Source organism: Brevibacillus sp. HD3.3A (assembly GCF_013284375.2).
Taxonomy (GTDB): Bacteria; Bacillota; Bacilli; order Brevibacillales; family Brevibacillaceae; genus Brevibacillus; species Brevibacillus parabrevis.
Genome location: NZ_CP085874.1, coordinates 2195001 through 2252407, shown reverse-complemented (window position 1 = coordinate 2252407; position 57407 = coordinate 2195001). Strand labels below are relative to the sequence as shown.

The following is a 57407-nucleotide window of genomic DNA, read 5'->3' as shown; positions in this document are numbered from 1 at the left end:
CGTCCTCATCCCGGACAACAGGAATCGGCCAGACGACTGCTCGCACACTTGTCCGGCAGCCAGCGCACCTCGCAGCAGGGCGAGCTGCGCGTCCAGGACCCTTACAGCCTGCGCTGCCTCCCGCAAGTTCACGGCGCGACACGCGACACGCTGGAGTACGTCTGGACGACGGTGAGCCGGGAGTGCAACAGCGTGACCGACAACCCGATTCTTTTTACCGAGACAGGCGATGTCATCTCTGGCGGGAACTTCCATGGTCAGCCGATGGCATTCGCTGCCGATTTTCTCGCCATCGCCATGGCAGAGCTGGCGAACATTTCCGAGCGTCGGACAGAGCGGCTTGTGAACCCGCAGCTTAGCGGTTTGCCCGGGTTTTTGACTGAAAACGGCGGACTCCATTCCGGCTTTATGATCACCCAATATGTAGCCGCTTCCATCGTGTCCGAAAACAAGGTGCTGTGCCACCCTGCGTCTGTCGATTCGATTCCATCCTCGGCCAACCAGGAAGATCACGTCAGCATGGGCACTACCGCTGCCCGCAAGCTGCGCACCGTGATCTCCAACGTAACAAAGGTGCTTGCCATCGAATACTTGGCCGCAGCGCAAGCGATCGACTTCGGAACAGGCGATCTGGGAGCAGGCACAAGCAAGGCATACGCGGAACTGCGCCGCGTCATCCCTCGTCTCCACGAAGACCGCGAGATGCACCCGGACTTGGTCAAGGCCGAAGAATTGATCAAAAAAGGGACACTCGTGATCGTGTAAACAAAAGGGGGCACGACTGTTGAGCGTTGACTGTTGTACCCGCTTCGGGAGACAGGAGCTTTTACCACAAGCGGGTCAGATCCACGCTCCTAAAAAACATCATGCCACTGGGAATGCCCTCCGTTCTTTGCTATCCTAAGAGAGAAGAGTGATTTCCAACTCACTCGCCTTTGAAGCATGGAGGGCTGGCTGATGAAACCGATATCCACGCCGTTGCAACACCCTGACAATCTGCTGTTTTTTGACGGCGAATGCCATATGTGCAACAGCGCCGTACAATTTGTTTTGAAACGCGACTCGTCCGGCGCGATTCACTTCGCTTCCTTGCAGTCAGAGACGGCGAAACAGATTTTGTCGTCGCATCAGTACGATGCCACGCAGCTTTCATCTGTCGTCTTTTTGGCCAACGGTCGCTTGTATACCAAATCGGACGCGGTTTCGCAGGTCGCGCGCAAACTGTCTGGAGCGTGGCCGCTGTGCTTTTACCTCGGCCGCTTCCTCCCCCGTCCTGCCCGCGATTTCATTTACGACTGGGTCGCCCGGAATCGTTACCGCTGGTTTGGCAAGCAAGAGCAGTGCATGCTGCCGACCCGCGAAATCAAGGCGCGTTTTCTCGATTGACCGCCCATAAAAAAAGAGGAGCCGGCACTTGGCGTCGGCTCCTCTTTTTGCTGTTATTTTTGCGCTTGCGGATGGTCGTCCGCGGCGTATGCTGCCGCTTTCGCATTCGCTTCCACTTGCGCCGGACTTTTGCTGCCCGGAATTACCGCCGTGACGGCGGGATGCTTCAGGCACCAGGCAAGCGCCCACTGCGCCATGTCCATTCCTTCCGGCACTTCGGTTTCCTTGATGTTGGCTACTTCTGCAAGCAACTCCGCCACTTGCTGCGGGTCGCGGCGATGCCGCACATCGTTTCCGGCAAAAACGACACCGGGCTTGTACTTGCCGCTCAAAAATCCGCTTGCCAAAGGCACCCGCGCAAGTACGCCCAAGTCTTGTTCGGTACACGAAGCAAAAACCGCTTCCTCCGGCTTCCGGTCCAGTCGGTTGTACACGACCTGAATCGTCTTCGCCTGCACGGAGCTTGCATTCGCAACTTGATGCATGTTGTCATTTTTCGCAATCGACAAACCGAGGTGGCGAATCGTTCCTGCCTGTACTTGCTTGTCCAAATACGTCCATAACTCGTCGTTGTCGAACGCTGCGTCCGGCCCGGAATGGAACTGGTACAAATCGATGTAGTCCGTCTGCAAAGCTCGCAACGAGTTCTCTAGCTGCACTTGTACTTGCGCTGCCCCATACTCGTCCGTGCGGGAAAACTTGTCGTGAAAATGATGCCCGAACTTCGTTGCGATAATCCAGTCTGCGCGACCGCCCTTTTTCAAATAGCCCCCGATCAGTTGCTCCGAGAGATGATCTCCGTAGCATTCCGCCGTGTCAATCAAGTTGATTCCAAGTTCTTTGGCCGTGTCCAAAATCGCGTCGACCTCAGGCTGAGTGAAGTCTTGCCCCCACTCTCCGCCGAACTGCCACGTTCCCACGCCGATGACCGAAACATTCAGTTCCGTCTTGCCTAGTCTGCGGTACTTCATCGCCGATTCCTCCTCGTGCCACTATGTAGAAAAGCCCCTGAGCGAACTGTCGCTCAGGGAGAAAGCATGCGAAAATCAAATCGTTTTTTCCACGTTCAACTGGCTGACAAAAGCTTGCAGGCTTCCTTTTCGCTCCTTGCGCATTTTTTTGCGCTCTTCTGCGGAGGCCATCAGTTTTTGCTCTTCCTCGGTTTGCGGGACAATGCCAGGAACCTCGGTCGGATTTCCAGCTTCATCCAGGGCGACAAAAGTCAAAAACGAAGTAGCTGTCAGCACGCGTTGCCCTGTTTGCAAGTTTTCCGAAACGATTTTGACAAACACTTCCATCGAAGTGCGCCCTGTCGAAGAAACAAAAGCTTCCAGGCAAATCGAGTGCCCCATTTTCACCGGAGCGAGAAAATCGATGGAGTCTATGGAAGCAGTCACGACGGGCCTGCGGGAATGTCTCATCGCAGCAATTGCCGCAACCTCATCTATATAAGCCATCATCGTGCCGCCAAAAATCGTGCCGTGGTAATTGGTATCGGACGGTTGAACCAGGGATGCCTGAATCGTGCGGGATTCTTGAGTAGTCTTGACGTTCATCACTGTTGCTCCTTTGTCAATCATGTTCATGCCTTCCCCATCATATCACAAGGCATCCACTGTTCCAATTACATCCTGACAGTTCCCAGTTGGTTGTGTGCTTGCAAGTGTTCAAGCACCCCGTGCGCTTCCTCCTGCAAAAAATAGCGCAGCATCGGCAAGTTCCACTCATACGCCGGACGGTACCCGGCGAGTGCGAACACATTTTCATCCAGATGCGTTGCCAGTTTCCTGCGCTGTGGGCTGGCACAGTAAAATTGCTCCAAATAGTCTGTTCCCCAGCGCGAAAAGGACGACGTCTCCTCCGTCACCGCCGTCAGCAAAATCGCCTCGCCCGTATCGATCAGATCAAGCGGATACAACTGGCAACTGAACGGCTTTAGCGGCTCCACCACATGTCCTGCCTCTTCGGCGTACGCATGGATCGCACAGCCGAGGCGGCCGTTGTTTTCCTGATAAAACAGGCAGTTGCCGTGGCGCATGCGGATCGTGCCTGGCAGCTGCCCCCGGTCCCAGACGCCGTGCCGCTCCCAATTTTCCCGTTCGCTTGCTGACTGCAAGCGGGCTGTGATTTCCGGCAGTTCTTTTTCCATGATCGGAATTTGCCACGGCTCCACCGCGTAAGGTTGTCCACCCTCGCAACAAGTCTCGCGATGAACCGCACGGCAGTTCCAACAGTCAAGATGAAACAGGGCGAGCAAGGCCGGGACGTCGACTATATACTGACCTGCCCTGATCATCGCCGCTCTGTGCTTTTTTATATATTTTTCGCAGCAGTACACCTCTTTGTCGCTCATCGGATCAGGGGTGCCTACGTAGCGAAAGGAATGCTTTTTCTTCATTTCTCCAAAACAATCTCCGCTTCCGTACCGAAAATGCTCAGCTTTCCGTCTGCAAATGTGGCGAGGTCCACTTCATCGCCAGGGATTTCCATCAAAATTTCCAGCTCGCCTTCCGCTTCCGACACAAACACCAGCAGCAAGTCTTTTTCCTCAAATTCATTATCAGTCAACTTGACTTCTGTCAGTTGTCCCTGAAATTGTGTTACCTCTTCTTCCTCTTCGCTGTCTGTATCCCACTGTGTAAATGTGACAGATGCCGTTTTGCTGGCAAATTCGTCTGTCAGCAAGCGCAGCAATTGCTCGTGTTGTTGAATGTCCATTTCTTGATCCCTCCGAAAGTTTCATTACTGCCCATCATAGCAAAGTGAGGCGAAAATGCCAAAAGAAAACCGCTTCCCCGAAGAAGCGGTCGTGTGTCGTCCCGTTCTAGCTTACTTTGCTGATCGTTTGTGCCAGGGCGAAGTCCTTGCCCGTCAGCCCTTTTGCTTCACGGGTCGCGAGCGTAAAGGTGACAGTCCCGCCAGCCAAATGAATCTCCACATGCTGACTGTCGTGCTCAAGCATCTCCGCCACGCGATTCACGAAGCTTACGGCCGTGGCGAAGTCTCTACAGTGGTATGTGCGCGACAGCGCCATCCTGTCCTCTACCAGCTTCCAGCCCGGAACCTTGCTCAAATACAGTTTGACCTGCTCCAAAGACAGCTTGCTCACTCACATCGCCCCCCTTTTGTCCGATGAACGGTTGTAACACCATCATATTCACCTGACAGAAAGGTTAGTCACGCTTATCCGCACGACTTATTGCTTGATCGCATAAAAAATCATGCGTGGCGATTGACTGGCTATATACGGTTCGAATTGGTAGTTGCCAAAAACTTGAATCTGTCCGAATCCGGCCTGCTCCAACATCGCGATCATCTGTTCGACAGAAAAAAGCCGGACTTGCTCCAAGTATTCACGCTTTTCTTTGTCCGTATCGTCTGTAATCCATATCCGTTTCTTTACGGCTCCGTCCTCGATCCACCGTTTTTCCTCAATGAACATTCCATTGACGTGCTTCGTGGAATGCGGGACGAGATGGCTCGTGACGTAGGCTGGATTCAAGTAATCGATGACGACCTCGCCGTTCGTTTTCAATGCTTGCGCCATATTGCGAATGACCTGCGCGTTTTCCTCATCAGAAGAGAAGTAGCCGAAACTGGTAAAGAGGTTAACCACGATATCAAATTCGTCCCGATAGGGAATATTGCGCATGTCACAGCGGGCGAAGCTGAGCCGCGGATCGTTGTTTTGTTCTTCGGCCAGCTGCAATAATACAGGAGACAAGTCGACTCCGACCACCTCGTATCCCCTGCGAACCAACGCACGCGAATGCCGCCCGCTCCCACAGCAAAGATCCAGTACGCGTCCCGTGTCTTTGACAGGCAATCGCTCCAACAGGTTGGCGATCTCTTCATCGGCTGCCGAATCGTCCCGATGCTGGTAGACAAGCACGTAATCTTCGCGAAAGCTGCGTTCAAACCATTCTTCTGCCATTCCCTAGCTCCTTTAATACCAAGATTTCTTTATTATACCACAGGAGGGTTTGTCCGCAGCCGATTTCCCCCGGGCAAAGTGCAGAGGAAATGCCAATAACAACTTTACATACATACAGTCTGTATGTTAAATTTTCATTACGAACGGAAGGGAGAGATTGTTGTGAAAGTATCCAGTTTTTATCCGGTTATCCTGTCTCGGCAAGTGGGCGTTAGTGCCCGTTTTTATGTGGAACACTTTGGATTTGACCTCGTTTTTGAAGCGGATTGGTACGTGAGCTTGAAGCACAGCAAGGGCGACTTCCCTTTTGAGCTGGCTATTTTGCATCCCGATCACGACACTATACCGTCCGGGTATCGAACCTCTACCCAAGGTCTGATTCTCAACTTCGAAGTAAATGATGTTGATGCGGAATATGACAAACTCATCCAAAAAGCCGGGCTTCCCGTGCACCTGGATATCCGGGATGAACCGTTTGGGCAGCGTCACTTCATTACCTCTGATCCAAATGGCGTCCTGATCGACGTCATCACCGTCATTCCTCCCACGGAAGCGTTCAGCAGCCAGTACGTCGATCAAAACTGACGGTTGGCCTCATCCTCGATCAGATCAGATAGGAGCAAGAGAAACAGCATGAAAGTATCGAAAGCACAACAAAGGCAAGAAACGATCGCGAAGCTGCTGGAAATAGCGAGGGAGCATTTTTCCACCCAAGGGTACGCCCATGCCGCAACAGAGGACATGGTCAAGGAAGCGGGACTGACGCGAGGAGCCTTGTACCATCATTTTGGCAACAAAGAAGGGCTGTTCCGCGCCGTGCTCGAATCCGTGCAAAAAGAAATCGCAGAACAAGTAGAGACGGAAGCTGCCAAAAGCCAGGACCCGTGGGAACAGCTGTTGAACGGTTGCCGCGCCTTTGTCACGTCAGCCGTCGAACATCGCAACAGACGGATTTTGCTCATTGACGGCCCTTCCGTTCTCGGCTGGGAAGCTTGGCGGAAAATGGACGAGGAACACAGCATGCAACTGCTGCAAGCCCAACTGCAAAGCATGGCAGAGCAAGGTTACCTTGCCGCTGTGCCCATCGAGGCTTTGACTCATCTGCTCTCTGGCGCAATGAACGAAGCTGCGCTCTGGATTGCCCAAATGCCTGACCAGGCGCACTCTCTGGAACAGATGGCCAGGGCCATGACGCTGATGCTTGAAGGCTATCGGGTCAAATAAATAGCCAGACGAAAAACCCCCTGCCTATGCTGCTCGCGGCGCATTTGCCAGGCAGTATGGATAGGGGGTTATGTTATTGGGCGAATTGTTTGGTCAACTTAAGTCAACCGCGTTGCCCGTCCCAGGCGAATTTTTTCCGCCGCTCGCGCAATGATGCTCTCGACAGAAGCAGGGTCATCGACCACATCGTATTCGTTGATGTTTACTCGCAGAACCGGACAGGATGTAAAGGAATGAATCCAGCCTTCGTAACGGTCGAACAAATCGCGCCAGTAATCGATCGGCGTCTGCTGCTCCATCGGACGTCCACGTTCCTGAACGCGGCCGATAATATCGTCGAAGCTTCCTTCCAAGTAAATCAGCAGGTCGGGATGCGGGAAGTACGGGGTCATGACCATCGCTTCGAACAGCTCGGTATATGTTTTGTAATCTTCTTCTGTCATGTTGCCTTGCTCGTACAGCATGCGGGCAAAAATCCCGGTGTCCTCGTAAATCGAGCGATCCTGGACGAAACCGCCGCCATAGTCGAACATCCGCTTCTGCTCCTTGAAACGCTCCGCGAGAAAGAAGATTTGCAGATGAAAGCCCCAACGGGACAAATCGTTATAATAACGGCCAAGGTAAGGGTTGTTGTCCACCTTTTCCACAGACACGCGGAAACCAAGCTGATCGGCAAGCGCATGGGTAAACGTCGATTTTCCGACACCTACCGTTCCGCCGATGGTAATCACTGCATTGCCCGGTATCCCGTATTTTTCACGAAGGTGGCTGTTTTGAAACCTAGACATGTACGCAACTCCTTATTGAAATACTTGCCAATCACGCGGCATTCGTAACCTCTATTTCTTTCGCAACTCCTCAATGCGCGGCAAAATCTGCTCCATCATCCATTGCCGATCCTCCGGGCGATGCACGAAATCCAGCTCGTCACAGTTGAATTTAATGACAGGCACATCCGGGTGGTGCTTCTCAAACTCGTCCATGAACTCGTTGTAATCGGCGATCAAATTTTCCATATAACCCACATCCATCGTCCGTTCCACTTCGCGATCGCGAATGGCAATCCGCTTCATGACCGTATCGATGGAAGCCGTCAAGTAAATGACCAGATGAGCCTGCGGCAAATCTTCTGTCAGGATATCATAAATTTTAAGATACTTAGGAAGATTGTTGTCTGACAGGGTGCGTTTGGCAAAAATCGTATTTTTAAAAATATTATAATCGGAAACGACAGAAATGCCCTGGTTGAGGTAATGGGAGTGAATATCTTGCAACTGCTTGTAGCGGTTGCACAGGAAGAACATCTCCAGTTGGAAGCTCCACTCTTCGATGTTTTCGTAAAATTTTCCTAAAAATGGATTCTCATAGACGATCTCTTCCAGCAATTGCACGCCGCATGTTTGGTGCAGTTCCCGCGCCAGGGAGGTTTTTCCTATTCCGATCGGTCCCTCAACGGTTATCAATATGGACTTCATATAAGCGTCTGTTCCTTTCCGAAAAATGAGAGCACTCCATATTTTAGCACGCGTCCTTGTATTTGTCGAAACCATTCGCATTATGTCGCTAGCCATCTTTTGCCAGCAAAAAAACTGCCCCCGCTGGCTGGGCAGTCTGGACTTTCTACGTAAAATACTCCACTTTCGCCTGGGGAAACAGCCGGGCAATTTCTTTTTCCAGATGCGCCTGCAAAGCTTTTGCCTGAACATCCGGGTAGACGTATTTGCCCTTGCCGTACTTGCCCCATTTATATTTGCGTTCTTCTTCGTTCATCACCAGCTTGGTCTTCGGATAGCGCGCGAGGATCAAGCTTTTGGCGATTTTCGTGAAGCGATGCTGAATCAGCTCAAAGGTCAGATCGGTCATCGCTTCCGGGACGAGCTGGCTGCTCAGCCGTTCGAGCAAATCGGTGTACCCCTCTTCCCATCCGTCAAACCAGTACAAAGGAGCCAAAATAAAGCCGAGCGGATATCCGGCTCGCGCCACTTTGCCTGCCGCTTCAATACGCTGTGCGAAGCTGGAAGTACCCGGCTCAAAATTTTTGATCACAAAATCGGCATTCATGCTGAAGCGAAAACGGGTGTGCTTGTTGTGCTGCGCGTCCAGCAATGAATCGACATGGTGAAATTTGGTGACAAACCGCAGTCGCCCGAACTCTTCTTTGCCCATAAACTCGATCGCGCGTTTGAGGTTGCCAGTCAAATGCTCGATGCTGACCGGATCGGACGTACAGGCTGCCTCAAACCTGGTGATCTCCCCCGGACGTTTCTCGATATATGTTTTGGCCTGGGCAAAAATTTCGTCGGTATTGACGTAGACGCGAATGTACGGCTTCGACCCGACATTCGTATTCAAGTAACAGTAGTGGCAATGAGCGGCGCACCCTGTCGCCAGCGGAATCGCGTACTCGGCAGACGGCTTGGAAGGCTCGAACTTCATCGTTTTGCGCACGCCGATGACGAGTGTCCGTTTGGCATTGCGATATTTTTCAACATCCGTTTCTCCGGGAATGCCGCGAACCTGGTTGTGACTGGTTGTCATTTGCAGCGGAATCCCTTGCTCTTTGAACCGTTGGTACAGCTCTTGTCCGAGCGGATAGTCCAGGGCATTCGGCTCGACGAACACGTAGTCGGGCACAAACAAACCGGAATCTTTTCGCCCTGTTTTCGCGGGCGCTTCCAAGAGTGTAGTCGCCATAGGCACAGATCCCTCCCGTGCCTAGTATGGCCCACAGCGCCCTGCTCGCCTCAAGGAGAACGCTGGCTTTTGGCCTGCTCTCGCTACAATCCGCTTTTGAACTCGCGCAACCGCTCCCTCGCTTCCGCCGCCTGGCTGATGGGCACTTGCAGCGTGTACACATGCCCGCCCTTTTTCGTCTCCCTGGACAACAGTCTGACCCGGATGCCTTTCATCTCCAAATAGATGCGACACTCGCTCGCCACCCTGGGGAGCCCGTACGACTCATGAATCGTTACCCACTTGGTCCACATGCCTTCTCACCCTCGTTGCTTCTTCCTCCTTTACTGTAAGCATCAAGAAGGCTATTGGTTCGCCAAAAAAGCAAGATTGCCTATTTTCCCAAAACCGTTTTGGCTCTTGCGGCGTCTAATGTTTAGTAGGAGGGGAAGATTGTGAATCTCGAACAACTTGTCGGGCAAGCCAGGCAAGGGGACGACGAAGCCTTTTACCAGCTGATTTGCCAGCAGCAAAAACAGCTGTACAGCGTGGCTTACGCCTTTTTGCGCAACGAGGCAGACACGCTGGAGGCCATACAGGAGGCCACCTGCCGCTCCTATCTGCGCTTGTCCCGCTTGAAAGAACCCGCGCATTTTCGCACATGGCTGACGCGCATCCTGATTCATGTCTGTCTGGACGAGCTGAAACGCAAAAAACGGTTCGCCTCCGACTGGCATGCCGGAGAGAGCTTCGCTATTCCGATCGGCAGCCAGACGGAGCAGACGGCGGAAAAACTGGTCATTGAGGAAGCATTGGCCAAGCTGACACCGATGTATCGCAGCATCATTCTCATGAAATATTTTGAAGACCTGACCATTCGGGAAATCGCTTCGAGACTCGGCTATCCGGAAGGAACCGTCAAGACTTGGCTGCACAAAGCGTTAGGCGCCTTGCGAAAAGATCTCGGGAAAGGCTGGTGAATCGAACGTTATGGATTTCGATACGGATATGGAAAAAACAAAATCACAGCCGCTCCCTGACATGGAACCGTACATTCGCCGCGGCATCGCGCAAGCCAAAGAGCAAAAACGCATGCACCGACGCAATCGGCTGATACGCCTCTACTCAGGACTTGCGGTGTGCTGCATTCTTTTTGCCTTCGTGCTGTCCGTGCGCCTCTCCCCTGCCGTCGCCGCTTATGTCAGCGAGCTGCCCGGGATGGATAAGATCGTGGAGCTGATCCGCGATGACAGAGGGCTGCAACGCGCCGTGGAGCACAAAATGGTTCAGGATATTGGCACGAAAGCTTCCTTGTCCGGCATCACCTTCACCATTGACCAGGTGCTGACCGACCAGAAGCGCATGCTGCTTTTTTACACACTCAAGCACGAGCATACAGGGCAAAAAGTTGCCTTGCGCGGCGTGAAACTTTTGGACGCATCTGGCAAGGAATGGGAACATGGGGCGAACTGGGGCAGTATGGGAGTAGCAGCAAACGTGGAACATAAAGACCGGATCGATGTTTATGTCCCGGAAGCCAGCGTCATCCCCGAGTCTTTGACAGCCGAGGTGACGTTTGAAATTGATGACGTCAAGCAAGATTCGTCGCTCTCGGTGACGTTCCCGATCGACCGCAGCAAATACAGCGCTTTTGAGAAAAAAGTGTACCCTGTCGACAAGCAAATCACGGTAGACGGACAATCGCTGACCATCGAACAAATTACGGTCTTCCCGACGCAAACAGAGGTGAGCATCCGCTTTGATCCGGCAAACAAAAAGCACATTTTCGGGTTCGATGACTTGAAGCTGGTCGACGAAAAGGGGCAGACGTACGCTTTTTGGGGTAATGGCGTTCCGGTTCGGAACAACGGAGAAAATAGCAAGGTGTTCAATCTGGAAAGCATTTATTTTCTGGAACCGCAGCAGCTGTTTTTGAAAGCAAGCGGGATACGGGCACTTGATCGCGACAAGCTGCAAGTCGTTATTGATGCGAAAAAGCAGACGCTGGTCAAAGCACCTGACGACAAACTCAAGCTGGCCGCGCTGCGACAAGTTGACGATGTGGTCGGGCTCGACCTGGAACTGCGGGTGGAGGAAGAGTCCGATCGCCACCTTTTCACCTATTTTGGCAACGATATTACGGACAATCGGGAAAACAAATATGAGTATGTCCAAGGAACCACCTCGACAATCGCTTCGCCGGATGGGCGAACGCAAAAACACGGATTGCTCTTCAAACGATTGACGAACAAAGGAACTATCGACGATTACTCCCTCATCTTGACAGACTATCCGACACGTCTGCAAGGCGAGATTACGGTACAAGTCAAATGAGCAAGCAAAGGCCCTGCGAAGGATGTGCTTCTTCTGCGGGGCCTTCCTTTTGTGCCATACAATTAATCGACAACTGCCCAATGGTTGGTCGGGCCATGGCCGCCGCCCAATTGCGGAGCCGTTTTGATCGCCTCGAAAATAAAACGGTTCGCCTTTTCTACCGCAACGTGAAGCGGCGTCTTTTTCGCCAGCTCGGCGGTAAGGGCAGCGGAAAAGGTGCAGCCTGTCCCATGAGTATGTCTGGTTGGGATGCGTTCGTGCGACAGCTCCATAAAGTCGCGGCCATCAAACAAAATATCGACGACGGTATCCCCTTCCAGATGACCGCCTTTCATCAACACATTGCGCGCTCCCAGCGCATGAATGACGCGGGCAGCCTCCCGCATCTCTTCCGGGGTATGAATGGACAAGCCTGTCAGGCACTCGGCTTCGGGCAAGTTTGGCGTCACCACTTCGGCGAGCGGGAGCAGCTCTGTTTTCAGAGCGTCAATCGCTTCGTCCAGCAGCAGCTTCGCTCCGCCTTTGGCGATCATCACCGGGTCTACGACGAGCTTTTGCAAGCCTGCGTCGCGAACTTCTGCCGACACCGCACGAATAATCTGGGCGTCAAACAGCATGCCTGTCTTCGCCGCATCGGCGCCGAGATCGCGAAGCACCTCGCGCATTTGCTGCGCCACCGCCTCTGTCGGCAACGGGTATACTCCCGCTACTCCCAACGTATTTTGTGCAGTGACAGCGGTAATCGCGCTCATCCCGTAGACGCCGAGCTGGTGAAACGTTTTCAGATCGGCCTGGATGCCTGCCCCTCCCCCGCTGTCTGATCCTGCTATCGTCAATGCTCTCGCAATCGTACTCATGAATTTCCCTCCTGCTCAACCACCTTTTCTCCTACGAGTATATCATCCGCATGTCCCATTCGGTATACTAAGGAGTGATCACCAACCGCAAAGAAGGGATTTTCTCATGTCTTATCGCTTGTTTTACTGGCTGACCGTCCTGATCCCGACGATTATCATCGGCGGCTTCGAATTTGTCCGCCACGATTTTTTGCTGCCCTACATGTCGATGGAAACGGGAAATGTGTACATCACCTTGATGACACTGGTGCTGTCTTATTTGTTCGCGACGTGGATGTTTCGCACGATCAAGCAAATGAACGCGCGGATCGTGGAAGAACAAGCCCGGCGCGCCGTTTACGAGGAGCGCGAGCGTCTGGCGCGGGAGCTGCACGACGGCATCGCACAATCTTTGTTTTTTCTCAATGTCAAGCTGAAGCAAGGTCATCTGGACGAAGCCCGCGTGGCGGTTTCCGCAATCGACAATCACGTCCGCCAAGCCATTTTCAACTTGCGATCGTTGCCTGAGGAAGGCAGCTTCGACCAGCGGCTGGAAAAATGGCTGACCCAGTGGAGCGCTTTGTCCGGCGTCGATGTCGTCTGGGATTTGCGCGTGAAAGAAAGCTTTTTCACTCCTGCCGAGGAAGTGCAGCTATTCGGAATCATTCAGGAGGCGTTCGCCAATATTCGCAAGCATGCGCAGGCCAAGCATTCCTGGATTCGACTGACCACAGGCGAGCCGCGCAGCTGGCAGCTCGTGATGGAGGACGATGGCGTGGGCATCGCCCAGACCAACCCGGATACGAAAAAATACGGCTTGTCCATGATGCGCGAGCGGGCCAGACAGCTGAACGCCGCGATTGATATTCAAAAACGGGCTGATGGCGGCACGATCATCCGCCTGACCGCTCATGCTGGAGGTTTTTCGCAATGAATGCATACCGTGTCCTGATCGCCGACGACCACCCGATGGCTCGCATGGCGATTCGCTCGCTGCTTGACCCCGATCCTTCGTTTGAAGTAATCGGAGAGGCTGACAATGGCGAGGAAGCTTTCATCCAATGTGGAAAGCTCCAGCCCGACCTGGTGCTGATGGACATCAACATGCCGAAATGGAGCGGTCTGGAAGCAACTCGCGAAGTGAAAAAAGCGTACCCGCACATCAAGGTCGTCATTTTAAGCGTCTCGGACGATGTTGCCGACCTGATTACCGCCATCCAGTTTGGCGCTCAAGGCTACCTTTTGAAAAATTTGGAGCCGGACGACTGGATCAACTACTTGCACGCCTTGCTGGGCGAAGACAGCGAGCTGACGCGTGAGATGGCAACGAGACTGATGTACCGCTTCCGGCAGGAGGAGCACGTGGACGATCTCGTGCCGGATGTGCTCACTCCCCGCGAGCGGGAAATCGTCATGTACGTGGGGGCGGGCAAAACAAACCGGGAAATCAGCGAAGCGTTGATCATCGCTGAAAACACGGTCAAAAACCATCTGAAAAACATTTTGGAAAAGCTGCAACTGGCGAATCGCGTCCAGCTTGCCGCTTACGCCGTCCGCCATCATCTGATCATGAAAAAGTAGTCTCCCATTCGAAAACAGTTGCTTTCCAAGCCAACCACTGTCATCCTTAGAAAGACTTGTTTTACGATACAAGATACCAGAATGGCAGGTGAACCACATGCTCGAAGTCAAAACCTCCAAGCTCAGCAACGGAGAATTAAACAGAGGCGTTTTCGCCCTGCGCGATTTCACAAAAGGCGAATTGCTCCATGAAGCTCCGGTTCTTCCCTATTTGAATGAAGAACATGAGCACATCGAGAAAACGCTCTTGGCTGACTACGCATTTGAATACGGTGCGAACCATACCGCATTGTTACTCGGATACGGCATGTTGTTCAATCATTCCTACACGCCAAACGCCACGTACAGCATCAACTTCGACAACCACACGTTCGATTTCTACGCGTACCGTGACATTCAGGCAGGCGAAGAAATTTTGATCAACTACAACGGCGATGAAGACTGTGACGATCCGCTCTGGTTTTACGAAGAAGAGCAGTCCGGCGAGCAAAAGGAATAGGCAAGCAGCACGACAAGGCAGGTGAGCGCTCACCTGCCTTTTTGCTTTTCGTTTTCAACTGTCTCAACTGACAAAGTCGAGATCAAGCTTGCGCTGCTCGACAATCGTGGTGGCCACGTCTTTTAGCGATTTGCCAAATTCTTTTTCCAACAACAGAAAACGCCTTCACGCATGTAACCCACGCGCTAAAGGCGTCGTTGTCCGATGCTGCTTTAGTTGCTCGGCGCTTCGTAGCTGTAATACACATACGGGTCTTTCGGAGCCTGGACGGGCTGGATGTGCGCTGCCTTCAAGACGAGCATGTCAAATCCGTCTACCTTGCGCAACTCCAGCTTCCCGCGCACTTGAACCCAGCTGTCCTTCGCCCATTTGCTTGCGCTCTCGCTCTCGACCAACACGCCGAAGACGCTGGCGTCGGCCGTGCAGCAAGTGACCGAGAAACGGGCGACGACGAACTGGTTGCTGGCGAACCCCGGCTCTTTGTAGACAAAACCGAGCGTCTCCAGCTCTTTTCCCGCAAAATCCTGGGCGTACAGCTCCAACGTCGTCAGGCCGTCCAGGAATATTTTGTCATTCAGTTTGATGACTGGCTGTTTGTACATCGACGTAGCGATATCGGTGTAAAAGTCACCGAAGCCGCCATTGGAAAAATGATTTTTCAATTCGGCATCGCTCATCCCCGGTTTGATCGGGGTAGATGCAGGGGCTTGCGCTTCCTGCCCGGTGGCTGTCGATGCAGAAGCAGCGGCTTGCCCTTCTTGCCCGGCTGCTGGCGATGCAGAAGCAGCAGCTTGCCCTTCCTCTCCGGCTGCTTGCGATTCAGAAGCAGCAGCTTGCCCTTCCTGCGCGGTTGCTGACGACGCAAGAGCAGCGGCTTGCCCTTCCTGCGCGGCTACTGACGATGCAGGAGCAGCGGCTTGCCCTTCCTCCCCGGGTGCTGACGATGCAGGAGCAACGGCTTGCCCTTCCTCCCCTTGGGATGACGTAGCCTGTTTTGCTTTTTGTGCCTGCTCGCCGCTCGCCACCTCGGACAATTTGCGCACGTCATTGCTCAGCAGAGTCACCCCGCGCTTTTCCGCGATGGCACTTCCCAATATTTTGTCCGGCATGAAAAAGCCCATGAAAATCGGCAACAAAAACAAGCCGTAAATCAGCACCGAGCCCCAGCGCGTACGTGGCACGTGATGCGCGTCTTCGCAGTCACAATCGTATGCGTGGTGCCTGCCAGCCACCAGTTGACGCACGCTTACGAACGTCAAAATCACGAGAATGCCCAAAGTGACATAGCTGAGCATGTGCAGCTTCGGTGCGAGGTAATGCCCCAGCTTATCCGTCCAGATCAGGTAAGACAGCAGCCCGGTGAATCCGGCTAAAATCAGGCTGCGCATCCAGTCGTGCCCGGACCTGTTCGACTTTTGCATACTTTTCCCTCCTCTAAATTGGCATCAACAGCGTAATGACGAGCACCAGTATGGTAATGACAGCAATCAGCTTGAGGACAAAGCCCAAGCGGAACGTCCCGAGCAGCATCAAGGTCGTCTTGAAATCAAGCATCGGACCAAAGACGAGAAAAGCCAAAAGCGAGCTGCTCTGGAATGTCCCGGAGAACGAAGCCGCAATAAAGGCGTCGGCTTCCGAGCAGAGCGAAAACAAATACGCCATGCCCATCATCACCAGATGAGAAGTAAGCGGCGTTTGTCCGACAGCCACCAGCGTGTCACGGCTGATGAACACTTGCAGGATGCTGCTGATCAGCGCTCCAAACAACAAAAATTTCCCCATGTCAAAAAACTCGTCGACGGCGTGGGCAAATGTCGCAGACAGCTTGCCGCGCATCGCTTCTGCATGAGCGGTTTCGTGGCGGATTTCCGCTTCTACCCCATGTCGCAGCGGATTCTTTTTCACAAACAACAGAACGAGAAACCCGGCGATCAGCGCTACGAGAAACCCGGCGATTCCTCTGTAGAGCGCCATGTCCGGCTGCCGCGCAAAGGCAATGTACGTGGAAGACAGCACCACCGGATTGACAATCGGTCCTGCCAATAAAAACACCACGCCCACGGACACGGGCATTCCTTTTTGAATCAGACGGCGAACGACCGGGATAATCGCGCACTCGCACACAGGAAACAAAAAGCCAAGCAGCCCGGCAAACGGCAGCGCAACGAGCGGATGCTTCGGCGTCCAGCGTCTGACTTGCTCCTCGGAGACAAACGTCTGAATGAACGCGGAAAAAAACACGCCGAGCAAAACAAACGGGATCGCTTCCAGCACGATGCTCAGAAAAAACGTTTTGACATCCAGCCAACGGGGAGACCATTCTATGCCCAAACCGGAAAACCAGTTGCCTTCTCCGCCGACCGTAAGCCATACAACTCCAAGTCCAAGTATAAGCGCCCCCACAATCTCAAAGAGAAAATGACGGATTTTAGCAACCACCTGTGATGTCCACTCCTTTTTGCAAATCGTCATCATTCCTAATTAGACACGGATTAGGCACTTTCCTGCTGCTTCCCGTCTTTTTTTCTGAATCATTCCGTTTTATAATAGATACAACCAATTGTGCGGGGTGAAGAACATGGAGCTGGAATATCAGCGTACGACGGATGAAGCAGACGTTTGTGAAATCCAAACCGTGGACGAAGCGAAAGTAAACAGACTGCGGCCGAAAATGAGCGAAACAGAAGGAGTCGCTCCTCTGTTCAAGGCACTGGCTGACGATACCCGGGCAAAAATCATTTACGCCCTGGCTCTGGAAGGCGAACTGTGCGTGTGCGATGTCGCCGCGACGATCAACAGCTCGATCGCCAATACGTCCCACCATCTTCGCCTGCTGCGAAATATGGGGCTGGCCCGTCATCGCAAAGATGGAAAGCTCGTCTACTACGCGCTGGACGACGATCATGTGCGTCATTTGATCATGTGCGGGATTGAGCACGCGTCCGAGTTAAAGCAATCGAAAAAAACAACCCGTAGTTGAACGGAACTTTTGGAAGGTCGTCACGTTTGTGGCGGCCTTTTTTTGTTCGTTTGCGAAAACACATTCAAACGATTGCTTGAATATAAGATTGAATGTGGTATGATTTAGGTAAATTCCCGCTTGAAAGAAGGTTTCACCCATGCACAATTACGAAGTCATCATCATCGGTGGCGGCCAATCCGGCCTCGCGCTTGGTGCTCTGCTCCAGCAACGGAAAGCTCGCTTTGTCATTTTCGAAAAAAACGGGCGCTTGGGAGACAGCTGGCGAAAACGTTATGATTCGCTCGTGCTGTTTACCGCTCGGCAAAACAACGGGCTTCCCGGCCTGCCCTTTCCCGGAGAGCCGCAGACGGTTCCCACCAAAGATGAGGCAGCAGACTACCTGGAACAGTACGCTGCGCATTTCCAGCTGCCTGTGCGCCTGAATACAGCTGTCCAGCGGGTAGAACGTACAGCATCCGGCTTTCTGGTGCAGACAGAAGCAGGAACAGCGCGCGCCAAAAACGTCGTCGTGGCGACAGGCCCTTTTCAAATACCGTACATCCCGCCGATTGTCGAGCGATTGGCCCCCGATGTCGTGTCGCTGCATACGGCGGACTACCAAAACGAGCATTCGTTCCGGGACGGGCCTGTCCTCGTAGTCGGAGCAGGCAACTCCGGTGCGCAGCTTGCTGTGGAACTCGCCAGACATCGCCCTGTGATTTTTTCCAGCGGGCAGACCCGGCTTCATTTGCCTTTGTATGTTTTGGGCAAAACTATTTTTGACTACATGCAACGGTTCGGCTTGCTTGATGCTCCCCGCTCCTCATGGGCTGGAAAGCAATTGATGAAACGACCTGATCCGATCTTTGGCTACCGCGAGGAAATGAAAGCTCTGACGAAAACCGGAGCCTTGCGCCTGACGGAACGCACCGTTCGCATTGCGGATCGCACCGCCTATTTCGCAGGCGGCGAGCAGGCGAGCTTTCCAAACATTTTATGGGCCACCGGATTTCGCCCTGACTATAGCTGGCTTGCGATCCCGGACGTACGCGATCCAAACGGCTGGCCACGGCACGAGCGAGGGGTGACAGAGGTGTCCGGCCTGTATTTTCTCGGGCTTCCCTGGCAGCATTCCCGCGCTTCCGCACTCATGGGCGGCGTAGGCAAAGACGCCCTTTTTCTGGCAGATCGACTCGTTCGCTAAACGATCCTATCGAGGAGGAATCATTATGGGCTTGCATCATCACGATCACGGAGATGGGCATGGGCACGACCACCATCACCACGGAAAAGGCGCCAGCAAAAAAGCGCTGTTCACCTCTTTTCTGATCATCACTGTATTTTTGATCGTCGAGACGATCGGAGGTTTTTTGACCAACAGTCTCGCGCTTTTGTCCGACGCTGGACATATGCTGAGCGATGCCTTGGCACTGCTGCTAAGTCTGGTCGCGCTCCATTTTGCGGCCCGGCCGCCCTCTGCCCAAAAAACATTCGGCATGAAGCGCTTCGAGATTCTCGCCGCTTTGACCAATGGCGTCACGCTCGTCCTGATTTCCCTATTCATCTTTTGGGAAGGATTCCAACGTCTGCTCCAGCCGCCTGAAGTCGCGAGCGGCAAAATGATCATCATCGCTTCCGTCGGCTTGCTCGCCAATATCGCCGCAGCCTTCGTCCTCATGCGCGGCGATTACAAGGACAACGTAAACGTGCGCAGCGCCTACCTGCACGTGCTGGGCGATATGCTCGGCTCCGTAGGGGCAATCCTCGGCGGTGTGCTCATGCTCGCCTTTGGCTGGTACATCGCCGACCCGATTATCAGCATCGTCGTCGCCTTTTTGATCATGCTGAGCGCATGGCGCGTGACGAAGGAGTCGGTCAACATTTTGCTGGAAGGAGCGCCTTCCCGTATCGATACGACAAAAGTAGAAGCGCGGCTCGGACAGCTTGACGGCGTGGTGAAAGTTCACGATTTGCATGTTTGGACCGTCACTTCAGGCTTCGACTCTTTGACGTGCCATCTGATTGTGCAGGACGATTTGCCGAGCTACCCGATTCTCGATGCCGCTTTGGCGCTGTTGCAAAAAGAGTTTGGCATCACCCATGCGACGATCCAAATCGAGAACTCTTCCATCTCGCATGGAGAGTTGCATTGTCAGGGTGGGACGGGGGAGCATTCGCATGATCATGAGCACTCCCATGACCACGGGCATTCGCATAACCAAGAGCATTCGCACGACTCCGAGCACTCGCATGACCACGGGCATTCGCACGACCGCGAGCACTCGCATAACCACGACCATACGCATGACCAAGAGCATTCGCACGACCACGAGCACTCGCATAACCACGGGCATTCGCACGACCACGAGCACTCGCATGACCACGGGCATTCGCATAACCGCAACTAAATCAAACGCCTATGACCACCTGCCACGCTCGCAGCCAGTCGCACGATTATAGCCAGCCGCACAACCACAGGTACCCGCACGATCATCAACACGACACGAGCACTCACACGACCATAACCACCCACACCGCCCCATTCCCCACTAACAAAAAAAGAACCATCTCCCGCTCGTGCGCTAGAGATGGTTCTTCATTTTTATCCGCTCGGATTAGTCTTCCATCGTGGACAGGTCGCCTGTCGGCAAGCCCAGTTCCCACGCCTTCAGGACACGGCGCATAATTTTTCCGGAGCGTGTTTTTGGCAGCTTGTCGCGAAACTCGATTTCACGCGGTGCAGCGTGAGCAGCGAGTCCTTCCTTCACGAACTTGCGGATGTCATCCATCAAGGCTTCGCTTGGCTCGTAACCCGCGCGCAAGGAGATGAACGCCTTGATGATTTCGCCGCGCAGCGGATCAGGCTTGCCGATTACGCCTGCTTCCGCAACAGCCGGATGCTCGACCAGCTTGCTCTCGACCTCAAACGGGCCGACGCGCTCGCCGGAAGTATTGATCACATCGTCAATGCGACCCTGGAACCAGAAGTAGCCTTCCTCGTCCTTGTAGGCGGAGTCGCCAGATACATACCAGCCTGGGATGCTGAAATACTCTTGGTATTTCGCAGGGTTGTTCCAAATTTGTCTCATCATGGACGGCCAGCCGACGCGGATCGCCAGGTTGCCCATCCGGTTTGGCGGCAGCTCGTTGCCCTGATCGTCGATAATCGCCGCGTACACGCCAGGGAAAGGCTTGCCCATGGAGCCTGGCTTGATCGCCATGCTGCGGTAGTTGGAAATCAGCTGTCCGCCTGTTTCCGTCATCCACCAGTTGTCGTGAATACGGTGGTTGAACACGCGCAGTCCCCAATACACGACTTCCGGGTTGAGTGGCTCGCCCACGCTCAAAACGTGGCGCAGACTGGACAGATCGAAGCGCTTCACCACTTCGTCGCCCGCTCCCATCAGCATGCGGAACGCGGTCGGTGCGCTGTACCAGACGGTCACCTTATTTTTTTCGATCGTTTTGTACCAGTCTTCCGGTGTGAAGCGGCCGCCGCGGATCACGTTTGTCACGCCGTTCAGCCACGGTGCGAAAATTCCGTAAGAAGTTCCTGTCACCCAGCCCGGATCAGCTGTACACCAATAAACGTCATCCTCTTGCAGGTCGAGCACCCATTTTCCGGTCTGGTAGTGCTGGATCATCGCGTTGTGGACGTGCAGCACGCCTTTTGGCTTGCCAGTCGATCCGGACGTATAGTGCAAAATCATGCCGTCCTCGCGATCCACCCACTCGATTTCCAGCTCGGAGGATGCTTCTGCCATCGCTTTTTCGAAGCTGACTTGTCCTTCCTTCAGCTCCTCTTTTGCCCCCACGACAATGACGTGCTTCAGTGCTGGCAGCTCGGATACAGGGATGCGCGGCAAGAGAGCCGGCGTCGTCACGATCGCGGTCGCTTCGCTGTTTTCCAGACGGTCGCGCACGGCAGCTTCCATGAACGCCTCGAACAGCGGGCCGACAATCGCGCCCACTTTGAGCGTTCCTAAAACGCTTACATAAAGCTCTGGCGTACGCGGCATGAAGACGAATACGCGGTCGCCTTTTACAATCCCCAGATTGCGCAAAACATTCCCGAATTTATTGGACAATTCGCTCAACTGTGCAAAGGTGTAGGTCTCTTCTCTGGTCAAATCGCTGTACATAAGCGCGATCTTGTCCTTGCGCTCCGTAGAAAGATGGCGGTCAATCGCTTCATACGCCATGTTTACTTTTCCCGTCTCATACCAGGAAAATTGCTTCTCGACTTCCTTCCAGTCAAATTGGGCGTACGTCTCGTCGTAGTTCTCCAGGTTGAATCGGCCTTCTGTCGCCGGAATTTTTTCTACATTCATACTCTCACTCTCCTAAACCCCAAATAGAATTCTTCACTACGCAACATTCATAATATTTCTGCACTTTTCGATAAATTCCTTCTGCCAGAACCTACTTATTCGAAAAGCGAAGAAATCGAGTATAATGACACTACCTTAGAGATAAAGGAGATGGCCGGAAGAGATGCTATGGTTTTTGCTAGTTGCCGCTCTCGCCTTGCTCTTCATAAAAGCGTACCGCAATACATTTGACGTCCATACCAATCATGTGACCATACCGCTCGCTTCGTCGCCGCATTTGCGTGATCCGCAAGATTTCGAACCGCTCAACATTTTGCATTTGTCCGATTTGCACATGGAAAATTTGTCGATTGACCCGATGCGAATCGTCCGCGATTTTTCCGGGCAATCCGTCGATCTGCTCGCGATTACCGGAGATTTGCTGGATCGCCACAAAAACATCCCGAAAGCAGTCGCCTACGTAGAAAAGCTGATGCAATTGCAGCCCGCGCTCGGCACATTCGTCGTTTTTGGCAATCACGACTACGTGCTGTCGCCGCTCAAACTCGCTCAGCTCAAGTCGGAGCTGGAACGGATCGGCTGCCAGGTCCTCGTCAACCAGCACGTCACGGTCGAGCATCACGGTCAACTGCTGCATGTGATCGGCGTCGATGATTTCAGCACACGCCGAAGCCAATTGGAAAAAGCTTTTCAATCCGTTCCGAAAACGGGGGCGCGCCTCGTGCTCACCCATGATCCGAACCTCGTCCTGCAAATGAAAGACTACGCCTACGACTATTTGCTGGCGGGACATTTCCACGGCGGACAAATTCATTGGCCGCGCCCGTACCATCTTGTGAAAATGGGCAAGCTCGTGCGGCTGAATATGGTCAAAGGTCTGCACGAGTTTGACGGGCGCCCTTTCTATATAAGTGAAGGACTCGGCCAGACGGGACTGAACATCCGCCTGCGTTCCCGCCCGGAAATCACGCTGCACACGATGGGTGGCGTCCCCCAGGAACCGTTTGTGGGCACGCCTGTGCAAACCGCAAGCTTGCAGGAAACCGCCGCCACACTCGCCTAGAGTACGGTATAATAGACGTACGCCAGTTGTTTGTGACGGAGGTCGTCTTGTGGAGAAATGGATGAGAGAAATCGAGCAAATCAAGCAAGTGACGAATTTGCCGATCATTTGTGTCAAAGTTTTGGAAGCCGAAATCAGCCAGACTCAACAAGAGTGGGAGCAAAAAGGCTGGGAGCTTGTTTCGCTTGGGTCAGAACACGAGATGGCTTACCTCGTTCTGATTGAATCGACACAGTGGCCCGCTACGTCCCGTTCTTTGTTGAGTCTGTTTTTTTCCCGCACGAAAGAAAACGCGCCTCTGACTCTTCACGAGCAGATTGCCGCGTGGTTGCAATCGTTTGTGACCGGAAGCCGACTGGCTCCGCCTGAGCGTCTTGACCTTGTTTGGCCGTGGAAAGAAGCGCGGCTCTCCTTTTTGCTCGAGCGCAGCCGCACAGAAGGCACGGGCACCTGGGAATCGCTGCAAAGCTGTCTGCACCCCTTTTTCCGGGAGACGACGGCTTACACGCCAGGTTCGTCCAGTCTCGCTTTCTTTCCATTAAGTCATGCTTATTCTGTCCTGTTGCTGCCTGTTTCTATCCTGGAAGGCTCCGAGGAGCAAGCCGATTTGCTGGAATGGGCATCCGGGCTGCACGATCTGATTTCTACGGAGTGGATGGAGCCTGTCCGCATTGTTGTCAGCGCCCCTGTGCATCGCCCTTCCGCTCTGGAAAAAACGGTTTACGGGCAGTTGCTGCTGTCTCGCACTCTCCAGCATTATCGTCCGCACGTCATGGTCGCCGGCGACTGGATGTATCCGCTGGAGCGCTGGGCTGCCTCGCTGCCGAAAGAAACCGCGAAGTCCATTGCCAATGAGCTGGCAAGTCTCATGTCCGTTCCGCAGATCAGTACGGAGCAGCTGGAAACGTTGGAAACGTTGTTTGCCCGCCAGTTGAACGTCAGCGAAACGGCACGTCAGCTCTTTTTGCATCGCAACACGCTGTTGTACAGGCTCGACAAGCTGACGGAACAGACGGGGCTTGATCCGCGGCAGTTTCCCGATGCGGTGCTGCTCCAGCTGTATTTGCTCTTTCGGCAGCATTAACAAAACATTTTGTACATTTCGCCCATAGTCCAACTGTCTAAAAATTGTTACTCTTGCAAAAAGGTTATCCACGCTCTCGCTTTTTCAAAACTATAGGAGGTGCCTTTTCCATGGCAAAAGTGACACTGAACCACATATACAAACGGTACGCCGGAAACGTAACAGCGGTAGACGATTTTCATCTGGAGATTCAAGATCGCGAGTTTCTCGTTCTCGTCGGGCCATCCGGCTGCGGAAAGTCGACAACGTTGCGGATGATTGCCGGGCTGGAGGAAATTTCCGACGGTGACTTGTACATAGGCGATCGTCGCGTCAACGACGTCGCTCCGAAAGATCGGGATATCGCGATGGTTTTCCAGAGCTACGCCCTCTATCCGCACATGAACGTATACGAAAACATGGCGTTTGGCTTGAAACTCCGCAAATTTTCCAAGAGCGATATCGATGCGCGCATTCAGGAAGCGGCCCGGATTCTCGATATTTCGCATTTGCTCGACCGCAAGCCGAAAGCGCTTTCCGGCGGTCAACGGCAGCGTGTCGCGCTCGGTCGCGCCATCGTTCGCGAGCCGCAAGTCTTTTTGATGGACGAACCGTTGTCCAACCTCGACGCCAAGCTGCGCGTCCAGATGCGCACGGAAATCTTGAAGCTGCACCAACGCCTGAATACGACGATCATTTACGTCACCCATGACCAGACAGAAGCGATGACGATGGGCGACCGGATCGTCGTCATGAAAGACGGCTTGATCCAGCAAGTAGCGACGCCGAACGAGATTTACAACCATCCGGTCAATCTGTTCGTCGCAAGCTTCATCGGCTCCCCTGCGATGAACTTCGTCAAAGGACAGCTTTCCGAAAAAGACGGCGCCCTGTACTTCGACGCGGAAAACATCCACGTCCGCTTCCCGGACGACAAGGCGAAAATTTTGCGCGACAAAGGCTATGTAAACAAACCGGCCATCTTTGGCATTCGTCCGGAAGACATCTACAGCGATGCTGCGTTCATGGAAGCCAATCCGTTTGAGAGCACGCTGGAAGCGCAGGTCGAAGTAGTGGAAAACATGGGCTCCGAGCTGTATGTTTACTTCCATAATATCGGGAATACGCAAATGGTGGCCCGCGTAGATTCCCGTGAAGAGCTGAAGCCAAAAATGACGGTCAAGCTCGCCATGGACCTTTCCAAATGTCATCTATTTGACAGCGAGACGGAAGTGGCTGTATTCTAATAGCGAAGTGAAAAGGAATGTCTTTTCCGACATTCCTTTTTCTGTTGTCTTCAAACGTTTCAAACGCTTAGGCGGCGCCTGTATGGCCGCTTGTTTTTCGTGCATGTTGCTCGTTTTTCGCGGCGCTATTATAAAGAGAAAGAGTGGAGAGAACAAATGGCGTACAAAATTGTCTTTTTTGACATCGACGGTACTTTGCTGAACACGGAACACGCCATCCCGCAATCAACGGTGGACGCCGTAAACAGACTGAGGCAAAACGGGATTCGGGTGGCAATTGCCACTGGCCGCTCCCCCTATCACCTGATGCCGATCGCCAAACAGCTTGGCATCGATACATTCATCGGGTTTAACGGCTCTTACGTGGTGAGCGAGCAAAAGGTGATTCACCATACCCCTTTTGCCACTTCGACCTTGGCCGAGCTGGAACAGTTGGCACATGGGCACGAGCACCCTATGGTGTTTTTGAGCCATGAACAATGCTATGCGAATGCAGCCGATCATCCGCACGTGATTGACTCGTTTGATTTCCTGCGCTTGCCGGCCCCGGCACACCATGACCGCTACTGGGAAGTCGCTCCGATCTACCAGGCGTTTCTATACTGCACAGCAGAAGAAGAAGCGGTTTATACCGAAAAATTTGCGCAAGTGTCGTATGTGCGCTGGCACAATCGCGTCCTCGACATTCTGCCAAAAGGCGGTTCGAAAGCGCGTGGCATTGAAGCGATCCTGAAGCATGAAGGACTGACGCCTGCTGATGCTGTCGCATTCGGAGACGGGCTTAACGACAGGGAAATGCTGTCTTACGTCGGAATGGGTGTCGCTATGGGAAATGCGCATGAAGAACTGAAGCCTTTTGCCAATATGGTGACCCGCCACGTAAACGAAGACGGCATCCGGCACGGCTTGTTGCAACTTGGATTGATCAATTAGGAAGGACGTTGAAGAATACATGTCTTGGGAATGGTTTAACATCGTTGGCACTGTAGCGTTCGTGATCAGCGGCGCTATTATTGCCATGGAGGAAGAGTACGACATCTTGGGGGTAATCGTTCTCGGAATGGCAACCGCATTCGGCGGCGGGATCATGCGGAATATTTTGCTCGGAATCCCGCTCACTGCTTTTTGGAATCAAGGCACACTGTTTACGATCGCACTCATATCCATGCTTATCGTCTTTGTTCTGCCGCATAAGTACCTTGGCTTGTGGAATCGCTGGGGAATGTTTTTCGACGCGGTCGGGCTTTCTGCGTTTGCCATTCAAGGTGCGCTTTATGCGACACAAATGAATTATCCGCTTAGCGCCACGATTGTGGCAGCGGTACTGACTGGAATTGGCGGCGGAATTATCCGCGATGTTCTCGCAGGCCGCAAGCCTTTGGTTTTCCAGGAAGAAATCTACGCAGTCTGGGCCATGGCTGCCGGAGTGGCGGTCGGCATGAAGTGGGCATCGACAGTCGGCGAGATGTACACGCTGTTCAGCGTCATTATTGCTTGCCGAATGGTTTCCGTCTATCAAGGCTGGAAGCTTCCGCGCCGCTCGCTTCGTCCGGTGCCCGTTCGCCCTTTTGACAACCGAATGTAAGCTATTTCCTTCATAATCACTCTCTCCGTGTGCACGCTATAGTCATCAGCACTGGAGGGAGTGAGTTTTTTTGCGCGTCTTGCCCCCAATTATCGCCGCCCTAGCCCTGGTTGGTCTGGTCGTCATCCCCTACCGCCATCATCAAAATGCAGAGCAGGAAATGCGCGAACCTCATCCCCGCGTCACTTCCGTCGAGGCGAGCATACCGCGAATCAACTATATCGAGCAGGTCAAGGACATTCGCAGAGATCTGGAAAAGAAAAGCCACATCCAAACGCTGCATCACAACCCGCGTGACCGCAGCCACTACGTCGAGCATGAAGTCGTCGTCCGTTTCTCACCGCGACCGGAGCAGAAAAAAATCGACGAGCTGGTTGCGTCGCTGGATGCCAAAATCAAGCGCGATTTTGAGCAATTTCTGATCATCAAATCCAAAAGCCTGACGACCAAACAACTGATGAAAAAGCTCGCCGAGCACCCTGATTCCGTGTTTGCCGAACCGAACTATTTGCTGCTCCCCAATCGCAAACCGAATGATACGTACTACACCGAATACCAGTGGAATTTGCCTTTAATCGGCATGGAGCAAAGCTGGGATGTGAGCGAAGGCAGCAGCGACGTCATCGTGGCCGTCGTCGATACAGGCGTCGATCTCAAACATCCCGAGTTCGCCGGGAAGCTGGTCGAAGGCTACAACGTGCTCACCGACAACAACAAGCCGGAAGACGACAACGGTCACGGAACACACGTCTCAGGCGTCATCGCAGCCAAGACGAACAACGCCGACGGAATTGCCGGCATGTCGTGGAACAGCAAGCTGATGCCGATTAAAGCAATCGGCGCAGACGGCTCAGGGTCAGCCGTGGATATCGCCCAGGGCATTTACTGGGCTACCGACCACGGGGCCGATGTCATCAACCTCAGCGTCGGCAACTATACCTCTTCCGCCGCTTTGAAAGAAGCATGCCGCTACGCCTTCGAGAAAAATGTCATCCTCGTAGCTGCTTCCGGCAATGACGCGACCAACCAGCCGAGCTACCCGGCTGCTTATGACGAAGTGCTCGCCGTAGCTGCGGTCGATCACCGCAAAGAACGCGCCGATTTCTCCAACTTTGGCGATTACGTGGATGTAGCCGCTCCTGGCGTCGATATTCCCAGCACGTACATTTACAGCGACTACGCTTCGCTCTCCGGCACTTCGATGGCTTGCCCGCATGTCGCTGCGCTCGCCTCACTGGTGCGTTCTGTCCATCCGGATATGAAAAACCGTGATGTGATGGAGCTGATTCGCCAGTCCGCAACAGACCTCGGCGCTCCTGGTCACGACCAGCTTTACGGATACGGGATGATCAACGTCAATCAGACGCTGCGGCAAGCCAAACCAGCAAAACCGGCCCGCGCCGAAACGAAGCAGACGACGGTAGGCGGACTGCTGAACAAGTTTTTCATGCGCCTGCGCTTCGGGTTCGAATAGACAGTCTAACCGATATATACGGAGGGATGGAGTATGAAAGCATGCATCGTGTTTGCCCAGGAAGGAAAAGAGAGCTTTTGCCATGCCATACTCGACCGCGTCACCCAGACGTTGCAGAAGCAAAACATCGCCTATGACGTGCGCGATTTGTATCAAATGAAGTTTCAGCCTGTTTTTCAGGCGGCTGACATGCAAAAAGTGTCGAACGGCACTGCATCTGCTGATGTCATGACTGAACAGGAGCTGATTTCGGAAGCTGACCTGCTCGTGATGATTTACCCTGTCTGGTGGTGGTCGGCTCCCGCCATTCTCAAAGGCTATATCGACCGGGTATTCACCAACGGCTTTGCTTTTCGTTACGAGGCGCACGGCCCTGTCGGCCTGTTGAAAAACAAGCAGGCTATCGTCATTACGACGACGAGGGAATCCGAGCCGGAAATGAAAAAGACAGGCTTCGACGATGTGGTGAAAAAGCAAATCGTCGATGGCAGCTTGTCGATGATCGGCTACGATGTCACTTACCGCAATTTCGCTGCTGTCCCATACGTGGACGACGCTGCCCGCCAAGGCATGCTTGCGGAAGTCGAGGGCATCGTCACGGCGATTCACCAGCCAGTCGGCGTTTGAAAGCAGGGAAAGCACAAAAAAGCACAGGTTTACGCCTGTGCTTTTTCTCTTTCCAATCGTTTTTTCGCTATATAGTCATTTTCGTAATATTGCAGTTCATCGCGCATTTGCTCAAAAACTCTCGACAAGGACAAGGTCAGTTGCTCCAACTCCGGTGTGACCTGCTTGCGGAAGATAATACAGTCCTGGCCTGTGTAAGCATAGCGTCCGTCTTCCTCGTACACTTCGCCTTTTGGATAATAGAAGTAATTGATGCAGGTGTGATATACCTGATACAGCACTTCTTCGGCAAAATCTTCGTTGAACCTTGCCCGGCGCAAAGATACTCCCAGCCTGTCGTACGCATTTTCACAGTAGACGAGCAAGTGGCGCAAATCGGACAGATAGGTTCTGTAGTAAGATTCAAACTCTTCCGGGTCCCCCGATGCAGATACAAGACTAGACAAGGTAACCTGATTGAGATAACGCTCCAGTTCCATGCTTACCTTTTTCAACTTGGTGTACGTCTCTTCGCACAATTGCTTCAGATGAGTCGCTGACATAATGTCCCCCTTGCGTTGAAGAATCTGCCTTTTTTAAGTAAGTATATAGGAAAGATTCTTTACAACACAAGGGTTTCTTTTCTGCAAATCTCGCTAAACCGTTGTCGTTTCGGCAATGGTTTCCTTTTTTTTCCTTGTCTGTAACAAGTATATGCAATAGGCCGAGAACAGACCGAGCAAGATCATGAAGCCCAAAACAACCAGGTCGTGCGTGACGTAGGACAGCCCGTGACCTTTGCTCAAGATTTCTCTGACGCCGTTCAAAAAGTAGGTGAGCGGCAAAGATTTACCAATCGCAGCGACCGCAGTCGGCATTGATGCCAGCGGCCATGTAAAACCGGACAGCATGAACGAAGGAACGGCAATCATCATCGCAACTTGTGTCGCTTGCAGCTGGTCTTTGGAGAAGAAAGAAATCGCGTACCCGATGGCGAGCACGGCCAGGTTAAAGGCGGTTGCGATCAGCATCAAGTCAAGGGTGCTGCCGTAGTACGGAATTTCGAACCCTTTGAGCAGCAGTACGAAGCCCAAAAATACGTTCAAGGTTCCTGCGAGGAAATAAGGCAGCAGCTTGCTTGCCGTGATCGCCCAGAAGCTGTGGGATCTCAGCGTGTCCTGCCACGTTCCTTCTTCCTTCTGTTGCGCTACTGACAGGGCGATGCCGAGGAACAACACCTGTTGAAATACCGTTCCTGTCAAACCGAAAACCATGAAGGACATGTAGCTGAAAGTCGGATTGTACAGCACGCGATAGCGATAGTCGATTCCGGTGAAAAGATTTACCCCTTCTTCGCCCCAACTGCCTTTCGCCTCCATTTTTTTCAGCGTGGCGCCTGCGGACACCGACTTGACGACCGTGCTCGCTGCGCGGACAGCGGTGTTGGAAATCATCATGTTGCTGCCGTCAATGACCGTCAATACTTCGGCTGACCGTCCAGCCTTGACGTTCTTCTCCAGCTCGGCGGGAATGATCAAGGCAATATTGGCCTCGCCCTTGTCAATCAGCCGCATCGCTTCCTCTTCGGTGCCTACGATAGATGTAACCTGAAACGTCTGATCGACCTCAAACGCCCGATACAGCTCGCGGCTCAGCTCTGACTGATCCGCGTCCACCATGACGGTCGGAATGTGCATCACTTTCTTTTCACTGTACAAAAAGCCAAACAGGGTCAAGTAAATGATCGGTACGAGAAAAATGACGTTGCGGATCGTTTTGTTCGCAAACATGTTTTTCCATTCGCTTAAAAAGAGCCGGGAGAAATCACTCACTATGAACAGCTCCTTCGATCTTCCACTCGACCGTCAAACCTGGCCGCAGCTCTGGATCAGCCAGGAACAGCTTCACCTGGAAGGAACGAATGTCGCGATCGCCCAACTCCTGTGTCGCCTTTTTCACCGCAAAATCAGCTGCTGGTGCAATCGTGGCGATTTTCGCTTCCACTTCCCGTTTCAAGGCTGGCACGTACAGTTTGGCCGTATCGCCTGTCTTGATTTGCCCCAGCGTGTATTCGTTCACGTAAAGCTTCACGTAGTTATCGGATTTTGCCTGAATGGTCAAAACGGTAAAGCCTTGTGCAACCAGCTCGCCTTTTTGCACCGCAACAGATTTGACGACTCCGTCCATCGGCGCAACCAGCTTCGTGTTGTTCAAATACGCTTCAATCTCAGCCAAAGCTCCTTTGGCTTGCAGTACACCCGCTTCAGCCGATTTCACGTCCAGCTCTTTCAATCCTACTTGACCGCGTGCGGCTACGGCTTGCTTGTAAGCTGCTTTCGCCTGATCAAGCTGAGCTTGCGCTGCGTCTACTTGCTCGCGGCGTGCCCCTGTGGTAGCCATTTTCAACTGCTCGTCGGCTGCCTTCAGTTCCGCGCTTGCTTTTTCTGCCTGCATTTGCGCTTCCTCGACTTTTACCTGGGGAACGGCTCCCTCTTTCAGCAGTTTGTTCATCCGCTCCAGGTTGGAAGCGGCGATCTGATTGGAGGTTTGGGCTGCCTGCAACTTGGCTTTCAGCTGGGAAATTTCCTCGGCGCGCGCTCCGTTTTTGTTTGCCGCCAGTTGAGCCTGTGCCGAGCTGACGACTGCTTGCGCCTGATCGACCTGAGCGTCACTGGAGCTGTCCGTCAAGGAAACACCTTTTTTCGCTTGATCGAGCTTCACTTGCGCCAGGCGATAGGCTGCTTCCGCCTGTTCCTTTTTCGCCAGCAACTCTTCGCTGTTCAAGGTAGCGACCAGTTGGCCTGCCTTTACTTCATCGCCTTCTTTAAAAGCGATCTGCTCGATCGATCCGCCCATTTTAAAGGAAAGATCGACTTCCGTTCCCTCCACGACGCCTGTTACTTGTGTCGCCTTTTGCCCTGCCAGGCTGCTGCCGCCAGACCCGAGCAAAACCGTTCCCAATACTGCAATTCCGGCTACAAATCCGGCTACCCCGATCCATGCACGTTTCTTCATTTTCGATTTCTCCTCTGTCTCTTTATGTGCTTGTTGTTTGTTATTGTTTCGTCTGCAACATGCCCGCCAGGAAGCAGCGTAGCGTATGTTTGTTTTCCGGCGTGTCCAGCGGTTCTTTGCGGTATTGTTTGCGAATGGCGGTAAAACCGACCATGCCGAACAACGCCGAGGCGAGCGTCCCGATTTCCACATCCGCTCGTATATACCCTTGCTCCTGCAATCGGGTCATGTAAGATTCCATCATCGTAAAATATCCCGTCAGCAGCTTGGCGACGGTCAAATCGCGCTGCTCATCTCCCGTAAAGACACTGAGCAGCAGGAAGCACAGCTCGCGGTTTTCGGAAAAGAAGCGAAGATGCTCATCCAACACATTCAGCATGCGATCTTCCAAAGTCAGCTGTTCATTTTGCATCACACTATCGACATGGTAAATCAGCATCTTCACGCCTTTTTCAATCACGTACAAGAAAAGCTCCTCTTTGGTCGAGAAATGGTAGTAAAGCGTTCCTTTCGCCACCTGCGCCATTTCTGCAATCGCGTCCATCGTCGTTTCGCTGTAACCCAATTGGGCGAATGCTGTCAACGCTCCCTGAGCGATTTGATCCTTTTTCGAAGGTGCCATCACTCCCGTCCTCCTTATCGTATTTGAACTGACTGGTCAGTACAAAAATTAGTTTACGAAACGCTCCTAGTTTTGTCAATAGGCCACTTTTCCATTCCGTTGCCAAACTTTTGCCCGGCGCGCAGGCAAGATGTTTCCTGCCCAAACGCAAAAAAGACCGCACGCATGCGGCCTTTCACTTTTCCCTGATGCGCCAATACGTCTCCTGCGTCGTCTGCATCGGAGCAACGCCGAGCTGTTCCTGAAGCTTCGCGACACATTTTTTGTACCAGCGGATCGCCTGAGTCCGGTTGTTTTGTTCATAATAGGCTGTCATCAGCAGCCGATACGCTTCTTCCCAGCAATCGTCCACGCGCAAGATCGCTTCACACCAGCGAATCGCCTGCTCCTGCTGGCCTTGTTCCAGCCTGATTTTTGCCAGCCGCTCCGCCCCGCGCAAAAACAGTGCCTGAACTCGCTCCCGCTCCTCGACGCACCATTCCTCGTAGCGGCACTCCGGCAAATACTCACCGAGGTAGTAACCCAAGCCTTTTTCGAGCAAAAGAGTGGCTTGACGCACGTCCTGCTCGGACAGCCCGAGCGCGACCAGCTTTTCAAATTCCTCTGCATCCAAAAGGTAGCCGGAAGCGAGGTTGAAGCCGTAAGAGCTGCCGTGACGCTGGATAAAAAACGTGTCCGATCGCGCGGCGCGGTCCGGCTCCAACGCTTTGTTCAGCGCATTCAGCGCCACTTTGAAGTCGCGAATCGCCGCTTCCTCGATACTGTCAGGCCACAGCCGATGCATGATTTCCTCGCGAGCCAACAAGTGGTGACGTTTCGTCAGCAAAAGCTGAAACAACAGCTTGGCCGTCCCGCGCTGCCACGCCTTTTCGCTCAGCTCCCGCTCTCCCAGCCAGACGCGAAACGCCCCCAAAGTCTGAATGCGCAGCGTATACCCGGGGTGAAACGTCACGTTTTGCAGCCCGAGGTCGTTCAAAAGCTGTGAGATGTAATCCGGCGATACTTTGCGCCGCTCCGCTTCCAGCAATATCGGCATCAGCTGCTGCACATCATACGGCGTGAGCAAGGTAGGGCGTTGCAGCAAAAAGGCGTATTCTCCCGTCTGCATCAACGACAACGCCTGCGTCACAGCCGGGACAAACAACTCCCAGCGCTTGCTCCGGTATGCCAAAAAGCTGAGCCATAACTGGCAGATCGCCACATGATAGCTGTCGCCGCAATGACTCAACCGCTCGGAACAATCGCGAAACGTTTCCAATGCTTCTGCATCTTTGCCGTATTTGGCGTAGGCTATTCCAATCGCCATTCGCACCAGGCTGCCCAGCCAGTCGTCACGCATCGCTTCTGTCTCCGCAATCCCGCGCTTGCCGTACAAAAGCGCCTGATCAAGCGCCTTTTGACTGGCGTGATACAGCGTCAGACCGAGCAGCGTCTCCGATTTGCCGCGCGTCGACTGCAACTCTTCCATCATATGCAAACCTTTTTCGTACAGCTTGCGAATCTCGTCCGCAGGCAGTCCTTGACTGATTAGAGCGGCATGCGCTTTTCTCACGTAGCCGTTGGCCTCGACGAACGGAGAATGCGCCGCCCGTCCGAGCTGGATCGCCGTCTCTGCGGCCTCGAAGCCCCGCTCCCACTCTCCGTCCAACGCGTAGACAAAAGAAAGCAATAAGGACGTCTCCCGGTACGAGCGCGTCAAGGTCGGGTGTCTAGTCTGCTCCAGCTGCCACTTCGTTTCCAGCAGCTGGATGGACGATTGCAGCCGCCCCGTCCGGAACAACAGCCGCGATTCCAGCTCAACTTCTGTCTGCTGCTCCAGCTCCTGGCTCTTTTCATACCAGGCCGCCGCTTGCCTGGAATCGCCTCTGTTCGTATAAATTTCTGCCAACAGCCTGTACAGCCTCGGCGCCAGTTCGCTTTCCTGCTCCTGCACAGGCAACTGTTCGATCGCGCGCATCAGCAGCGCCTCTGCCTGCACCCCCTGAACGCTGTCCAGATGTACTCTCGCTTTGCCTTCCAGCCCGCGGCATAACCCGATCCTGTCCTGCTTTTGCTCGCAAAACACTAGAAACTGCTCATACGAGGCAAACGCCTTGGCGTACAGACAGCGATACCGCTCCACTTCCCCCTGATAAAACCAGAGCCAATGCTCCTCTGCTTTCACCGAGTCGGGCAATAAAGCCAGCCATTTGTACAAACCGTCCAGCACACCCGCGCTCAAAAACCGCTCAGCAGCCTGGCGAACCCAGGAGCCGAGCAAGTCCCAGCGCTCCAGCAGCCGCAAACGCTCAAAAGCCTGTTCTTCCTCGCCTTTTCGCCGAAACCAGAGGGCTGCCGCCTGATTCACCCGCGTGTAAATGTCCTGATGCGAAGCGAGTTTACCGGATAACAGCCGCTGAAATAACGGATGAAAAAAATAGCGTTCCCGTTCGTCGACATGCAAAAAGAGATTGCTTCGCTTTGCCTCTTGCAGCATCTCCCCTGCTTTTGCCCCTAAAACTTGCCTGCCATCTTCCTCGGTGAACGTTTCAAGCGCTGCTGCCTCCATCAGGAAATGCTGCATGTCTTCTTTCAGCCCGACCCAGACATCCGCTTCCAGCAGGTGCAGCAGGCGGGACAGCTCATGCAAGCTATCCGACAGCTTGAAGCCTCTGGCAATTTTTTCACCGATGGACCGAAGCGCCATGACCCAGCCGCGCGTCACTTCCGCAACTTGCTGCCATTCGTCCTCAGTCAGTGCGATATCATACTGATCCGAATAAAAGGCTTCGCTTTCTTCGATCGTAAACGCCAAATCATCGGTCGTAAGCTCCAGACACTCGCCTCGCGCTGTGAGTAATTCTAAATTTTTCCACACAGGGCGAATGCGTGTCAAAATCGCCAGCTTGACCTTGTGCGGCACATGCTGAACCAGCTCAGACACGAAACGGTCGATTTCGCTGTCGCCAGCCACTCGCTCGTAACGATCGAGCACAATCACAAACTGATCCGGCAGCCGTGCGCATTCCCTGGCAAACCAATCAGCGAAGCGCTTCCCGTTTTCCCCCTGCGCTGCTTTCGCGAAAGCAGCAGCGGACTTCGCTTCCTTTTCCTTTTCCAGCAACTCGCGAAGCGTCTGTCCAAAATCAGGTGCGACCCGCCGGACACTTTCCACCAGACACCACAAAAAGTCAGCTAACGCCGTATCCTCTTCTGCGATGAAATACCAGGAAGCGTTGCGGGACTCATCGTGCAAAAACGTGGCGAACGATGTTGTTTTGCCGTAGCCTGCTCCCGCGTGAATCAGACAGAGCTGCGCATGCGCAAGAAGCCGCAGCTTCCTCGCCAGGGCTGGGCGTCTGAGCACGTATGGCTTTTGCCCGGGGAGAGTAATTTTGGAAATGGGTACCTGGAATTGACTCATGCGTTGCACTCCTTGCCGTTCTCCTACTCTTCCAGACTATTTCCCCATTTCTTGCAAAACTCCTGCCATCGCGCGCCGATCGACAAAAAGCCCACCCGGGCGGCCAGGTGGTCTTCTGTCAGTCAACGAGATTGTAACCTTTGACGCTATAACCGATATCATTGAGCAGCAGTTGAAATTCTTCATTGTTGATTTCCTCGCCGCGCAAGATTCGTTCATGCAAATCGGCAATGCGATCGTAAATCGCCCGGTTGGTGGACACGTACATCAGATTGAACCGGGATTCAGTCTGTAGCCTGCCCCTCATCCGGTCCACTACCCGCTTTTGCAGCGCATCGGTATGTCCGTTGTCGTTGCGGACGATCTTGCCTGGCGTATAAGGGATGGTCGGACGCGGGTTGACCTCGTCTGGCTTTGGCGTATCTACTGGCAACACACCGACGAGCAGGTTGTCTTTGTAAGCCAGCACTTTAATATCGACGACTCCCGGTATTTTTTCCGCATGCCGCTCCAGATACGAGACGAGATGAGGCTCCCGGTTATGGACCATTTTTTGGCTGATCATCGCTGCCGGACCTTTGTCCATCCCTGCGTTGTCATTGCGATAGTTGATGCCATACGATTCGAATTTTGCCTGATTCCCGCCCCGATCTTCGGTGCCTTGTTCTTTGTTTGGCGAACATCCTGTCACCAAGCCCGCGATCAGAAGAGACGCACAGATGCTTACACAAAATCGCTTCAACAAAAAACACCTCCTTGCACATAGTGTGGTGTGCAGGAGGTGTTCTTACTCAGGAAGTGGCTCCCTTAATCAACGGAGACAAATTCCCCTTCATAAGTATCTTTCTTGCCGTCCTTCTCGGCTTTGACCGTAAATTGACGGATGCCGTCTTCAGCGTCGCCAATAAATTCGAACGTGCCATCTGCTTTTACTTCCGCTTCATACGACTCATCGCCGATGACTACAATAACCTCAGATTTCGGGTCCACTTTTCCGGTTACTTGGTACAGACCGATCTGGAAAAGGGAGCTTGTCTTTCCGACAACACTTTCATCGTTGATCAAGACAACCTGATCAGGCTTTTTCTCTTCGCCAGTCGTCGGTTTTGTCGGTTGCGGAGTTTGCGGCTGGCCTGGCTGTGTCGTTTGCTGATCGGCAATGAGCACTGTTTGGGAAGCCGGGTCCCAGTCCACTTTGTAGCTCAGCGCTTCAGCGATAAAGCGAACAGGCACGACCGTGCGCTGGTTGACAATTTGCGCAGGCACATCGAGATTGATGGTTTGTCCATTTTTCTTCGCAATTTTTTGCGTTACAACGAGGCGAATGTTATCGTTGCCTTTATCGATGGTCACGGTTCTTGTTTTTTCATTCCAATCGACTTTGAATCCGAGGGACTCTGCAATGGGACGAATCGGTACAAGTGTACGGCTATCACGGATCACAGGCTTTTGATCCGGGAATACAATCTCTTTTTTATTGTACTCGACTTTGATGGCAGCTTGCGCAGGCGCTGCCGCAGCAGAAAAGGCCGCCATAGGCACCAGGGCAACAGCCAACATGAATGACGTAATTTTTTTCAGCAAAATGTCCACTCCGTTTCCAATAAGATTCACACGATTCTTAATCTACTATAGGATAGCAACCGTTTCAAGGCATTCCTCGAATCAGCCCACCAAGATCGTACTGTTAATTGTAGAAGGAAGGGACTGAATGGACAAGCAGGATAGCGCTGGAAACGGTAAAAAACGACGATATTCCTCTATCTTTTGACCTAATTTCAAATTGTTACAAAAATACAACCATATTCCTCCCAAAACGCGTTACAATGAAGCAAGAAACGACAGTATTTTTTCGAAAGAGGCAATGATGATGAAAAAGTTTATTCCTTTTCTTATCCTCGCATTGATCTTGACCATGATCCCTCCCGGCGGCAGTTCTGCCAATACGACTGCGGTCCAGCTGGGAAGCGATTTGCTGTTTGACCGCTTTCATCAGCTGATTGAGGGGAAAAACGTCGGGCTGATCACGAATCAAACCGGAATCAACAGTCAGGGAGCGAGCACGATCGACCTGTTGCGGCGCGACCGCTCTGTCAAACTCACGGCTCTTTTCGCCCCGGAGTATGGCCTGGACGGCAAAGAGCAGGTCGGCACTCAGGCGAAGAGCTACACCCATCCGGTTTACGGGATTCCTGTCTACAGCTTGTACGGCTCGACTCGCCAGCCGACGCCGGAGATGATGGGGCATTTTGACACTTTGCTCGTCGACTTGCAAGATACAGGCTCCCGAACGTATACGTACATATCGACACTCCACTACGCCATGGCTGCGGCGAAGGAACAAGGCAAACGAATCGTCGTGCTCGATCGCCCGAATCCGCTTGGCGGCACAATCGTAGAGGGACCAGTCCTGGAAAAACCTTATCAATCGTTCATCGGCATCGACGAGCTGCCTCTCGCTCACGGGATGACCATCGGCGAGCTTGCCCTGTTCTTCAACCGCTCGATCGGCGCTGATTTGTATGTCGTTCCGATGGAAGGCTACACGCGCGGCATGACCTACCCCGATACGGGGCTGAAATGGGTGCCAAGCTCCCCGCACCTTCCTGACCTGACGTCCGTCTACGGGTACATGGCTACCGGACTCGGCGAAGGCACACCGGTCAAGCAAGCGGACAACTTCGCCTGGATCGGCGCGGAAGGCATCGATTCCGTCCAGTTCGCCGACTTGTTGAACGGCAGCTTGCTGCCTGGCGTGCTTTTTCTCCCTGAGAAGAAGGAAAACGCTGGCGGCGTGCGCCTGCACATCCACGATTCGCGCGTTTTCAATCCGGTTCGCACGGGTCTGTACGCGCTTGCCTACGCGCGACAGCTTCAGCCGTTTGCGGTTCCACAGAGCACCGAGAAAGAAATCACGATGTTCGATCAAGTCATGGGCACCAGCAAAATCGCCCAATTGCTTGCCCAAGGCAAAAGCCCGCAAGAAATCGTCGCTTCCTATGCAGAAGCGCTGGGCAAATTCGTCGAGCTGCGCAAAAGCTTTTTAATCTATGGGGAGACGCCGTTCGTGCCGTCTGGAGCGATTCATAGTCCGTACGCTGCTCCGCTCCCGGCCAAACCACCTGTTCCACCTGCACCGCCTGCTGGCAAGCCTGGAACCGTTACGCCACCAGCTCCAAGCATTCCAGAGCCTGCCAAGCCACCTGGTACGAACACTCCGGCTCCAAGCACGCCAGAGCCTGCCAAGCCACCTGGTACGAACACTCCGGCTCCAAGCACGCCAGAGCCTGCCAAGCCGCCTGGTACGAACACTCCGGCTCCAAAGCCGCCTGCACCAGCGCAGAAGCCGCCAGCAGTCCCTGCACCAAAGCCTGGCGACAAGATCGCGTATTTGACTTTTGACGATGGCCCTTCTCCGGTAACACCGCAAATTTTGGATACGCTGAAAAAAAATCAGGTCAAAGCTACTTTCTTCATCGTCGGAAGAAATGTGCCCGGCCACGAAGCGATCCTGAAACGAATTGTGGCAGAAGGCCATGCTATCGGTGGTCATACGTACTCGCATGACTACAAGATTGTGTACAAAAGCATGGAAGCCTTTTTTGCCGATCTGGAAAAAGGCAACCAGCTGATCGAAAAAGCAACGGGAGTCAAGCCCGTCCTGTTCCGCTATCCGGGCGGCAGCACCAACACCGTCAGCCTCAAATACCAGGATACGAAACGATACAGCAAGCAAGCGCCTGTCATGAACGCCATTAAAGCCGAAGCGAACAAAAGAGGCTATACGTTCATCGACTGGAATGTGACCAACGGCGACGCCCGCAGCAATAAATATACAGCCCAGCAAGCTCTCGCCAACGTCAAGGCGCAAGTAAAAGCCCAAAAAGAAATTGTCGTGCTCATGCACGATGCGAGCACGAAAACACCTACGGCCCAGGCGCTGCCTGAAGTAATCGCCTTTTTGAAAGCAAAAGGCTACCGCTTTGAAGCAATCCACCCTGACCAGCCGACTGTGTCTCATGTGAAATAGGATACAGGCAAAAAAACCCGCCCGACAGCCGAAACATCCGGTGATCGAGCGGGTTTTTGTTGGGAGGGTGGGTCAGCCCTTGCCCTTGCATCGGGACGGGCTTTTGTTTGTAGCAGCAGACCAGCTCATGCATCGAGTTAGGCTTTTGTTCACAGGGGCGGACTAGCCCTTGCATCGAGCTAGGCTTTTGTTCACAGGGGCGGACTAGCCCTTGCATCGAGCTAGGCTTTTGTTCGCAGCGGCGAACCAGCCATGTATCGAGCCGGGCTTTTGTCCGCAGTAGCGAACCAGCCCCTGTTGTCCCCCAAACGACTTACGAAGTCGGCAGCGTGTCGTAGCGCAGACGCAGTTCACGCTTTAATATTTTCCCGCTCGGGTTGCGCGGGAGCGTGTCCGTGATAAAGACATACTTCGGCGCCTTGAACGAGGCGAGGCGCTCTTTGCAAAAGGCGAGCATTTCTTCTTCCGACACAGTCTCGCCTGCCTTTGGCACCACGACTGCCGCCACAGCCTCGATCCAGTACGGATGGGGAATGCCGATTACAGCTACTTCCGATACTTTCGGGTGCTGGTAGATCAGCTCCTCGACTTCCCTGCTCGCTACGTTTTCCCCGCCTGATTTGATCATGTCCTTTTTCCGGTCGACGACAGTAATATAGCCTTCTTCATCCATAATCCCCAAGTCGCCGCTGTGGAACCAGCCGCCGAGAAAAGCTGCCTGCGTCTTTTCTTCGTCGCGGAAATAACCGATCATCGCATGGCTCGTTCGATGAACAATCTCACCAACGCAGCCCCTGGGCACCTCGACGCCATCGTCATCGACAATTTTTGTCTCTACATTGAGCGCAGGTTTGCCAGCCGATCCGGCTTTGCGAATCTGGTCCTTCGGCTGCAATACCGTCGCCAGTGGAGCTACTTCGGTCTGTCCGTAGAAGTTGTAAAATTGCGCATTGGGCAGACGCGTTCCCAGCTCCTTCAACACTTCTACAGGCATGATCGCCGCGCCGTAGTAACATTTTTGCAGCGAAGACAAGTTCCGCGACGAAAACTCGGGAGAGCGGAGCAAGGCAATCCAAACAGTCGGCGGGCAAAAAAGCTGTGTCGCCTGGTGGCTCTCTACGACCTGAAGCATCAAGCCTGGCGTCGCTTGCTCCAAAATAATGCCGGTGCCACCCAGATATACATACGGCCCGAGGAAGCAGTGCAGCTGCGCGCTATGGAACAAAGGAAGCGCGTGCACAGCTACATCATCGTGCGACATGTTTCCTTCTATAATCGTGCTGACGTATTCCGAAAGAATGCTGCTGTGCGTCAGCATGACTCCTTTTGGCCTCGATTCCGTGCCGCTCGTGTACAAAATGTGGGCGACATCCTCGTCGGCCAGCTCCAGCTCCGGCTCTTCCGTGCTGGCGCCCTCAATCAGCGGGCGAAACGGCACCCACTCTCCTTCCTGCACCGCTGGCCTGGAGATCAGCGACAAAAGCTTGGGCGATAAGTTTGCCGATTCGAGCGCTTCCTTGGCGACCGTGAGAAATTCCGGAGCCACAAAGCAGGCGCTCACCTCTGCATGTCCGAAAATAAAAGCCACATCGCTTGTATGCAGCATGAAGTTGATCGGCACCATAATCAGCCCCGCTTTGGCCAGCGCAAAGTTGAGGATGACAAAGTCCATGGAGTTTCTGGACAGAACCGCCACTCGCTCCCCTTTTTGCAATCCTTTGGCGAGGAAGGTGTGCGCAGCCTGATTGACAAGTTGATCCAACTCCGTGTATGTAAGTACCTCTTCCTCAAATTGCAAGGCAATCTTCTCGGGGTAGCGCAGCCTGCTTCGTCGCAAAATATCGCCAAGCGTATTTCTTCTTACTCGTTGGGCTTCCATCATCACAAACCCTCCCTCACCGTATTCCCCCTTATTATATCTCAATTTTCTGTGTTATGTTTATTTTCTGACTTTTAATAGCAAAAAAAGACGGCAGCTCCCTCTGCATTATTGAAGCTGCCGCAGGCCCCAAGAAACATTCGAGTCCTTGTGTACAGCATATCTTAAAACGGGCCGCTCTTCGATATTGGTTCTTCTGGATTTTGAGGAAAAAAACGGTGTGTGCTGGAATGGGCAGCTTCGGCGTCGGAGCACACGCTTGCATTTTGCTGATATAAAAAAGACCTCTTTAAACGAAAGAGATCTTCGTGTCCTATTCGGGTAATGAAAACACGGTGGCGGAGGGAGCAGGATTCGAACCCGCGTGAGCTTGCACTCTAACGGTTTTCAAGACCGCCCCGTTATGACCACTTCGGTATCCCTCCGCATCAATAGCTGGTTTAACTATAGCACAGCTGCAAGACCGCTTGCAAGCGTCGGCAGAAGCGAACCTACCGCTTTACCGCTTGACGACGACGAGCTTCAACTCGCTCAGTTCCTCGACGGCGCACGCGACACCTTCCCGTCCCAGCCCGCTCTCCTTCACGCCGCCAAACGGCATATGATCCACCCGGAACGTCGGGATGTCATTGATGATAACCCCGCCCACTCTAAGCTCGTCCGCCGCTTCCAACGCCAGTGACAAATTGTTCGTGTAAACCCCCGCCTGCAAGCCGTACCGCGAATCATTGACCAGCCTGATCGCCTGCTGGACCGACTGTACCGGATTGATCATGACGACAGGCCCGAATACTTCCTCGCGGGCAATCTTTGCCTCCCGCGGCACATGCGTCAGGACGGTCGGCAAAAGCATCCGCCCCATCAGTTCGCCGCCGCAGGCGAGCTTCGCCCCTTGGTCGAGCGCTTCCCCGATCCAGGCAAGCACGCGCTCTGTCTGCTTCGGATGGACCATGGCGGAAAAGTCTGCTTCTTCTTCTAGCGAATCTCCCCCGCGCAACGCCACCGTCTGTTCCACAAAGCGGCGGACAAATTCGTCATAGATGTCCGTCACGACATAAATTCGTTGCACAGACACACACACTTGACCAGAATAAGCAAAAGCCCCGAACAAGCAGCGCAAAACGACCTCGTCCAGCGGCGTATCGCGGTCGACGATGACCGCAGAATTGGCGCCCAGCTCCAAGATTACTTTTTTCAAGCCCGCCCGATTGCGCACCTCGACGCCCACTTCAGGGCTTCCGGAAAAGGTCACGGCGCGAACTCGCGGGTCGGTAACCAGCTTGTGGCCCACGACCTCTGCGCTGCCTGTGACGACGTTTAACGCTCCTGCCGGGAGTCCAGCCTGCTCTGCCAGCTCAGCGAGAAAAAGCGCACTGATCGGGGTCTGCGAAGCTGGCTTCAATACGACTGTATTGCCAGCAGCGAGCGCAGGCCCGACCTTGTGCGCTATCGAATTGAACGGAAAAGGAAACGGCGTGATCGCGCCCACGACTCCCAGAGGCTCGCGCACCGTGTAAGCGAGACGGCCTTCGCCACCGATAGCAGCGTCCAGTGGAATCGTTTCCCCGTGCAGCCGCTTGGCTTCTTCCGCTGCAAACCTGTACGTCTGCACCGTGCGGATGATTTCGCCGCGCGCTGTCCGAATCGGTTTTCCCGCTTCCAGCGCGACGATCCGGGCAGCTTCCTCCATTCGCTCATCCAACAGGATGGCGATTTTCTCCAGAATGGCTGCTCGCTGGTAAGCTGGCATGCGGCGCATGGGGGTTGTAGCTTCTTCGGCCGCTGCAATCGCCCGCTCTACTGCCACAGCATCCGCCTGGGGAATGTGTGCGATCACCTGACCTGTACAAGGCGAATACAACGGGGCATGGTCTGCCATAGGTATCCACTTTCCCCCGATAAAACACGCTCTTCTCATCGCCGTCTCCTCCGTCCCTGACACGATTGGATCTCTCAAAGCCTCTCCCAATCATTCTCCAGAGCAGACGGCGCTTCCTTGTCCTGCGCTCAAACTTTTTCCTTTTTTTCACAATTACCATCTCAAGTAGCTTAAAAGCGCCCTAGAAAAAGACGCTGCGGCTTCCTTACTGCGCTGGCCCTTCGGCTACCCCGCACCAGTCGAGCAGAGTCAAAGCAAAAATTTCCGCGCAGCGGAAGACGTCATCCAAAACGATGTACTCGTCCCGATAGTGCGCTACTTGTGTAACACCAGGCCCCACGACGATAGCAGGCGTATCGGCCAAAGCCGTCAACAAGCCGCCGTCTGTTCCCCACGGAGATGCTTCCACAATGGCACGCTCGCCCGTCACGGCCGCAAACTTGTCCTGCAAAATGTCCATGAGCGGATGATCCTGTGCGACATCCCCTGGCACCCAGCGCGCGCCGTACCATTCCAGCTCGACTGGCTGCTCCGCAAACCACGGATCGACTTCTGCCAGACGCTGCAAAGCCGCTTCCATTTCTGCCTTGGCATCCTCCATCTGCTCGCCGGGCGCGACTCCCATCCTGCCTTCCAGCTTGACGAGATCCGCGACAGACGACGGCCATTTTCCGCCTTCGATGACCCCGATGTTGATCGGGATCGGAATCGGCAGCTTGGCGTACAGCGGATCATCGAGACGGTCGTTGCGCTCTTTTTCCAGACGGCCAATCGCCTGCACGACGAGCATGCTCTTTTCGATGGCACTGACTCCTTCGTAGCGGGTGCCGCCATGGGCAGAGCGTCCCTTGACCGTCAGACGGAACCACATCGAGCCTTGCTGTTTCGGAAAAATTTTCATGTTGGTCGGCTCAGGGATCAGCGCAGCATCTGCCTTGTAGCCGCGCAGGATGGTGGCAAGCGTTCCGGCTCCGCCGCTTTCTTCCTCCACCACGCTTTGGAAAATGACGTCTCCCTTCAGGCTGACACCGAGCTTTTGCAGGACGGAAATAGCCAAGAGCGACGATAGGTTTCCACCCTTCATGTCGGTTGCGCCCCTGCCGTACAGTTTGCCGTCCTCCACTTTTCCGCTGAACGGATCATCGCTCCACTGGGCGTAATCGCCAGCGGGAACGACATCGACGTGCCCGTTCAAAATGAGCGAGCGGCCTTTCCCCGCGCCTTTCCAGACGCCGACGACGTTCGGACTGCCTTCAAACGTTTGCCGGGGGGAGACGAAGTATGGATGCGAAACCAGCTCTTCCCCTTCCATGACCCACAAGTCGACACTCAGGCCCATCTTCGCCAAATGATCGGCGATGCTTTTCTGAATCGCTTCCTCTGCTCCTTGCACGCTCGGGCTTTGCACCCACTCTTGCAGCAGCTTGACAGAAGCTTCCCGATCCTTTTCCAACTGCTCTCGTATCAGCGCTTGCCAGTTAGTCATGTTCTTCCTCCGTTTCTTGGGTTCGTCCTTTGCCTTTTGTCTTTTGCTTATTGTCTAGCGGAATACGCCTACTTCGCCCTCTATCTTCAGTTCCGCTTCGGTGGCCCCGATGACATCCGCCACACTGTACGGATACATGACCTCGCGCAAATACAAGCCATCTGGCGTAACTTCCATGACAGCCATGTCCGTGATGATCCAGTCTGCCGCCTGGGTGGCAGTGAGCGGAAGCGAGCATTCGCGGACGATTTTGGAACGGCCGTTTTTATCGAGATGCGTCGTCACGACCATCACTTTTTTCGCTTTCTGGGCCAGCTCCATCGCCCCGCCCATACCCGGCACGCGCTTGCCTGGCACAATCCAGTTGGCAATATCCCCGTTTTGGCTGACCTCCAGCACTCCGAGGATGGTCATATCCAACAGGCCGCGACGGATGATCGCAAATGCCGTTGCGCTATCGAAAAAGGACGCCCCTGTCGCCAATGTGACGGGAAAGCCGCCTGCATTGCACAGCATCGCGTTTTCTTCCCCTTTGGCCGGACTTGGCCCGGTTCCGAGGATGCCGTTCTCGGCGTGGAACATCACCCGTTTGTCCACGGGAATGAAATCGGCCACCAGCGTAGGGATGCCGATTCCCAAGTTGATAATCATTCCATCCTCGACTTCCAGGGCCGCCCTGCGTGCGATTCGCTCACGGTAGCTCTCGGTCTCTTTTACTTCTCCCACGCCCATTGCCAGTTCACCCCTTCACTTTGCACGATGTAATTGACGAACACGCCCGGCGTCACGATTTCTTCCGGGTTCAGCTCGCCAACCTCGACGATCTCGTCCGCTTCGACAATGGTGATGTCTCCTGCCATCGCCACAAGCGGATTGAAGTTGCGCGCGCTCGTATCGTAAACCAGATTGCCGAAGCGATCCGCTTTTTTGGCATGGACGATCGCCACTTCCGCTGTCAAAGGCGTCTCCAGCAAAAATTCCTTGCCATCGAGCACGACCTTTTGCTTGCCTTTTTCTGCAATCGTGCCGATGCCAACGTCGGACAAAATGCCTCCCAAACCGACGCCGCCTGCCCGTACACGCTCCGCGAGAATGCCTTGAGGGCAAAACTCGACCTCAAGCTCTCCGGCCGTCATTTGCGCCCCTGCGTTCGGATTGGAGCCGATGTGGGACGCGATGACTTTTTTGACCCGCTTTTCCGTCACGAGCTTGCCGATCCCGATGTGTGGAAACGCGGTATCGTTGCTGATCAGCGTCAAATCGCGCACACCCAAATCCAAAATGCCCTGGATCAGTGTGGGCGGATTGCCCACACCTCCAAAGCCTCCTGCCAGAAGCGTCATCCCGTCGCGAAAATGGGACAGCGCCTCCTGCATGGTCACTACTTTATCAAAACGGTTCGTCATCGATAGCCCCTCCACTCTAGTTGATCAGCGCCTTGTCTTTCAGCTCCTGCGATACGCTGACAATCGCCTCTTTCAGGAGGCCGATCAGTTCGTCGATCTCTGCTTTTGTAATCGTCAGTGGAGGAGAGACAATGATGGAGTCACCTGCCACCCCGTCGATTCCACCCATGGCCGGATAAATGAGCAGCCCTTTTTCGAACGCTTTTGCAATTACCTTGCTTGCCACCCCTTGGGAGAGCGGGAACGGTTCTTTTGTTTGCTTGTCTTTGACAAATTCCAGACCGCACAGCAATCCCAGACCGCGCGCCTCGCCGATCAGCGGCAGTTCATCCGCCAACTCCTGCAGACGTGCCAGCAAGTAAGCGCCTTGCTCGGCTGCTTTGTCAAACAACTGATTTTTTTCGACATATCGCAAAACAGCCAGGGAGACAGCGGCGGACTGCGGATTGGCACTGTACGTGTGTCCAGCCATGATCAGACCGCTTCCTTGGCTAATCGTCTCGATGATCTCATCCGACACCATTGTGGCGGCCATCGGCGTATAGCCTGCGCTCATGCCTTTGCCCAAAGTCATCAGGTCAGGCACGACGCCCCAGTGATCGATCCCGAACGCTTTCCCTGTGCGCCCTACTCCCGTCATCACTTCGTCGGCGATGAACAGCACTTCATACTTGTCGCAAATTTCCCGAATGCGCTGGAAGTAGCCATCTGGCGGCACGACTGCACCGCCGGATGCGCCAATGACTGGCTCAGCGATGAAGGCCGCGACTTGTTCCGCACCGATTCGCAAAATGGCGCGTTCCAGCTCGTTCGCACATTCCAAGGCGTATGTCTCAAGCGACATTCCTTCAGGTCTGCGGTACGGATACGGGCCAGTGATCGTCGGATAGTCCTCCAAAAGCGGGGCAAAACGTTTGCGGCGCAATACGTGACCCGACATGGACAGCGCGCCCATCGTGATGCCGTGATAGCTCATCCAGCGGGAAATGATCCGGTTTTTCGTCGGCTTGCCTTTTTCCTGCCAGTATTGGATCGCGATCTTTTGCGCTGTTTCCGTCGCTTCCGAGCCGCTGCTGACGAAAAACGTCCAGTTCAGCGAACCAGGCGCCCACTCAGCCAGCTTGGCTCCCAGCTCCTCTACGGCATCGCTGCTGAAATGCGAGCGGTACGCAAAAGATACTTCTTTTGCCTGCTGATACATCGCGTCGGCTATTTCCTCCACGCCGTGACCGATGCTCGCCGTGACAGCGCCACCGCAGCCATCGATATAGCGCTTGCCGTCTTTATCGTATAAATAAATGCCTTTTCCATGAGAAATGAACGGATATGTCTTGCCCAGTTCCGGTTTAATTACATAGCTTCTGCTCATAATCGTCGCCACCTCGCTTATTCTCTACCTCTATCCTAGCTGACCAGCCCGTTTCATCCATCCGACGCGCTGGCAAAAAAAACGTGGCAAAGAGACAAAATCTTTTGTACATTTTGTATAAAGAACTTCGCAACACGGAGGTGTACCTCATGACAATTACGATCAGAGAGGCTCTGCAACTGCCCGACATGGTTCAGACGCGTCTGATCGCAGGTGCTGGCGGGCTGGACAATCCGATCCGCTGGGTGACGATCGTGGAAGTGCTGGAGGATGCCAGCCGTCTGCAAGAAGGGGAATTTTTGATTACAACCGGATTTGGGCTGATGGAAAATGTCGAGCGGCTCAGTTCATTCATCCCGATGTTAGCCAGGCAAAAGCTCAGCGGAGTCGCTATTCATACCGGATTTTACATGCGGGAAATTCCCGAAAGCTTTCTCGAACTGGCGGACCGCCATCAGTTGCCGCTCATCGAAATCCCGACCGAAATCAACTTCTCGACGATTACCAAAGCGATTTTGCAGCCGATCGTCAATCGGCAGTTTGAGACACTGGCCTACTCGCAAGCCATTCACAACCGGATGATTGAAGCAGCCCTGTCCAAAGGCGGGCTGCCAGCGATCGCAGGCGAGCTTGCTGAGCTTACGGGCGGTGCGGTGACGCTTCTCGACGCCCTCGGGTTTGAAGTGACCCAGCACGGCTGCAAGGCGGAGCCGTACACGGAAGAAGGCAAGGAGCATGTGCATTCGGTGCCGATCCGGGCAAGTCGCGAGCATTTTGGCACACTCAGCCTGAGCAAGCCGCGGGAATCGTGGAAAGAGCTTGACGACGTAGCGCTCCAGCACGCAGCCACCTTGTGTGCGCTGGAATATGTAAAAGAACGCGCTGTTTCAGCGACGGAGTGGCGGTTGAAAGGGGATTTCGTCGAGGAGCTGCTGAACGGAAAGCCAATGAGTCCGCAAGACCTGGAAAGCCGCTGTCGCATGCTCGGCTATCCGCTCTCCGGCAAGCACCTCGTGGTCGCGGTCAAAGTCGAGACGGTCGAGCACAACAGGCTCGCGGAGCTGCATCAAAGCGTCATTACCCTAATGCGCAGACTGTGCGACCGCCATCAACGTTCGTACCTTTTGCGGGAGCGCCCGCACTGTCTTTTGTTCATTTTGCCCGACGACCGGACGAGCTTGCAGTTGCTCGAACAATTTGCAGCCAGGTGGGAAGGGCTGCACTCTGCCACCACCCTGCAAGTGGCGATCAGCAATCCCCGCGATTTGCTGACAAATGTTTCCTCGGCCGCAGAAGAAGCGATGTTCGCGCTGCAAGCGTATCCTTTGCTCGCTACCGCTCCCGATTTGCTGCGTTACCGGGACATGCAGGGCTATCAGTTTCTGTTTCCTTACCACCGGGACGAGCACAGCATGACGGCATTGTGGAAGCCGATTCTGGAACCGCTGATCCGCTACGACAGCAAGTACAATCAACAGCTGCTCGAAACATTGGAAGTGTACCTGGCCCAAAACGGAAACGGCCTGCAAACCTCCCAAGCGTTATATATTCATCGGCATACGCTGAAATACCGCTTGACCCAGATTGAAGAAAAAACAGGCTACCGCCTGGAGGACGCGCATCAGCGCTGGCAGCTTCAGCTGGCACTTATGGCCCGCCGACTGCAACAGCAGCTTTCCTCACAAGAGTAGCCTTATTCATCGCGCGTGGGCCGAAGTGGCTTCACCCAGATGTTCATGTCTTCGAATCCGGAAAAAATCGTACAGTTGTTGATCAGCCGCCCCCGGTATTCGTAGCCCATTTTGGCGGCTGTTACGTTCATGCCCGCCGATTGGGCCCGCGTCAACGTGTACAAATAGTAAATCCCTGCTTCCTCCATCTTGTGTTCCAACGCGTGGAACAACGGCTGGAGGAGCCCTTTTCCGGCGTGATCCGGATGAGTGGCACAATCGGTCATCTCTGCCGATCCCATGCGCTCTGACACCTCCGCAGACGCCGCACAGGCGATTTGCCCGTCCCGCTCGACCACGAAGTACACCGTGCCCTCCTGCATCGTTTTTTGAATGTACGCGGGATCATCCATCGGCGTAGGATACGTCGCGAAAACGAGGCCGTACAGCTTCGCCAGCTCCTCTGCGTCCGCTTCTGTTGCCGGGCGCATGCGATATCCTTCCGGGAGCGGCTTTTCTTCGCCTGGTCCCGCTTTCGCAAGACTCAGCGCCAAAATTTCCTCGGCCAGCTCGGGAGCAGCAGATGTCGCCCGATCCTCCGTGAGATAAGCCGTGAGCATGTAAGCGTTTTGCCCCTGGAAAAAACCGTCGATGATTCCCTCCTGGCGATATCCCCGCGCAAGCCATTCCCCAACGTCCTGCTTTTTTCCGTAGACGATCAGCTTGCTCGCCGCAGACTTTGTTCCAACCTGCTTGAGCAGTTCGTCATACTCGCTGATGCGCGTCCGATCGTACTCATGCAGTTTGACCCTGCGATTTTGCTGATCGTCCACCAAATCACCCGTAGCGAGCATTTCCTCGATCTGTATCATGAAGCCTTCCCTCCCCTGTTTGCCTTGTGACTCCATTGTAGCAAAATGAACCTTCCCGTCATCTGCCAATCTGTATAAAAAGTGGGCTGCCAAGCACAAATCTCAGGCGGGTAGGCATTCGATGAGCGCCATTTTCCCTATACGTTCATAAGATGAAGGAGTTGCTCCATCTGGGAAGGAGGGGGTATTCATGAGCTGCAGCAGCGGAAACAACGATTTCGCCCTTGTTTTGGTTTTGTTCGTTCTTCTCGTGATTGTTCTCGTCGCCATCTCATAGGTACTCGTATGTGCCCCTCTTGATAGGCAGTATCGAGGGGCCACTTACATATGCATGTAATAAGCTATGTAACGTCTGAGAAGGGAGGAAGCCCCCGTGTCCACACTTGTGTTCGCGCATCGCGGCGCTTCCGGCCTGCATCCGGAAAACACGATGGAAGCGTTCCACGCTGCTGTCCGCAAGCGCGCGGACGGAATCGAGCTGGACGTTCAGCTAAGCCGCGACGACAAGCTCGTCGTCATTCACGACCATCGACTCGAACGGACCACGAACGGCTCCGGTCTGGTGCGCGGCTACACGATGCGCGAGCTTCGTCAGCTGCGCGCCGACAAGGACAGCTCCATGCGTGTTCCCAAAGCCCGGATTCCAGTCCTGCGCGAGGTATTTCAAACCTTTTCCGATACATCGTTGCACTTCATCATCGAGTTGAAAAATTTCTTTTTGGCCCAGCCCCAGCTTGAGGAAAAGGTCATCGAGCTGATCAGGCGCTACCAGCTCACAGAGCGGACGATCATCTCCACCTTCAACTTCGACAGCTTGCTGCGCATCAAAGAACTGGACCCTGCCCAGACAACCGGACTGCTCTATGTCGGCCCGATTGCAAAACCGTGGGCAGTCGCCAGCCAGTATCGCTGCGAGCAGCTGCATGTGCCGTACGATCAGCTGACACCCGAGCTGGTGCGGCAAGCCAAGCAGCGCAATCTGACCGTCTACGGCTGGACAGTGAACAGCAGTCGGCAAATCCAGAATGCCATCGAATACGGCGTGGACGGAATCATTACGAATTACCCTGGCCGCGCAAGAAAAATCATCGAGGCGGATGCGTAACGTCAAAAAGGGAGCCATTTTCCGGCTCCCTTTTTTTATGCAGTTGCTCGAGCCGTTTGAGCGGCTTTTCAGGCGCGTGGAACATAAAACTTCCCTTGCCAGCTGTTTCTGTTTTGCAACTCGGCATGGATGCCGTTGAGCACTTCCCACTTTTTGCGGCTCCACATCGGCCCGATCAACAAGTCTTTTGGCCCGTCTCCGGTGACCCGGTGCACGATCATCTCGGGCGGTAAAATTTCCAGCGTATCTACGACAAGCTTGATGTACTCTTCCAGGGAAAGAAACTCAAGCAGCCCTGCCTCGTACTGTTTGACCATCGGCGTCTTGCGCAAAAGGTGCAGCAGGTGAATTTTGATCCCCTGCACATCCAGGTGGGCAACCGCATCGGCCGTCTGCATCATCTGCTCGTGCGTTTCGCCTGGCAACCCGTAAATGATGTGGGAACAGACGCGAATATTGTGCTTGCGCAGTCTTTCCACCGCATCGACATAGCAGGCGTAGTCGTGCGCCCGGTTGATGAGCTGTGCCGTATGCTCGTGAACCGTTTGCAGCCCAAGCTCGACCCACAAGTACGTCCGCTCGTTCAGCTCGGCCAAATATTCGACGACATCGTCCGGGAGGCAGTCGGGACGCGTGGCGACGGACAAGCCGACTACGCCTTCCTGCCTAAGAATGACTTCGTACATCTCGCGCAGCTCGTGAACAGGCGCGTACGTGTTCGTGTACGCTTGGAAAAAGCCGAGGTATTTTGCCTGCGGCCACTTTTCGTGCATCCGGCCTTTTACGTCGTGAAACTGCCGCTCCAGGTCCATCCGCCGATCGCCAGCGAAATCCCCCGAGCCACGAGCGCTGCAAAACGTACAGCCGCCTGTCGCCACCTTGCCATCCCGGTTCGGGCAGCTGAAGCCCCCGTCCAGCGGCACCTTGAAAATCTTTTCGTGAAACGTCGAGCGCAAATGATAGTTCCATGTATGGTACCGCTTATCTCCCCAAAACACGGGAGTAGTTTGTTCGCATTGTTGTGATTGTGGTGCCAGCTTCATCACCGCTTTTCCTCCTCGTGGCACAGCCAAAAGCCCTGTGCCCTGCTCCCACGGCTCTTGCTCTCATACGCGTGATCGCGTCATTATACCAGATCAGCGCCCTTTTTCGCTACTTTCCCATAAGGAAACCACAGGTCCGATGTCCCTGTGGTTTGTTTGACAATCCTATTGCTGGATCTCCTCGATGCGAATGGCGCGCGTGTGGGACGTATGGCTCCACACTTGATTTTTCTTGGTGAAAAACGCGTAAAACATGATCGGAAGCCAGGTCAGGAAAAAGAACGGCAACAACAGCAGTCCCAAATATCCTTTGAGCGGCACCTTTTCCAGATAGAGCGCCAGCACTGGCAGCAAATAAAACACAGCGGTAGAGCCGTACACCAGCCAAGTTGGCAGGATCGTCGCAGCCGGCGTCAGAGCCGCAATGTCAAAAAATCTGCCCAGGAACAGCAAGGACATCATGGTCACCATCAACACGTACATCGGCTGGAACAGGTAGAACGCTGCGTCGAGCATTCCCAGCTTTCTCGACTTCAAGCCATTCTTCAGTACGCTTCCGATGTAACGCCCTGCTACATCATAGTGACCTTGCATCCAGCGCAAACGTTGGCGCATGGAAGCTTTCAAATCAATCGGTTTTTCATCCCATACCTTCGTGTCGTGAGCCCAGGTTGGATAAATGCCGCGTTCAATACAGCGGGTAGCAAACTCCAGGTCTTCCGTGAGACTTGTCGCACCCCAGCCCATTTCTTTGAGCAAGTTGCTCTCGATGCACAAGCCTGTTCCGCCCAATGTGTTTGGCAGACCGAGGTTGTGACGGGCCAGTTGCCACATGCGGTTCGTAAACCAGTACGTCACCGCATAAGACAGGGTAATCCAGGAGTCAAACGGGTTTTTCGAATCGAGATAGCCCTGGATCACGCGTGCGCCTTTGACCAGACGGTCGTTCATCACGCGCAGGAAGTTCTTTTCAACCAGGTTGTCGGCGTCAAACATGACGACTGCATCATACTGCTTCGGTCTAGCCCAGAGGTTTTCCAGCATCCACTCAATCCCGTAGCCTTTTCCGCGCTTGGACGTATCAAAACGCTCGCACGCGATGGCTCCGTGTGCCCGACTGATCTCAGCTGTGTTGTCCGAACAGTTGTCGCAAATGACGAAGATGTCGTACATTTCACGCGGGTAGTCGAGCTTTTTCAGGTTTTCAATCAGTGGCGCGATTACGGCACTTTCGTTATGCGCCGCAACCAGTACAGCAAAAGTCTTTTGTGGCTCGCTTGTCACCTGCTCCTTTTTGCGGAACAGACCTGCGCAAGAAACCAGTGTTTGGTACGTGCTGATCACACCTACCGTTGAAGTGAATCCGATGAATAATCCCTCAATGATCTCTCTAATTACACTCATGGGTTCTTCTCCTCGACCTAAATCAAATTGGGTCTGATCCGATTTAGGTAGTGTTGTTTTTCCAACATTTCTCTATTGTAATTCTCCCAATTGGGAGTGTACATCAAAAGCGTTTCAAGATCAATGACCCAAAAGTGGGAAAAACGAAGGCACTGCTATCACCTTTCCCACCTTTTTCTCTTTCTATTCGACAAGCCTTGGACATGAGCAGAAAAAAAAGCCCTTGTCGAAAAGGCTTGATATATTTCGAAAACGCAACGGCTCATTTCAGCTCGAAAATAGCCTCAGTCTGGTATCACGATGGTGCGGTCGGCGAGACTCGAACTCGCACGGGTCGCCCCGCCACCCCCTCAAGATGGTGTGTCTGCCAATTCCACCACGACCGCCTGTTTCCTTGATAATCGCGGACTTCCTTGCCAAAATTCCTGCCGCGAAATCATGTTTTTGAGTATACACAATCGAAATTTAGAAGTCAATAGCGTTTTTCTCCATACAGAGCGCCTATTTTTGTTGCTAATCATTGGAATATTTTTGTGGCATGTTTCTGCTTTAAGCCATTGTCGGTTGAAAGCGTGTTTTGTCTCTTCTTCTAGAAAATGCGGCGATCGTGTTGATGGAAAATTTCAAGGTTTCGTCACCATAACGGATCAACTGCGACTCCATATTTTTTGGTTTTCTTACATATTTCATGGCGAATCAGACAAATTATTACCAGTAGTAGAAACCCATCGTTCTCAAAAAAATTTTTCGTTATTGGGGGAAACCGATGATTCCCGAAAATATTAAACAGTTGCTCCACGATATTCGGCTAATTGGTGGCGGTATGAAGCAGTACGAGCATCCCGATGATTGGCAGCTGATCCGCAATCTGGTTGGCGAGCAGCTGGAAGTTGATTTGAGCGATGCCACCCCAGACTATTGGGAAAAGCTTCATGCCTCACTGGAGAACGAGAAAGCGATTGCATTAGAAAAAGCTGAGCGGCGCTACTTCCACGGTCTCTACTACTACAATCCTTTTATTTGACCACGAGCTGTTCGTGGTCTTCCTTTCTTCGTGCTTTGCTTGTGCTCTGCTTGCGCTCGTCTTTGTCTTCCGTATCGCGCTCTGATCAGTTCTGCGCCCTTTTCGCTGCTTCTTCTGCTCTCTGTTCTAGCCGTTCTCTGCCTGCTGTCTCTTTTGTGCTCCGTCCTGCTCTCTTTTCTGTACTCTGTCCGGCGTTCTCTTCCTGCTCTCTCTTCTGTGCTCTGTCCTGCTTTCCTCTTCCTGCTCTCTTCTGTGCTCTGTCCGGCGTTCTCTTCCTGCTCTCTCTTCTGTGCTCTGTCCTGCATTCTCTGCCTGCTCTCTCTTCTGTGCTCTGTCCAGCGTTCTCTTCCTGCTCTCTCTTCTGTGCTCTGTCCGGCGTTCTCTTCCTGCTCTCTCTTCTGTGCTCTGTCCTGCATTCTCTGCCTGCTCTCTTTTCTGTACTCTGTCCTGCATTCTCTGCCTGCTCTCTTTTCTGTACTCTGTCCTGCGTTCTCTGCCTGCCCTGTCTTCGAATTGCCCCTCAAGAAAAGAACATCCCGTGAAAACATTTTTGTAAAAATGAGTATCTTTTTTCTCCCCTAAACGTTACATAGAGTAGAGAGTGAAACTAACAGGGAACTCCTTGCAAAGAATATGCTCATTATCGAAAAGCTTCCTTATTATATGTACGTCAATTTTAGTCATTTTTTGTCGATAAAATGGCTCTTGTTTTTGTTGCTCTTCCTGCTCCTGTGATCTCTGCTGTAAAAAAGCAGGACTTTATTTGACTTGCAAGCAATCATTCTTAGCCTTTGCAAAGCCATAAACGCTGCATGGCCAACAGGAACGCCCTCCCCCGGTTCTCGCATCCATGCGGTGCACAAGACACACTGCCGGGCAGGCTCCCATTTTACATAATGATTGTAAGTATAATTCAGCTATTATATATTAATGGAATTATGATATTTCATACATATAGCGGCATAACTTTGAACGTCATGAGAGGAGAATTTGATGACATTTCATAACGCTGAAGAGTATGTTGATCCGAAAAACTACGACGCTGAATTTGGTAGAGAGTGGAAGAAATACGAGTTGTTTCTGCAGGAAGCGAAGCCGTGTCAACATGTGCTTGAGCTTGCCTGTGGAACGGGATTAACGACGTTGTACCTCGCTGAACGAGGTGTACATATTGACGGGGTAGACATTTTACCGAATATGATACAGTATGCCAAACAGAAAAACACAAACGAAAATGCCCGGTTTTATGTTGGGGATGCCATGACCTTTCCCTCGTCGATTGCCTATGATTTTGTATATTTGACGGGTAATGCGTTCCAAGCGTTTTTAACTCGTGACGCTCAAAATTCGCTGCTGGAAAATGTGAACAAGCTACTCAAGGCAGGCGGGAAATTTATTTTTGAGACGCGCAACCCAAGTGGCCATGATCTTACAGACTGTGATTATGAATATTGGCATACATTTCAGGATTATGAGGGGAATCCTGTAGAAGTGGGCGGGAAACAGAAATATAACCCTGATACGAATATAATGAAATGGACGACGATTCGTAAATTCCAAAGCTATGAGCGGGAATCAGAGATTTTATGTTTGTTTACTGAGCCTGAATCGATTCGCAAATTGTTAAACGAGCATGGATTTGATATTCAAAGTGAATATAGCAACTGGAATCGATCACCGTTTACTGGCAAGGATGAACTGATTATATTCGTTGCAAGAAAACAGCCATGACCGTATCGGCGCAAACCAAACCTAGTATGAGTGTAAGGGATAGTCGCTCAACGCCCTCCATGCTGAGTCATACTGCAATTGGACTGAAATACGCAGCTTCTCCTTTTCATGCGTGCAGCCAAGCTTGCTATAACGCCTGTCTATAGCGTTGTACTCACGCGCTAAATAGCAGATATGTATCCATCAAGGCAATGTTCGCAGCACATCGTACGCCCCCACCTACTTGCTTTTTATTCGAAAACACCACTAGCTATGTGCCAGTGGTATTTGCCTGCTTTTACCGGTGAAATGAAAGCTTGATCTGTAGCCAGCGCCTTGCTCCATGCCAAGCTATGTACCTCCATACAACAAAAAAGCCGCCAGCTATAGCGACTTCAAATACTTTAAAACTAACGTCCTGAGAGGGATTCGAACCCCCGACCGTGCGCTTAGAAGGCGCATGCTCTATCCTGCTGAGCTATCAGGACACATTAAAAAGAATGTTCCAGCAGGTGGTTTCCATACGAGTACCTACACTTAGAAGACGTTGCTCTATCCTGCTGAGCTATTAGGACAACTATGGAGGGAGTACCCGGATTTGAACCGGGGGTGAGGGTTTTGCAGACCCGTGCCTTACCACTTGGCTATACTCCCATGCATGGGGCGATCGATGGGACTTGAACCCACGAGTG

Annotated in this window: 55 protein-coding genes, 5 tRNA genes and 1 pseudogene (2 of these 61 cut by a window edge); 25 read left to right on the top strand and 36 right to left on the bottom strand. The window is 53.4% G+C overall.

Annotation, left to right across the window (positions count from 1 at the left end; translation table 11 throughout):
* Nucleotides 1-765, top strand: the 3' portion of a protein-coding gene (gene hutH, locus HP435_RS11050; protein ID WP_122965676.1) for a histidine ammonia-lyase. 741 nt of this gene lie to the left of the window's left edge; 765 of the gene's 1506 nt are visible here — the last part of the coding sequence; the start codon falls outside the window, past its left edge; the stop codon is at nt 763-765.
* 192 nt (nt 766-957) lie between these two features.
* Nucleotides 958-1386, top strand: a complete 429-nt coding sequence (locus HP435_RS11045; RefSeq protein ID WP_173595600.1) for a thiol-disulfide oxidoreductase DCC family protein — start codon at nt 958-960, stop codon at nt 1384-1386.
* 53 nt (nt 1387-1439) lie between these two features.
* On the opposite strand, the gene HP435_RS11040 is transcribed toward HP435_RS11045, so the two are convergent.
* The 6 genes from HP435_RS11040 to HP435_RS11015 form a co-directional block, all read right to left on the bottom strand.
* Nucleotides 1440-2357: an aldo/keto reductase gene (locus tag HP435_RS11040; protein WP_173595599.1), complete on the bottom strand. Its 918-nt coding sequence runs from the start codon at nt 2355-2357 to the stop codon at nt 1440-1442.
* A 75-nt stretch (nt 2358-2432) separates the two neighbouring features.
* Nucleotides 2433-2942, bottom strand: a complete 510-nt coding sequence (locus HP435_RS11035; protein ID WP_173595978.1) for an acyl-CoA thioesterase — start codon at nt 2940-2942, stop codon at nt 2433-2435.
* Nucleotides 2943-3010: 68 nt separating this feature from the next.
* Nucleotides 3011-3784: a DUF3109 family protein gene (locus HP435_RS11030; RefSeq protein WP_122965672.1), complete on the bottom strand. Its 774-nt coding sequence runs from the start codon at nt 3782-3784 to the stop codon at nt 3011-3013.
* Nucleotides 3781-4104, bottom strand: a complete 324-nt coding sequence (locus HP435_RS11025) for a hypothetical protein (protein WP_122965671.1) — start codon at nt 4102-4104, stop codon at nt 3781-3783. The genes HP435_RS11030 and HP435_RS11025 overlap by 4 nt, the downstream gene beginning before the upstream one ends.
* A 106-nt stretch (nt 4105-4210) precedes the next feature.
* Nucleotides 4211-4495, bottom strand: a complete 285-nt coding sequence (locus HP435_RS11020) for a 4a-hydroxytetrahydrobiopterin dehydratase (RefSeq protein ID WP_122965670.1) — start codon at nt 4493-4495, stop codon at nt 4211-4213.
* Between the two features lie 87 nt (nt 4496-4582).
* Nucleotides 4583-5320, bottom strand: a complete 738-nt coding sequence (locus tag HP435_RS11015; RefSeq protein WP_173595598.1) for a class I SAM-dependent methyltransferase — start codon at nt 5318-5320, stop codon at nt 4583-4585.
* 162 nt (nt 5321-5482) lie between these two features.
* Here HP435_RS11015 and HP435_RS11010 point away from each other — a divergent pair, with 162 nt between their 5' ends.
* Both HP435_RS11010 and HP435_RS11005 read left to right on the top strand, forming a co-directional pair.
* Entirely contained in the window at nt 5483-5905 is a 423-nt protein-coding gene (locus tag HP435_RS11010) for a VOC family protein (protein ID WP_122965668.1), read from the top strand.
* A gap of 48 nt (nt 5906-5953) precedes the next feature.
* Complete coding sequence (locus tag HP435_RS11005; protein ID WP_173595597.1) at nt 5954-6544, top strand: TetR/AcrR family transcriptional regulator; 591 nt, start codon at nt 5954-5956, stop codon at nt 6542-6544.
* A gap of 98 nt (nt 6545-6642) precedes the next feature.
* On the opposite strand, the gene HP435_RS11000 is transcribed toward HP435_RS11005, so the two are convergent.
* From HP435_RS11000 to HP435_RS10985, 4 genes are all read right to left on the bottom strand, one after another.
* The gene (locus HP435_RS11000) at nt 6643-7332 is read right to left on the bottom strand and encodes a deoxynucleoside kinase (RefSeq protein ID WP_122965666.1); all 690 of its coding nucleotides are present in this window, start codon (nt 7330-7332) and stop codon (nt 6643-6645) included.
* A 51-nt stretch (nt 7333-7383) separates the two neighbouring features.
* The gene (locus tag HP435_RS10995; protein WP_122965665.1) at nt 7384-8019 is read right to left on the bottom strand and encodes a deoxynucleoside kinase; all 636 of its coding nucleotides are present in this window, start codon (nt 8017-8019) and stop codon (nt 7384-7386) included.
* Nucleotides 8020-8164: 145 nt separating this feature from the next.
* Nucleotides 8165-9238 (bottom strand): spore photoproduct lyase, encoded by a 1074-nt coding sequence (gene splB, locus HP435_RS10990; RefSeq protein ID WP_173599750.1) that lies wholly within the window; start codon nt 9236-9238, stop codon nt 8165-8167.
* A gap of 83 nt (nt 9239-9321) precedes the next feature.
* A complete protein-coding gene (locus tag HP435_RS10985) occupies nt 9322-9531 on the bottom strand; it encodes a hypothetical protein (protein ID WP_122965663.1) in 210 nt (69 codons plus the stop codon).
* A 141-nt stretch (nt 9532-9672) separates the two neighbouring features.
* Here HP435_RS10985 and HP435_RS10980 point away from each other — a divergent pair, with 141 nt between their 5' ends.
* Both HP435_RS10980 and HP435_RS10975 read left to right on the top strand, forming a co-directional pair.
* Nucleotides 9673-10197, top strand: a complete 525-nt coding sequence (locus HP435_RS10980; RefSeq protein ID WP_173595595.1) for a sigma-70 family RNA polymerase sigma factor — start codon at nt 9673-9675, stop codon at nt 10195-10197.
* Nucleotides 10198-10207: 10 nt separating this feature from the next.
* Nucleotides 10208-11551, top strand: a complete 1344-nt coding sequence (locus HP435_RS10975; protein WP_173599751.1) for a DUF4179 domain-containing protein — start codon at nt 10208-10210, stop codon at nt 11549-11551.
* A 62-nt stretch (nt 11552-11613) separates the two neighbouring features.
* On the opposite strand, the gene thiD is transcribed toward HP435_RS10975, so the two are convergent.
* Complete coding sequence (thiD, locus tag HP435_RS10970) at nt 11614-12408, bottom strand: bifunctional hydroxymethylpyrimidine kinase/phosphomethylpyrimidine kinase (protein ID WP_122965660.1); 795 nt, start codon at nt 12406-12408, stop codon at nt 11614-11616.
* Between the two features lie 106 nt (nt 12409-12514).
* On the opposite strand from thiD, the gene HP435_RS10965 reads away from it, so the two are divergent.
* The 3 genes from HP435_RS10965 to HP435_RS10955 all read left to right on the top strand — a co-directional run bounded on the left by HP435_RS10965 (nt 12515) and on the right by HP435_RS10955 (nt 14467).
* The gene (locus tag HP435_RS10965) at nt 12515-13321 is read left to right on the top strand and encodes a sensor histidine kinase (RefSeq protein WP_122965659.1); all 807 of its coding nucleotides are present in this window, start codon (nt 12515-12517) and stop codon (nt 13319-13321) included.
* Nucleotides 13318-13968 (top strand): response regulator, encoded by a 651-nt coding sequence (locus HP435_RS10960; RefSeq protein ID WP_063227749.1) that lies wholly within the window; start codon nt 13318-13320, stop codon nt 13966-13968. The genes HP435_RS10965 and HP435_RS10960 overlap by 4 nt, the downstream gene beginning before the upstream one ends.
* Before the next feature lie 97 nt (nt 13969-14065).
* Complete coding sequence (locus tag HP435_RS10955) at nt 14066-14467, top strand: SET domain-containing protein (RefSeq protein WP_122965658.1); 402 nt, start codon at nt 14066-14068, stop codon at nt 14465-14467.
* A gap of 212 nt (nt 14468-14679) precedes the next feature.
* Here the strand turns inward: HP435_RS10955 and HP435_RS10950 are convergent, their stop codons facing one another.
* Together HP435_RS10950 and HP435_RS10945 are read right to left on the bottom strand one after the other, a co-directional pair.
* A complete protein-coding gene (locus tag HP435_RS10950; RefSeq protein WP_173599752.1) occupies nt 14680-15888 on the bottom strand; it encodes a TIGR03943 family putative permease subunit in 1209 nt (402 codons plus the stop codon).
* A 13-nt stretch (nt 15889-15901) separates the two neighbouring features.
* A complete protein-coding gene (locus HP435_RS10945; protein WP_173599753.1) occupies nt 15902-16906 on the bottom strand; it encodes a permease in 1005 nt (334 codons plus the stop codon).
* 139 nt (nt 16907-17045) lie between these two features.
* Between HP435_RS10945 and HP435_RS10940 the strand changes: the two genes are divergently transcribed.
* From HP435_RS10940 to HP435_RS10930, 3 genes and pseudogenes are all read left to right on the top strand, one after another.
* Nucleotides 17046-17447, top strand: coding sequence for an ArsR/SmtB family transcription factor (locus HP435_RS10940; protein WP_063227745.1), 402 nt, complete (start codon nt 17046-17048; stop codon nt 17445-17447).
* 139 nt (nt 17448-17586) lie between these two features.
* On the top strand, nt 17587-18633 hold the full coding sequence (locus HP435_RS10935; protein WP_173595592.1) for a flavin-containing monooxygenase: 1047 nt from the start codon (nt 17587-17589) through the stop codon (nt 18631-18633).
* Nucleotides 18634-18658: 25 nt separating this feature from the next.
* A pseudogene (locus HP435_RS10930) lies at nt 18659-19645 on the top strand (cation diffusion facilitator family transporter); the annotation flags it as partial.
* A gap of 399 nt (nt 19646-20044) precedes the next feature.
* Here the strand turns inward: HP435_RS10930 and acsA are convergent.
* A complete protein-coding gene (gene acsA / locus HP435_RS10925; RefSeq protein WP_173595591.1) occupies nt 20045-21760 on the bottom strand; it encodes an acetate--CoA ligase in 1716 nt (571 codons plus the stop codon).
* Nucleotides 21761-21923: 163 nt separating this feature from the next.
* Here acsA and HP435_RS10920 point away from each other — a divergent pair, with 163 nt between their 5' ends.
* The 7 genes from HP435_RS10920 to HP435_RS10890 all read left to right on the top strand — a co-directional run bounded on the left by HP435_RS10920 (nt 21924) and on the right by HP435_RS10890 (nt 28819).
* A complete protein-coding gene (locus tag HP435_RS10920; protein ID WP_173595590.1) occupies nt 21924-22823 on the top strand; it encodes a metallophosphoesterase in 900 nt (299 codons plus the stop codon).
* Between the two features lie 49 nt (nt 22824-22872).
* Nucleotides 22873-23907, top strand: a complete 1035-nt coding sequence (locus tag HP435_RS10915; RefSeq protein WP_122965651.1) for a PucR family transcriptional regulator — start codon at nt 22873-22875, stop codon at nt 23905-23907.
* Nucleotides 23908-24017: 110 nt separating this feature from the next.
* A complete protein-coding gene (locus HP435_RS10910) occupies nt 24018-25133 on the top strand; it encodes an ABC transporter ATP-binding protein (RefSeq protein WP_063227739.1) in 1116 nt (371 codons plus the stop codon).
* Between the two features lie 156 nt (nt 25134-25289).
* Nucleotides 25290-26066, top strand: coding sequence for a Cof-type HAD-IIB family hydrolase (locus HP435_RS10905; RefSeq protein WP_122965650.1), 777 nt, complete (start codon nt 25290-25292; stop codon nt 26064-26066).
* 19 nt (nt 26067-26085) lie between these two features.
* Nucleotides 26086-26718, top strand: a complete 633-nt coding sequence (locus tag HP435_RS10900; protein ID WP_122965649.1) for a trimeric intracellular cation channel family protein — start codon at nt 26086-26088, stop codon at nt 26716-26718.
* 70 nt (nt 26719-26788) lie between these two features.
* Nucleotides 26789-28192 (top strand): S8 family peptidase, encoded by a 1404-nt coding sequence (locus tag HP435_RS10895; protein ID WP_122965648.1) that lies wholly within the window; start codon nt 26789-26791, stop codon nt 28190-28192.
* Between the two features lie 33 nt (nt 28193-28225).
* Nucleotides 28226-28819, top strand: coding sequence for an NAD(P)H-dependent oxidoreductase (locus tag HP435_RS10890; RefSeq protein ID WP_173595588.1), 594 nt, complete (start codon nt 28226-28228; stop codon nt 28817-28819).
* A gap of 29 nt (nt 28820-28848) precedes the next feature.
* Here HP435_RS10890 and HP435_RS10885 read toward each other — a convergent pair whose 3' ends face one another.
* From HP435_RS10885 to HP435_RS10855, 7 genes are all read right to left on the bottom strand, one after another.
* A complete protein-coding gene (locus tag HP435_RS10885) occupies nt 28849-29361 on the bottom strand; it encodes a DUF3907 family protein (protein WP_063227734.1) in 513 nt (170 codons plus the stop codon).
* 93 nt (nt 29362-29454) lie between these two features.
* Nucleotides 29455-30633, bottom strand: coding sequence for an ABC transporter permease (locus tag HP435_RS10880; protein ID WP_173595976.1), 1179 nt, complete (start codon nt 30631-30633; stop codon nt 29455-29457).
* Nucleotides 30623-31813, bottom strand: coding sequence for an HlyD family secretion protein (locus HP435_RS10875; protein ID WP_173595587.1), 1191 nt, complete (start codon nt 31811-31813; stop codon nt 30623-30625). Before HP435_RS10875 ends, HP435_RS10880 begins: the two co-directional genes overlap by 11 nt.
* Before the next feature lie 40 nt (nt 31814-31853).
* Nucleotides 31854-32435 (bottom strand): TetR/AcrR family transcriptional regulator, encoded by a 582-nt coding sequence (locus tag HP435_RS10870; protein ID WP_122965644.1) that lies wholly within the window; start codon nt 32433-32435, stop codon nt 31854-31856.
* 175 nt (nt 32436-32610) lie between these two features.
* Nucleotides 32611-35838, bottom strand: a complete 3228-nt coding sequence (locus HP435_RS10865) for an AfsR/SARP family transcriptional regulator (RefSeq protein ID WP_173599754.1) — start codon at nt 35836-35838, stop codon at nt 32611-32613.
* 118 nt (nt 35839-35956) lie between these two features.
* On the bottom strand, nt 35957-36580 hold the full coding sequence (locus HP435_RS10860; RefSeq protein WP_122965886.1) for a sporulation protein: 624 nt from the start codon (nt 36578-36580) through the stop codon (nt 35957-35959).
* 65 nt (nt 36581-36645) lie between these two features.
* The gene (locus tag HP435_RS10855) at nt 36646-37452 is read right to left on the bottom strand and encodes a copper amine oxidase N-terminal domain-containing protein (RefSeq protein WP_173599755.1); all 807 of its coding nucleotides are present in this window, start codon (nt 37450-37452) and stop codon (nt 36646-36648) included.
* A gap of 256 nt (nt 37453-37708) precedes the next feature.
* Between HP435_RS10855 and HP435_RS10850 the strand changes: the two genes are divergently transcribed.
* Nucleotides 37709-39868, top strand: a complete 2160-nt coding sequence (locus HP435_RS10850) for an exo-beta-N-acetylmuramidase NamZ domain-containing protein (RefSeq protein WP_173599756.1) — start codon at nt 37709-37711, stop codon at nt 39866-39868.
* A 313-nt stretch (nt 39869-40181) separates the two neighbouring features.
* Here the strand turns inward: HP435_RS10850 and HP435_RS10845 are convergent, their stop codons facing one another.
* The 7 genes from HP435_RS10845 to HP435_RS10815 form a co-directional block, all read right to left on the bottom strand.
* A complete protein-coding gene (locus HP435_RS10845; protein ID WP_173599757.1) occupies nt 40182-41750 on the bottom strand; it encodes an acyl-CoA synthetase in 1569 nt (522 codons plus the stop codon).
* Nucleotides 41751-42083: 333 nt separating this feature from the next.
* Nucleotides 42084-42172 (bottom strand) — tRNA-Ser (locus tag HP435_RS10840).
* A 74-nt stretch (nt 42173-42246) separates the two neighbouring features.
* On the bottom strand, nt 42247-43665 hold the full coding sequence (locus HP435_RS10835) for an aldehyde dehydrogenase family protein (protein ID WP_173595582.1): 1419 nt from the start codon (nt 43663-43665) through the stop codon (nt 42247-42249).
* A 166-nt stretch (nt 43666-43831) separates the two neighbouring features.
* Entirely contained in the window at nt 43832-45112 is a 1281-nt protein-coding gene (locus HP435_RS10830; RefSeq protein WP_173599758.1) for a peptidase, read from the bottom strand.
* Nucleotides 45113-45166: 54 nt separating this feature from the next.
* Complete coding sequence (locus tag HP435_RS10825; RefSeq protein WP_173599759.1) at nt 45167-45844, bottom strand: 3-oxoacid CoA-transferase subunit B; 678 nt, start codon at nt 45842-45844, stop codon at nt 45167-45169.
* A complete protein-coding gene (locus tag HP435_RS10820; protein WP_063227722.1) occupies nt 45826-46518 on the bottom strand; it encodes a 3-oxoacid CoA-transferase subunit A in 693 nt (230 codons plus the stop codon). The genes HP435_RS10825 and HP435_RS10820 overlap by 19 nt, the downstream gene beginning before the upstream one ends.
* A gap of 16 nt (nt 46519-46534) precedes the next feature.
* Entirely contained in the window at nt 46535-47887 is a 1353-nt protein-coding gene (locus HP435_RS10815) for an aspartate aminotransferase family protein (protein WP_173599760.1), read from the bottom strand.
* Between the two features lie 149 nt (nt 47888-48036).
* On the opposite strand from HP435_RS10815, the gene HP435_RS10810 reads away from it, so the two are divergent.
* Nucleotides 48037-49578, top strand: coding sequence for a PucR family transcriptional regulator (locus HP435_RS10810; RefSeq protein ID WP_173599761.1), 1542 nt, complete (start codon nt 48037-48039; stop codon nt 49576-49578).
* Nucleotides 49579-49580: 2 nt separating this feature from the next.
* Here HP435_RS10810 and ablB read toward each other — a convergent pair whose 3' ends face one another.
* Entirely contained in the window at nt 49581-50429 is an 849-nt protein-coding gene (ablB, locus tag HP435_RS10805; protein ID WP_173595579.1) for a putative beta-lysine N-acetyltransferase, read from the bottom strand.
* A gap of 190 nt (nt 50430-50619) precedes the next feature.
* On the opposite strand from ablB, the gene HP435_RS29250 reads away from it, so the two are divergent.
* Together HP435_RS29250 and HP435_RS10800 are read left to right on the top strand one after the other, a co-directional pair.
* Nucleotides 50620-50706 carry a YjcZ family sporulation protein gene (locus HP435_RS29250; protein WP_122965633.1) on the top strand — a complete coding sequence of 29 codons (87 nt, stop codon included), beginning with the start codon at nt 50620-50622 and terminating at the stop codon, nt 50704-50706.
* A gap of 96 nt (nt 50707-50802) precedes the next feature.
* Nucleotides 50803-51534: a glycerophosphodiester phosphodiesterase gene (locus HP435_RS10800; RefSeq protein ID WP_122965632.1), complete on the top strand. Its 732-nt coding sequence runs from the start codon at nt 50803-50805 to the stop codon at nt 51532-51534.
* Nucleotides 51535-51602: 68 nt separating this feature from the next.
* Here the strand turns inward: HP435_RS10800 and HP435_RS10795 are convergent, their stop codons facing one another.
* From HP435_RS10795 to HP435_RS10785, 3 genes are all read right to left on the bottom strand, one after another.
* Nucleotides 51603-52577: a tRNA modification radical SAM protein MnmL/YtqA gene (locus tag HP435_RS10795; RefSeq protein ID WP_173599762.1), complete on the bottom strand. Its 975-nt coding sequence runs from the start codon at nt 52575-52577 to the stop codon at nt 51603-51605.
* A gap of 165 nt (nt 52578-52742) precedes the next feature.
* On the bottom strand, nt 52743-53981 hold the full coding sequence (locus HP435_RS10790) for a glycosyltransferase family 2 protein (protein ID WP_122965630.1): 1239 nt from the start codon (nt 53979-53981) through the stop codon (nt 52743-52745).
* Between the two features lie 301 nt (nt 53982-54282).
* Nucleotides 54283-54367, bottom strand: a tRNA-Leu gene (locus tag HP435_RS10785).
* 380 nt (nt 54368-54747) lie between these two features.
* On the opposite strand from HP435_RS10785, the gene HP435_RS10780 reads away from it, so the two are divergent.
* Nucleotides 54748-55005, top strand: a complete 258-nt coding sequence (locus tag HP435_RS10780) for a hypothetical protein (protein WP_122965629.1) — start codon at nt 54748-54750, stop codon at nt 55003-55005.
* 126 nt (nt 55006-55131) lie between these two features.
* On the opposite strand, the gene HP435_RS10775 is transcribed toward HP435_RS10780, so the two are convergent.
* On the bottom strand, nt 55132-55458 hold the full coding sequence (locus HP435_RS10775; protein WP_173599763.1) for a hypothetical protein: 327 nt from the start codon (nt 55456-55458) through the stop codon (nt 55132-55134).
* 540 nt (nt 55459-55998) lie between these two features.
* On the opposite strand from HP435_RS10775, the gene HP435_RS10770 reads away from it, so the two are divergent.
* Nucleotides 55999-56736, top strand: a complete 738-nt coding sequence (locus HP435_RS10770) for a class I SAM-dependent DNA methyltransferase (protein WP_173599764.1) — start codon at nt 55999-56001, stop codon at nt 56734-56736.
* Between the two features lie 393 nt (nt 56737-57129).
* Here the strand turns inward: HP435_RS10770 and HP435_RS10765 are convergent.
* The 3 genes from HP435_RS10765 to HP435_RS10755 form a co-directional block, all read right to left on the bottom strand.
* A tRNA-Arg gene (locus HP435_RS10765) sits at nt 57130-57203 on the bottom strand.
* Nucleotides 57204-57295: 92 nt separating this feature from the next.
* Nucleotides 57296-57369 (bottom strand) — tRNA-Cys (locus tag HP435_RS10760).
* Between the two features lie 5 nt (nt 57370-57374).
* A tRNA-His gene (locus HP435_RS10755) sits at nt 57375-57407 on the bottom strand (it continues 43 nt past the right edge of the window).

Coding starts and splice junctions, on each gene's coding strand:
- HP435_RS11045 (WP_173595600.1), top strand. CDS start 958: ATGAAACCGATATCCACGCCGTTGCAACACCCTGACAATCTGCTGTTT.
- HP435_RS11040 (WP_173595599.1), bottom strand. CDS start 2,357: ATGAAGTACCGCAGACTAGGCAAGACGGAACTGAATGTTTCGGTCATC.
- HP435_RS11035 (WP_173595978.1), bottom strand. CDS start 2,942: ATGAACGTCAAGACTACTCAAGAATCCCGCACGATTCAGGCATCCCTG.
- HP435_RS11030 (WP_122965672.1), bottom strand. CDS start 3,784: ATGAAGAAAAAGCATTCCTTTCGCTACGTAGGCACCCCTGATCCGATG.
- HP435_RS11025 (WP_122965671.1), bottom strand. CDS start 4,104: ATGGACATTCAACAACACGAGCAATTGCTGCGCTTGCTGACAGACGAA.
- HP435_RS11015 (WP_173595598.1), bottom strand. CDS start 5,320: ATGGCAGAAGAATGGTTTGAACGCAGCTTTCGCGAAGATTACGTGCTT.
- HP435_RS11005 (WP_173595597.1), top strand. CDS start 5,954: ATGAAAGTATCGAAAGCACAACAAAGGCAAGAAACGATCGCGAAGCTG.
- HP435_RS11000 (WP_122965666.1), bottom strand. CDS start 7,332: ATGTCTAGGTTTCAAAACAGCCACCTTCGTGAAAAATACGGGATACCG.
- HP435_RS10995 (WP_122965665.1), bottom strand. CDS start 8,019: ATGAAGTCCATATTGATAACCGTTGAGGGACCGATCGGAATAGGAAAA.
- splB (WP_173599750.1), bottom strand. CDS start 9,238: ATGGCGACTACACTCTTGGAAGCGCCCGCGAAAACAGGGCGAAAAGAT.
- HP435_RS10985 (WP_122965663.1), bottom strand. CDS start 9,531: ATGTGGACCAAGTGGGTAACGATTCATGAGTCGTACGGGCTCCCCAGG.
- HP435_RS10975 (WP_173599751.1), top strand. CDS start 10,208: ATGGATTTCGATACGGATATGGAAAAAACAAAATCACAGCCGCTCCCT.
- thiD (WP_122965660.1), bottom strand. CDS start 12,408: ATGAGTACGATTGCGAGAGCATTGACGATAGCAGGATCAGACAGCGGG.
- HP435_RS10965 (WP_122965659.1), top strand. CDS start 12,515: ATGTCTTATCGCTTGTTTTACTGGCTGACCGTCCTGATCCCGACGATT.
- HP435_RS10960 (WP_063227749.1), top strand. CDS start 13,318: ATGAATGCATACCGTGTCCTGATCGCCGACGACCACCCGATGGCTCGC.
- HP435_RS10955 (WP_122965658.1), top strand. CDS start 14,066: ATGCTCGAAGTCAAAACCTCCAAGCTCAGCAACGGAGAATTAAACAGA.
- HP435_RS10950 (WP_173599752.1), bottom strand. CDS start 15,888: ATGCAAAAGTCGAACAGGTCCGGGCACGACTGGATGCGCAGCCTGATT.
- HP435_RS10940 (WP_063227745.1), top strand. CDS start 17,046: ATGGAGCTGGAATATCAGCGTACGACGGATGAAGCAGACGTTTGTGAA.
- HP435_RS10935 (WP_173595592.1), top strand. CDS start 17,587: ATGCACAATTACGAAGTCATCATCATCGGTGGCGGCCAATCCGGCCTC.
- acsA (WP_173595591.1), bottom strand. CDS start 21,760: ATGAATGTAGAAAAAATTCCGGCGACAGAAGGCCGATTCAACCTGGAG.
- HP435_RS10920 (WP_173595590.1), top strand. CDS start 21,924: ATGCTATGGTTTTTGCTAGTTGCCGCTCTCGCCTTGCTCTTCATAAAA.
- HP435_RS10910 (WP_063227739.1), top strand. CDS start 24,018: ATGGCAAAAGTGACACTGAACCACATATACAAACGGTACGCCGGAAAC.
- HP435_RS10905 (WP_122965650.1), top strand. CDS start 25,290: ATGGCGTACAAAATTGTCTTTTTTGACATCGACGGTACTTTGCTGAAC.
- HP435_RS10900 (WP_122965649.1), top strand. CDS start 26,086: ATGTCTTGGGAATGGTTTAACATCGTTGGCACTGTAGCGTTCGTGATC.
- HP435_RS10890 (WP_173595588.1), top strand. CDS start 28,226: ATGAAAGCATGCATCGTGTTTGCCCAGGAAGGAAAAGAGAGCTTTTGC.
- HP435_RS10885 (WP_063227734.1), bottom strand. CDS start 29,361: ATGTCAGCGACTCATCTGAAGCAATTGTGCGAAGAGACGTACACCAAG.
- HP435_RS10875 (WP_173595587.1), bottom strand. CDS start 31,813: ATGAAGAAACGTGCATGGATCGGGGTAGCCGGATTTGTAGCCGGAATT.
- HP435_RS10870 (WP_122965644.1), bottom strand. CDS start 32,435: ATGGCACCTTCGAAAAAGGATCAAATCGCTCAGGGAGCGTTGACAGCA.
- HP435_RS10865 (WP_173599754.1), bottom strand. CDS start 35,838: ATGAGTCAATTCCAGGTACCCATTTCCAAAATTACTCTCCCCGGGCAA.
- HP435_RS10850 (WP_173599756.1), top strand. CDS start 37,709: ATGAAAAAGTTTATTCCTTTTCTTATCCTCGCATTGATCTTGACCATG.
- HP435_RS10845 (WP_173599757.1), bottom strand. CDS start 41,750: ATGATGGAAGCCCAACGAGTAAGAAGAAATACGCTTGGCGATATTTTG.
- HP435_RS10835 (WP_173595582.1), bottom strand. CDS start 43,665: ATGAGAAGAGCGTGTTTTATCGGGGGAAAGTGGATACCTATGGCAGAC.
- HP435_RS10830 (WP_173599758.1), bottom strand. CDS start 45,112: ATGACTAACTGGCAAGCGCTGATACGAGAGCAGTTGGAAAAGGATCGG.
- HP435_RS10825 (WP_173599759.1), bottom strand. CDS start 45,844: ATGGGCGTGGGAGAAGTAAAAGAGACCGAGAGCTACCGTGAGCGAATC.
- HP435_RS10820 (WP_063227722.1), bottom strand. CDS start 46,518: ATGACGAACCGTTTTGATAAAGTAGTGACCATGCAGGAGGCGCTGTCC.
- HP435_RS10815 (WP_173599760.1), bottom strand. CDS start 47,887: ATGAGCAGAAGCTATGTAATTAAACCGGAACTGGGCAAGACATATCCG.
- HP435_RS10810 (WP_173599761.1), top strand. CDS start 48,037: ATGACAATTACGATCAGAGAGGCTCTGCAACTGCCCGACATGGTTCAG.
- ablB (WP_173595579.1), bottom strand. CDS start 50,429: ATGATACAGATCGAGGAAATGCTCGCTACGGGTGATTTGGTGGACGAT.
- HP435_RS29250 (WP_122965633.1), top strand. CDS start 50,620: ATGAGCTGCAGCAGCGGAAACAACGATTTCGCCCTTGTTTTGGTTTTG.
- HP435_RS10795 (WP_173599762.1), bottom strand. CDS start 52,577: ATGAAGCTGGCACCACAATCACAACAATGCGAACAAACTACTCCCGTG.
- HP435_RS10790 (WP_122965630.1), bottom strand. CDS start 53,981: ATGAGTGTAATTAGAGAGATCATTGAGGGATTATTCATCGGATTCACT.
- HP435_RS10780 (WP_122965629.1), top strand. CDS start 54,748: ATGATTCCCGAAAATATTAAACAGTTGCTCCACGATATTCGGCTAATT.
- HP435_RS10775 (WP_173599763.1), bottom strand. CDS start 55,458: ATGCAGGACAGAGTACAGAAAAGAGAGCAGGCAGAGAATGCAGGACAG.
- HP435_RS10770 (WP_173599764.1), top strand. CDS start 55,999: ATGACATTTCATAACGCTGAAGAGTATGTTGATCCGAAAAACTACGAC.